The sequence below is a fragment of the Microbulbifer rhizosphaerae genome (genome assembly GCF_014191725.1).
In the GTDB taxonomy this organism is placed as follows: domain Bacteria; phylum Pseudomonadota; class Gammaproteobacteria; order Pseudomonadales; family Cellvibrionaceae; genus Microbulbifer; species Microbulbifer rhizosphaerae.
The window spans coordinates 173,015-230,685 of sequence record NZ_JACHWZ010000007.1; the positions used below are offsets into that span (position 1 = coordinate 173,015).

Consider the following 57,671-nt stretch of genomic DNA (forward strand, 5'->3'; position numbering starts at 1 on the left):
GTAGCGGAAGGTTTCATTGAAGCGGCGCGCGGTGATATCCATCACGTCGCGGTGCGCCGGCAGCTGCTCGGCAATCATCTCCGCGGACAATTCCACCAGCACCAGTGCAGAGGCTTCCAGGGGTTCCAGGAAACCCGCCGACAGGCCCACCGCCACGCAGTTGTTGACCCAGAATTTTTCCCGGTGGCCGCTGTGAATCGGAATCTCGCGCACGGATAATTTCTCTATCCCCGGCCCCACATAATCGCGTAGACGCTGGTGCGCCTGCTCCCCGGTGGTATGGCCGCTGGAGTACACGTAACCCACGCCGCGGCGGCGGGTGAGGCCGATATCCCAGATCCAGCCGGCGTCCCCGGCGGTGGAAATAGTGTGGCAGGCGATGGGATCGTCGGGATTTTCATAGGGCACCTGCACCGCCAGTGCGCGATCGATAAACAGCACGTCGCTGCGGTCGATAAACGGCACCTGGTAATGGCCGCCCAGCAGGCGCGAGGAAAAACCGCTGCAGTCCACGAACAGGTCCCCTGGCAGCTCGCCGGAATTACGCGTGTTCAGCGAGGTGATATCGCCATTGTCGGCGGTGTTGACCGACAGCACCTCGTCGCGCAGGTGGCGCACCCCCAGATTCTGTGTGCAGTGGCGCTGCAGGAATTCGGCGAACTTGCCCGCATCCAGATGATAGGCGTAGTTGGCCACCGAGGCGTATTCCGGCGTGGTCATCTGCTTTGGCGCCAGGCCCCACTCACACAGCTGTTCCTGGTAACAGACCGCATTGGAGAAGGACTGCCCCTGCGGCTTCAGCGAACGCTGCCAGTAGGGGGCGAGGTCCATTTTCAGAAAACCCTGGGGCAGTACCAGCGGATGGTAGTAAAAGTCTTCCGCATCGCCGGTGGCCCAACCCGTAAACCTGGCGCCCTGCTTGAAGGTGGCATCGCATTCGCGCAGGAAGTCGCTCTCGGAAATACCCAGCTTTCGCAATGTCTTGCGCATGGTGGGCCAAGTGCCCTCGCCGACGCCGACGGTCGGAATGCCCGGGGCTTCGATCAGCGTGACCTGCACGCCGTCGTCTCCATGGCTGTGCATGGCGGCGATGCGCCCGGCGACGATCCAGCCGGCGGTACCGCCGCCTACCACTGTCACGGATTTTGTCGGTTTGTTTGTCTGTTCGTTCACGGCCGATCTCGTTATCCATTACCTACAAGTATCCTCGCCCCTGTGGGAGCCTGCCCTGCAGGCGAATGAGCGAGCCCGGTAAAAATACTGCAATTATCGCCAGCAGAGCTGGCTCCCACATCGGCTCTGTGGAACCGGAAAGCAAAAAGGGCCGCGGCCCGTTCCGGGCGGTGGCCAAAAGGAGAGACGACAAGCGCCTACAAACCGGGCGCCCGACCTGGCGAACGCCCGGCACTGTCCTTTTAGAAAGTAGCGCGCAGGCCCAGCGCAAAGCGCCTGCCGCTGTCTTCCGCCAACAGGAAGTGATTGTCGTAGCGCCCGTGCTTCAGCAGCACCTCCTCGGTCAGGTTCAGGCCCTCGAAGAATACCGAAACGCTGTCGTTGATGTCGTAGCTGGCGCTCATATCCCACTGCTGGTAATCGTCGACGAACGTGGGTTCGCCACTGACAGTCTGTACCAGTGACTGCAGGAACTCGTCGCGCCAGTTCCACGCCAGGCGCGCCTGGAAGGGGCCCTTCTCGTAGAAGCCCACCAGGTTGAAGGAGTCGCTCAGGCCGGTGAGCGCGAAGGTCTGGGTCACGTCGTCGACGTCCAGTTCCGCATCGCTGTCCACCAGGGTCGCGTTGGCGATAACCCCGAAGCCGGTATCGCCGAAACTGTGCTGCACCGCCAGCTCCAGGCCGTCCACCTGGGCGCTCTCACCGTTGCTCGGCTTGGTCAGGGTGAAGGTCGCCACGCTGTCGTTGGGATCCACCGCGTTCTGCGGATCCTCCCCCGGGGCTATGCCGGTGACGTCGCCGGTGGACGGGTCTGTAACCAACTCGCCGGCACTGTTGGTGAAGGTCTGGTCCTCGGTGGTGCTGATAATGAAGTTCTCGACATCCTTGCGGAAGTAACCCACCGAGACGTAGCTGCTGTCGCCGTAGTAGTACTCCAGGGACAGGTCGAGGTTGTCGGAGGCGAAGGGCTCCAGTTCCTGGTTGCCGGAACTGGACCGCAGGTTGCCGCCCTGGCGGGTGGTGTTGATCACCGTGACCGGCGACAGCTGATCCAGGGTCGGGCGGGTCAGGCTGCGCGAGGCGGCGAAGCGGGCCACCAGCGAATCGGTGATATCCAGCTTTACGTCCATATTCGGCAGCACTGAGTGGTAGCTGGAGTCGGCGCTGAGGGGCTGGGCCTCGCCCACTACCGCCTGCAGTTCGGTCAGGTCGAGAATATCCAGGCGCTCCAGCGGCGACTCGGTGCCCTCGACGATGACGTCGGTGCTCTCCACGCGCACGCCGGTGTGCGCGGTCAGCGGCATACCCGCCAGCTCGCCGGCGAATTCCAGCTCCAGGTAGCCGGCGAGTATGTCTTCCTGCACCTCGTAGGAATTGTTGCGGCGCACCGCGTCGTAGCTGATGCCGGCAATATTCTCCAGGTAGGCAAACAGCTGCTCGCCGTCGTGGGCCAGCCATTGGGTGGTGAGATTTTCGCTGCCGCTGACGTCGCCGAGGAAGCCGGAGCCGGTGTCGAATACGGACAGGAATTCGTCGGGGATATCGACCCCCTCCGGGTAACCGCAAAAGGTGCAGTGCACGCCGTTGGCCTCGTCGGTGAGGCGCACGTTGCTCTTTGTCTGGGTGGAGTAGAGCAGGCCGAAGCTGGCGCGGATGAGGCCGCTGCTGCTGCCCTCGTCCCAGACGCCGTCGATGTGGTACTGGTCCACCTGGTCGTCGGTGGCCCAACCGCGGCGCAGCATCACGTGGGCGCGGCCATTGCTCGGGTCCAGGTAGTCGCTCACCCCGGCCTGCACGCCGTCGGCATTGTTGATGGAGGGGTCGGCGGACTGGAACTCGCTGGAATGCGGCAGTATTTGCCCCGGATGAATCTGCAAGCGCGAGCGGTTCAGGTAGCCGATCAGCGAAAGCTGGTTCTCGCCGCCGTTGTTGCCGGCGCGCTCGGCACTGGAGGTGGAGGCGTCGAAGCTGAGACTCAGGTTGTCACTCGCGGTCCACTGGGCGTTGATGCCGTACTGGGAGGTCTTGGTGAGGCGGTCGAACTTCTTCGCGTGGAAATCGGTGGCGTGGCCCACCTCCTGGAACAGGTCGATGGCGGTGCCGTTCTCGTCCAGTACGATATTTTCCAGGTTGTCGGCGGTGAACCAGTGGCCGAAAGAGGTGGCGTCGGTCTCGATATCGAAATCCGAGTAGATGCCGTCCAGGGTCACTTCCAGATCGTCGGTGGGCGCGAACTGCAGCACCAGGCTGCCGCCGGTGCGGGTGCGCTCCTCGAAGGTGACCTTGGTGTCGAAGTTCTGCGGGATAAAGGTGTTCCCGGAGCGGCTGGCGGAATCGTCTATCTCAGCCGGGTCCACGTTGCCCAGTACATTGGTGAGCCAGCCGTCGGTCTGCCCCTGGTTCAGGCGGGTACTCCGTTCCTGGTGGGAAACCGCCAGCAGCACACCGAACTTTCCGTCGGCGAAGGTATTGCTCACCAGGCCGGAAATCTGCGGCGACGATTCCTCACTGTTCTCGTCGTACAGGCTCTTGACGCTGCCGGCGACCTTGAAGCCGTTGAAATCGAACGGCCGCGCGGTGGTCACATTCACCGTGGAGCCGACGCCGCCGGACTGCAGGCTGGCGGTGGAGGTCTTATGCACCGCTATGCCCTTCACCAGCTCCGAGGCCAATGTGTCGAAGCTGAATTCGCGGCCCTGGTTCTCGGTGGCCATCTGGCGGCCGTTGACCAGCACGGTATTGAACTGCGGGCCGAAGCCGCGCACGGTGATCAATTGGCCCTCACCGCCGGAGCGGTCGATGGAAACCCCGGTGATGCGCTGCAGCGATTCCGCGACATTGGTGTCGGGAAATTTGCCGATATCCTCGGCGGAGATGGCGTCCACCACACCGCTGCCGTCGCGCTTGATATCCATGGCGCGCTGCAGACTGGCACGGATGCCGGTCACCGATATCTCCTCGATGGTACCCGACTGCTGCGCATCATCGCTCTGCGCCTGGGCGCCGGCACCGAACACGGAAGCCATGATCGACAGAATGGCGCTGGACAACTTGTTTTTCTTATACACTGTGCTCGACCCTCCAATGGGATGTCCTGCTGTTATCGTCAGTTGGCCATCGTCGCCCACCATTGCCCTGAGGCCGGTACCCCGAAGCAGAATCTCCACCGCTTCGTCGATCGGGTAGCTTCCCACCAGCCGCTGCGCGCTGATTTCCCGCACTTTGTCGTAGGGAAAGATCAGGGTCACGTCGGCCTGCTCGGCAAATTCGGTGAGCGCAATGTCCGCTCTCTGCCGGGGAATATTGAAGGGAGTTTTTTCGTGTAGGCGAGCGCCATCCGCCAGCAGGGATGAGGAACCCATCATCAGCAGGCTGAAGGTCAAACACTGAAATAAAGCCCTGTCGTCTTTCCCGGACGCCACAATGTCAGCGGCGTGGTTGGAAGACGACTCGGCCGGAAATTTCCGCCATCGGGTCACTGTTTTTAATGCATCTGGTTATTATTTTGTTGCCATGCTCTCTATCGGGCGATTGATAAGAGTTTTTTCGCTGCTTTTTCACTATCGCTCAGCGCGTCTCTCCCTGCTCCTCCCGGCGCGCCCTCAATATCACCGTCTGCTCGTCGATACGCTCGTTGGCAATATCAAAATTGTCGTTCAGGGTGCGGAGCAATCCTTTAATATCGCCGGTGCGGAAAAGGCCGGCCACGCGCAAGCCCTTGAGCTGCTCGTCCTCGATACGGAATTTCACCGAGGTATAGCGACTGATTTCGGCCACCGCCTGCTCCAGCGGCTCGCCGCGGAACACCAGGTTGCCGCTGCGCCAGGACAGCCTGGCATCCATCTCCGCCGGCTCGATCCTTTCCACCTGTTCCGGTTGTGGGCGCTCCCCGCTCATCAGCAGCCGCTCGCCCCCGGAGACCGCAGTGGCCGTGGCGGGCAGCGGCTGCGGCTCGTTGCGCGCACCGCCGGGGCCCCCATTTTGCCCATCGGCGACCCGCACCCTGCCCTCGGTGACGATCAGCTCCACACTTCGGTCGCGCCGCAGCTGCACGTTGAAGGCAGTGCCCACCGCCTGCACCACCCGGCCGGCAGCCAGTACGCTGAGGGGCCGCTCCCTGTCGCGCGCCACCCGGACATTGATCTCGCCCCGGTCCAGCTCGATCAGGCGACTGGTGAGGGTGTAGTGCACGCGCACCAGGCTATCGGTGTTCAGCACCAGTACGGAGCCGTCCGGCAGGTTGACCGTGGAGTGCTCGCCGATCGCGGTCTCGTATACCTTGTTGACGGTGGATGCCGGCGGGGAACCCGTCAGCATGCCAGCCTGCCACAGCGCCGCACCCAGCACCAACAATACCGAGGCGGCCGCGGCGAGCCAGCGGCCGAATGACGGCTTCTTCTCCGCCGGCGGCGGGAACAGGTCGGCGAGCCGCGACAACGCATCCATCTTGTCCCACAGCTCGGCAATCTGCATGAAAGTGTCGCTATTCTCGCGGCTGGCCGCCAGCCAGCGCTGGAAGTCGCGGGTCTCGGATTCGTCCAGGCCGCGGTCGAGCCTGGCCAGCCATTCGCTGGCCTCGTCGAGGCAGCGCTCGCGGTCGGGCAGTTGATAGACGTTGCTCATGGGCGCCCCCCGCGGCCGGCGCCGGACACGGTGCGCGCGCCGGCATCCGGGGAGCCGCTGTTGCGCTGCTGCAACATAAACAGGGTGCAGCGCTTGATTCCTGTGGCGATATGTTTTTCCACCGTACTCTCACTGATATTCAGCTGGCGGGCGATTTCCCGCTGCGAATAGCCGTAAACTTTCTTCAACACAAATGCGCGGCGACACTGTACCGGCAGCTGCCGCACCGCCTCGCAGAAGTGCGCGAACTCCTCATTACTGGCGACAATTTCGTAGGTGCGGTCAGTCCCGTGACCCAGCTCGGGGCTGAGATCGAATTCCTCATCCATGCTCACCGCCAACCGCGACTCGGCGCGCTTGACGTAGTCGAGCGCCAGGTTGCGGGCGGTGCGCAGCATAAAGGAACGCGGCTGGTCGATAGGCCCACGCCTGGCCGCCTGGCAGACGCGCACATAGGTCTCCTGGACTATGTCCTCTATCTCCTTCGGCGGCGCTATGCTGGAAACCAGCCGCGCCAGGCTGCCGCGAACGCCGATAAAGATGTCCGCCAGAGTCTCATCCTTCGCCATAGAACCACTCTGAATTATTGAAATTATTATGTCTCCACACGGGTAGACGACTCGTGGAAAATTTTCCGCTAGTGGGCCACAAAGTTTTCTTTGCAATTTGGTCGTTTTTTGAGCACTTATCGATTTGGGCTTCGCCGGATCGACCGCCGGCAACCACTCACAGGCAGCCAGGACTGATAGAATCGCCGCCTCGACACCAATTTGCGATGTATCTTTGTCCATGTCCCAGCTAAACCCCCGCCAGGCGGAAGCGGTGAAGTATATCGACGGGCCCTGCCTGGTGCTGGCCGGCGCCGGTTCCGGCAAGACCAGCGTGATCACCCGCAAAATCGCCTACCTGATCGAGGAGTGCGGCTACGCCGCGCGCCATATCGCCGCGCTGACCTTCACCAACAAGGCAGCGCGGGAGATGAAGGAGCGGGTGAGCAAGCTGTTGAGCGGGCCCGGCGGTGGCAAATCGCGCAATTCCCGCGGACTCACCGTGTCCACCTTCCACAACCTGGGGCTGAATATCCTGCGCCGGGAGTACCGCACCGCCGGCTTCAAGCCCGGCTTCTCCCTGTTCGACAGCGAGGACAGCCGCGGCCTGATCAAGGAACTGATGCTGCGCGACGGCGACCTGGACACCGACCTGCTGGACCGGGTGCAGAACCAGATCTCCAACTGGAAGAACGATATGCTCACGCCGCGCCGGGCCCTGGAACAGGCCCAGAGCGCCGGCGAGCAGGCCATCGCCATTGCCTACGGGCGCTACTGCGACGCGCTCAAGGCCTACAACGCGGTGGACTTCGACGACCTGATCGGGTTGCCGGTGCAGCTGTTCGAGCAGGACGCGGAGCTGCTGGCCCGCTGGCGCAGAAAGATCCGCTACTTGCTGGTGGACGAGTACCAGGACACCAACAACTCCCAGTACCTGCTGGTGAAACTGCTGGTGGGCGGCCGCGGCGGCCTTACCGTGGTGGGGGACGACGACCAGTCCATCTACGCCTGGCGCGGCGCGCGCCCGGAGAATATGAGCCAGCTGAAGGTGGACTTCCCCAACCTGCGCCTGATCAAGCTGGAACAGAACTACCGCTCCACCAGCCGCATCCTCAAGGTGGCCAACCACCTGATCGCCCACAACCCCCACGAATTCGACAAGGCGCTGTGGTCCGACCGCGGCATGGGCGAGGAGATCCGCGTGATCAAGGTGGGCAGCGAGAACGAGGAGGCGGAGCGGATCGCCAACGAAATCTTCCTGCAGAAATCCCGCCGCGGCTGCAAATTCATGGACTTCGCGGTGCTCTACCGCGGCAACCACCAGGCGCGCCTGCTGGAAATGAAGCTGCAGGAGCATCAGATCCCCTACCAGATGTCCGGCGGCACCTCCTTTTTCGCCCGCGCCGAGATCAAGGACGTAATGGCCTACCTGCGCCTGCTGGTAAATCCGGACGACGACAACGCCTTCCTGCGCATCATCAACACCCCCCGCCGGCAGATAGGCACCAGCACCCTGGAGGCCCTGGGCCACTACGCCAAGGGCCGCGAGATCTCCATGTTCAGCGCCTGCTCCGAGATCGGCTTCAAGGAGCATATCAACGAGCAGGGCTACGAGCGCCTGAACCGCTTCGCGCTGTGGCTGGAAGGCGTGGCCCGCAACTGCCGCGAGAACAGCCCGGACGCCGCCCTGCGCGAAATGCTCGACGATATCGACTACGCCGGCTGGCTGAACCAGAACGCCAGCAGCGAAAAAGTCGCCGAGAAGCGTATGGAGAACGTCTTCTGGCTGCTGGAATCCCTGAACAAGAGCATGGAGAAGATCGACGACGAACTGGAGCAGGACATCCGCCTGGAACAGGCCATCGCCAAACTGATCCTGCGCGATATGCTCGACCGTCAGGAAGAGGAAGAGGCCACCGACAAGGTCAGCCTGATGACCCTGCACGCCGCCAAGGGCCTGGAATTCCCCCACGTATTTATGATCGGCATGGAGGAAAACCTGCTGCCGCACCGCAACAGCATCGAGGACGACAATATCGAGGAAGAGCGCCGCCTCACCTACGTTGGCATCACCCGCGCCCAGAAGACCCTCACCATGACCCTGGCCGGCAAGCGCAAACTATTCGGCGAAAACCACGACACCACCCCTAGCCGCTTTTTGGATGAGCTGCCGGAGGAGGATGTGGAACTGGAGGGTTTCGGCAAGGCCACCCCGGAGCAGAATCAGGCCAAGGGGGAGGAGACGCTGGGGTCGCTGCTCAGCATGTTTGATTGAATGCTCCCCTCTCCCATTTATGGGAGAGGGCCGCCCCGGGACCGCGGAGCTCCAGCTCCGCAAGCGGGCCAAAGGCCCGTTAGAGGGTGAACACATCCACCCCCCAAACAAAAAGACCGCTCAACAAGCGGCCTTTTCGCAACAGAAGTAAGCAACTATTTACTTACTGCCTTCCACCATATAGTCCACAGCAGCCTTCACCTCGTCCTCGCTGCAGTCCATACACAGCCCCTTGGGCGGCATGGCGTTGAAGCCGTTGATCGCGTGGGTGTACAGAGTGTCGACGCCCTTGCCGATTCGCGGCCCCCAGGCAGCGGCGTCGCCGAACTTGGGGGCTCCGGCAGCGCCGGTGCCGTGGCAGCTGAAACAGGAACCTTTGTACACTGCTTCACCACTGCGTGCACCGCCGCCTGCCGCGGGCGCCGCCGCAACCGCTGCGGCGCACTCCTCGCCCTTCATGCAGGTCTCGCCCACCGGCGCGATACGTTCGGCAATCTCTTCGTCCACCGACTGCGCCACCGCGGCCGCCGCGCCCAGGGCCAGCGCCGCCACAACACCCAGAATACTCTTCATCAAATCCCCCTAGCGGCCGCAACAGGCGGCTCGTAGACTTTCGGCACTGTGCCGCATACCTCTACCAAGCGGCGCATTATAAGCATTGCGGCGCCCGCTGCGAAGAGCGCCGGTCTTTATAGCCTCTATAGTCCCAATCCGCTTTGCCGCGTAGCCCCCCTTCTGTATAATCCGCGTCCGCACTGGCAACAGGCCAGACTGCGACCCGCCCCTAGCTCAGCTGGATAGAGCGTCGCCCTCCGGAGGCGAAGGTCAGAGGTTCGAATCCTCTGGGGCGGGCCATATACAAAAAAGGCCACCCTTGCGGTGGTCTTTTTTGTATATGGATTGCCTCAGGGCCCGATGAGAACCTCCGTTCGACTCGGAGCGTAGCGGAGAGCAGCGAGCCCGCAGGGCGAAGCTAATCCTCTGGCACAACTCAGGTAAAACCTTCGGTTTTCCCGCGATATCAAGAGCGCGCAGTGTGCCTATCTTCCGCAGTCCTGATGGGCACGCTGCGCTTTGCCCCATCCTACAAACTGGCTCCTACAGCGTACATTCGTCATTCCGGCGTAGAGCCTGTGCCGGGCTTGATCCGGTACCGGAATCCAGCTTGGTGGCACCTGGGCTCCGGCCTGCGCCGGAGCGACGAATTGGGTTTGATTCAGAGAGCCCGGATCAGGCCAGGCTGTGCACCACCTTGTGGCTGCCGGCCTCGGTAAATTCGGTGCTGTCGATGTTATCGATGAATTTCCACTCCGCTTGCACCTGTTCCTTGCTGAAAGTCAGCGCCATATAACCGCGCTGGTGCAGGTTGCAGTACTGCAGGTCGTCGATCAGCAGCGACATGCCCTGGGCCAGTTCCCGGGCGGACTTGTCGTCCAGCTTGAGATAACTTTCCATCCCCGGCGAAGTGACACTGGGCGTGGCGAATTCCAGCCCCACCATGCGCCCACCGGCGTCTTTCAGGTGGCTGTACCAGGCGTTGTGGGTATCTCCCGCCACCACCACCAGGTTTTTGTTCAGCTCGGCGACGCGCCGGTACAACGCCTCGCGCTCTACGGCATAGCCGTCCCAGGCGTCGAGATTGTAGGGCACAAGCTGTTCCAGCCGAGCGCGTTGGGCGTCGCTCAACGGCTCGCCTCGCAAGCTGGCCGCTTTCAACGCCGCCAGCTCGGCGGTGGGATTTTCCTTTCCGCCGGTGGCGTAATTGGTCATGATCTCCGCCGGCAGGTGCATTCTGCCCATCAGCACCTGCTGGCCCAGCAGCTGCCAGTGGCCATCGGATTTTTCCAGGGTTTTCTCCAGCCAGGCGAGCTGCTTCTGGCCGAGGAGGGAACGCGCCGGGTCCGCCAGCGCCGCGGCGAAGGGCTGGCCGTCGAGGGCGCCGTCTTCGCCGATGTAGGCCGCGAAGTCTACCTGTTGGTCGCGGCCGATTACGCGGGTGTCCAGCATATGCAGGTCCAGCAGATTGCCGAAGCGGAAGCTGCGGTAGATCTGCGGATTTCTCTCCCCCTGCGGCGGGCGGATCGGCAGCCACTCATAATAGGCCTGCACCGCCGCGGCGCGGCGGGCGAAGAAATCGCCCTCGCCCTCATTGTGGTTTTCCGCACCGCCTGTCCAGGTGTCGTTGCAGATTTCGTGATCGTCCCACACGGCGATAAAGGGCGCCGCCCCGTGCAGCGCCTGCAGGCCGGCATCGGTTCGATAGAGGGCGTAGCGCTTGCGGTAGTCCGTCAGGGTCAATAATTCGCCGCCGTTGTCTTCCGGCAGCGCGCGCCCTATCTCCGCGGAGCGCTCGGTGGCGTAGCCGTCGACGGGGTATTCGTAGATGTAGTCGCCCAGGTGCAGCACCGCGTCCCAGTCGTCGCTCTGTGCCGCCAACTGGTAGGCATTGAAATAGCCTGCGGGATAGTTGGAGCAGGAGAAAACTGCCAATTTCACCTGCTCCACACCGCCCTCGGGCAGGGTCCTGGTGCGGCCCACGGGGCTTTGTTCACTGGCGCCGATAAAGCGGTAAAAGTAGCTGGCGCCCGGCTCCAGCCCGCGCACGTCGATCTTGATGGTGTAATCCCGGGCGAGATCCGTATTCGCGCTGCCCCTGCGCAAAACATCCGTGAACTGGCTGTCCCGGGCCAGCTCCCAGGTCACTTTCACCGGGCCCACCGACTCACCGCCCTTAGCCGGCGTGGCCCGGGTCCAGAGGATGACGGCATCCTGCAGCGGGTCGCCGCTGGCAACACCGTGCTGGAAAGTGACCTCGGAGGGCAAGGCGGGCCTGGTCATGGCCTGCGGAGTGGATACCAGCACGCCGCCGGAGGCGGCCAGGGCGGCCTTGATGAAATCGCGTCGGGTGAATCTTTTCACGGTTGTCTCGCCTGTCTTGTTCTGGTTATCGAATGGGACCTCACAGCCTATGGGCGAAGTATGACAGCCCGGCTAAAGAGCAGTGAAGCGACCAAGCATCGCCTTCTAACTCTTTGCAAATTGGCCGTATCCTGCCTATATTGGCCGTATTTCAGCAATTTGGCCGTCAAAATGACATCCAGCCCCAAGAAAATGGCCGTATTAGAGGCATTGGCAGAGGTCCGCGAGCCCATAGGCCTTCCCGCACTGCTGGAGATGCTCCCCCCCGATTTTGCAGAGCGCTCAGTGCGCCGCTGGCTGGGCGAATTGGTCGAAGAAGGCCTGGTCATCAGATCCGGCCAAAAGCGGAGTACCCGCTACCAGCTCAGCCCCTCCCGCCGGGGCGAACCTGGCACAGAAGGTGAATCGGTCTTCAGCCAGGCGGCACGGGAAGCCATCAACTACGTCAGGCAACCCCTCTTCAAACGGAAACCCGTTTCCTATAATCGGGAATGGTTCGAAAGCTATAAACCCAACCAAAGCAGCTACTTCAATAAAGGCGAGATGGAGGTATTGGCCGAAAGCGGGCAAAGGGTATCTGCCCGGGAGCCCGCAGGAACCTACGCCAGGCGAATCTACAACCGCCTGTTGATCGACCTCTCCTACAACTCGTCCAGGCTCGAAGGCAATACCTATTCGCTGATCGACACCCAGCGCCTGCTGATTGAAGGCAGAGGCGCGGAGGGCAAGCTGGACGAGGAGATGGTCATGACCCTCAATCACAAGGAGGCGATACGCCATCTGGTCGAGGGAGTACCGCGAATCGGGATCAGCTACGACGAAATCTGTACCCTGCACTACCTGCTGTCCGACGGCCTGGTGCCCGCGCGCTACTCGGGAAAGATCCGCGATCACGGCATGCGGGTCGGAGCATCCACCTATGTGCCACTGGAAGGGCCACAGGCAATGGAGCGGCAATTGCAGACCATCGCCAACAGGGCAGCCGCTATTCACAATCCCCACGAGCAAAGCCTGTTCCTGCTGATTCATGTCGCCTACTTGCAGGCTTTTACCGACGTCAACAAGCGCACCGCCCGCCTCAGCGCCAATATTCCGCTGCTGCTGAATAACCTGGTTCCCCTCTCCTTCAACTCCATCGGAAAAGATGACTACGCATCGGCTATGATCGCCATTTACGAACTCAACGACGTCAGGCCACTGGTGGACCTTTACCGCACCTCCTACCTGCGCGGCTGTCAGGAATACGACGCAACAGCGGAAGCCATGGGATTTGACGAAATTCGCGTGCGCTACCGTGAACAGCGGCGGCAGGTCATCCGTGAAGTGATTGCCAATCGCCTCACCGGCGAGGCACAGCGAGCCCGAATCGTTGAGATGGCAACACAACGGGTTCCCGGCGAGGGCCGGGACGGTTTTATTGAAGATGTTATGGAAGACCTTGAAGAAATATCCCCACAGCGGATTGCCGGTTTGGGAATAACCCGACAGCAGTTGGAGTTGTGGCTGGAATCGCAGCAGAGAGAGAATTGAAATGAAATACATTTGTTTACCCGCCCTGCTGCTACTCCTCACCGGCTGCGAACCAACACAATTCGCCGGCGGCACCGCCCTGCCGGACGGCTCCGTCTATGCCGGGGATCTTGAGAATGGCCTGTTTCACGGCCAGGGCAAGCTGACCTGGCCGGACGGCCGCTTCTACGAGGGGGAATTCCGGCAGGGCCGGATGACCGGCCGGGGGCGGTTCGATTACGGCGATGGCTGTATCTACGAGGGTGAATTTCTCGACGGCGATCTCAATGGCAGCGGCCGCTATGAATGTGGAGAGACCGCCTGGGAAGGACAATTCCAGCGGGGAGAGCTGCTGAAAGGCTCGGTTTCCTGGGAGGAAGGGGGAGCCTACGAAGGGGAGTTCCAGGACTGGGAGCCCCACGGCCAGGGACACCAGACGACCACAGAAGGCGCCCACTACGAAGGCACCTTTGAAGACGGTTATCTGGTGCAGGGCAGCTATCGCGACGAACAGGGCTATCGCTACCAGGGCGGTTTTGAATACTCCTTCTACGCCGGTGAGGGGGAGTTGACCCAGCCGGACGGCACCGTTATCCGGGCCACCTTCGAATACGGCGAGGCGAATGGCGAGGGTGTGCGCATTCGCAAGAATGACAAGGGCGAACCGCTGGAGGAAGCGGGCTATTTCGCATCCGGCCAGTATTACCCCAGCAAACAGGCCTGGCAGGGTAACCACAGGCAACAGAAAGCAGCCGTGGAAGCGCGCCTCTACTCCGAGGCCGACCGACTGCAATCGACACTCGCCTCACTGGCCCCGCAACGGCCGGGCGTACGCGATGTGTACCTGCTGGTGGTAGGCGGTGACGGCACCTCACCCGTGTTTGCCAAGGAAGTGGACTGGGTGTCGGAACGGCTGGGCACCGTATTCGATGTCAAGCAACGGCAGCTGCGCCTCTCCAACGGCGGCGGCGATAAATTCCCCCTCGCCACCCGCACCAGCGTGCGGGAAAGCCTCAAGGCGCTGGATACCCTGATGGATCCGGAAGAAGACCTGCTGCTGGTGCACCTGGCCAGCCACGGCGACGACAATGGAGACTTCAAGCTGGCCGAGAAGAAGCTGCCGCTGAATGACCTGTCGGTGACGGACGGCAAGCAGTGGCTGGACGGCCTGAACGCACGCCACCAGTGGATAGTGATCTCCGCCTGCTACTCCGGTCTGTGGAAGGAGGCCCTGGCCAGCCCTAACCGGGTGGTATTCACCTCCGCCGCCCCGGACCGCACCTCCTTCGGCTGCGGCGACGACTCCGAGCGCACTTGGTTCAGCGCGGCGCTGTACGGCGATGCGCTGGACACGGGTGCCGCCGATCCCGCCGCCTGGTTCACCGCCGCCAACGAGCGGGTTACCGAAATGGAAAAAGAACAGGGGATCGAGGGGGAGTCGCACTCGCTGCCGCAGCATGCGGTGGGGCAGGAGTTCTTGCGGTGGTGGAAACATTAACTCCACCCCTGCAAAATGACCTCGATTCGTACCCGGACCAATACAAGGAAAACAATCACTCGAAGGAACCGAAACATGAATAACCTGCCCCGACCCGGCGACCTGTTCGAGGAAATCAGTCAGATAGTCGAGCAAGCCCGCGACCAGGTGCAGCGCAGTGTAAACACGGCCATGGTGCAGACGTACTGGCACATAGGGCGGCTGATTCTGGAGCAAGAACAGCGCGGTGAGCGGCGGGCGGCCTATGGCAAGGGACAGATGAAGCGCCTCTCTGATCGCCTGACCGGCCGGTTCGGCAAGGGGTTCGACGCTACAAATCTGCGCAATATGCGGCGCTTCTACGAGGCCTTCCCAATTCGAGACGCAGTGCGTCCCGAATTGAGCTGGACCCATTACCGCACACTGCTGCGGGTGGAAAATCCCTCTGCCCGTGACTGGTATGCCAGGGAGGCGGCGGAGCAGAACTGGAGTGCCCGCGCCCTCGAGCGGCAAATTGGCGTGCTCTACTACGAGCGCCTGCTCTCCAGTAAGGACAAGGCCCCGGTGGAGGTCGAGGCCCAGGAGAAGACCGAGCCCCTTGCCGAAGATCCCAAAGACTACCTGCGCGACCCCTATATCCTCGATTTCCTGAATCTGGACAGCCAACCTTATCAGGAGAGCAATCTCGAGCAGGGCATCATCAGCAACCTGCAGCGGTTTTTGTTGGAACTGGGCAAGGGCTTCGCGTTTGTCGAACGGCAGCAGCGCATCCGCACCGAGGATGGCGATTACTATATCGACCTGGTCTTCTACAACTACACCCTGAAATGCTTCGTCCTGATCGACCTGAAGATGAACAAGCTTACGCACCAGGATGTTGGCCAGATGGATATGTACGTGCGGCTTTACGAAGAACAGAAACGCGGCCCGGACGACAACCCCACCATCGGCCTGATCCTTTGCAGTGAGCACAACCACACGGTTGCGCAGTATTCAGTGCTCAAAGACAGCCAACAGCTCTTCGCCTCCAAATACCTGACCATATTGCCCAGCGAAGAGGAACTGAAACGCGAGCTGGAACGGGAGCGGGCGCTCGTACAGCGGAAAATAGAGGAAGCGGTACGCGAATACCGGGTAGATGCTTAAACGGTAGATAAAAGAACCGCCGCCAGGCAGACCGCTCCCGGCCTGTGGAAGGAGGCCCTGGCCAACCCCAACCGGGTGGTATTCACCTCCGCCGCCCCGGACCGCACCTCCTTCGGTTACGGGGACGACTCCGAGCGCACCTGGTTCAGCGCGGCCCTGTATGGCGATGCGCTGGACTCGGGTGCCGCCGACCCCGCCGCCTGGTTCGTCGCCGCCAATGAGCGGGTTACCGAAATGGAAAAAGAACAGGGGATCGAGGGGGAGTCGCATTCGCTGCCGCAGCATGCGGTGGGGCCGGAGTTTTTGCGGTGGGGACGGTGATACGAGCAGATGACAGGAGCAAAGATCTTAACCAATCCAGCTAACAGCACCCTCTCTATAGCTTATTGGGAATGAATGCCGGCGAACTACTGAGAGGGTGTCATTACTTACTGGATATTCAGCTTAGCCAAGTGCAAGTTGGTCCTAATTTTCCTTTCTTGCAAGCCATCATTACTACCTACCCAGTAGTTGCGCTTAGCCGTATCAGTCTCAACGCTAGATGCCCCACCATCCATCAAAGCATCATGCAAAGCTTCCTGATTAATTTTAGGGTTCTTACTATTGCTGTAGACCCAGAAATTCAATGGTTTGGAACAGCCCAGAACTCTCGCTGCTTCCATGATCGCACTACAAGTCTTCTCATACAGACTTTTATTCGCCTTAACCAGAGCTTGACGAAGCATATCGTGCTCACTTTCAGCATTTAAGTTCTTGACGTAGACATCGCCGATTATGTCATCGGGCCTAACTTTAAAGTAATCTGTACCTATGTTCACAGCAGCAACAATATCATGGGAGTTGGTAGCATCAATGCCAAAAACCCAAATCTCACGATCAATGATTGCCGCTTCCCTCATGGGTCCCTTGATAAAGGCCTTGAAGGGGGATGCACCTTTCGCGTACCTGGCTTTCCAGACGCTGTACTGATCCAAACAAGTTCTAAGTACAAAATCCTTCTTGTCTTTGCCGTTATTAAAGATGATATCTACATCCACTTTGTAGTCATACAATCCTTCGGCAAAGGTCATAGCGCCTTTAGGTTGCCTAGTCATCATCCTCACCCTCGTCGCACTCCATTGCTTCAGAGGAAATGCCTACGTAGCGGATCTGCCCATCTTCCAGAGAGCTAGAGGCCGCACGGATAATTTGTCTATCTTCTTCGTTAGACTCGTTAAAATTTGCGGGATCGAATTGCTCACACTTGGTAAGCTCCAGAATTTCCATCTTCTGCCCTTCGAGATACTTCTCAAAGAGAGAGACAGCTTCTTTCATACTTGTGGCTGGCACAAACCCAGTGCCCACCATGTACTCCGAACCATCCTCATTCATTGGGGAAAGCTCATCGAGAGAGGCTTTATGGTAAATAAGCCATACAGATACCACTTCCATTAAGTAGACTCCTTTTTAATGGCACGCGCGGGAAACGCCCGTGAGTTGCATTGAGAGATATTTAAACAGATTAATTTCTCAACAGAAAGTCCATAAATTCGACTCTGGCACCATTTATTTTTGACTCTGGCACGGTACTTGTTGGCCTTTACTTATCATCGCACTCATGAAATGGCATCAACTATTGAGAACCGATGCAGCTTCTGTGCGAAAGCTCTTGACGGCGGTGAAGCGGGCGCAAATTCGAGTGACCTCGATATCGATGCAGGTGACCTTCCATCCGCATTACAGGAGCAGAAAGCAGCGCTTCCGCCCAAGGCTCGCCAGGACAAGCTTTGACCGGTGATACTGTGGCTGTGTGTGCCCTGTAAGCCTGTAATGCCGAGACGTTGGCGAACATGCTTGACCAGCAAGTCACGCACTTGAAGACCGGTCGTCTCGCCGAGAAGCGCACGCAGAGACCGTTGGATTACCTGCACCCGGAAGTCGTCCCCCCCGACCAGGCCTATGTGACAACAAAAATGCACGATATATTGGGTACCGGAACCTCCAGCGCCCGCAGGCATCTCACTGCTTAGACCAGGATAACCGGCAACCGGACTCCACTATGCCCCGATTTCTGAGAACCCCTTTCAAATTTGTCCTCTGGTTCTGCGTTGCCTTCGCGCTTGCAACGGTCCTGCTGGTACTGATGCTGCGCTGGGTAGATCCACCCTCTTCCGCGGTAATCCAGTTCTGGCAGCAACACAGCGGCCACAAGGCGCAGCAGCAATGGCGCCCGCTGGAGAAGATTTCCCCCAGCCTGCAGATGGCCGTTATCGCCGCGGAAGACCAGAAGTTCCCCCTGCATTACGGTTTCGATTTCGCCGCGCTCAAACAAGCCATAAACGAAAACCGCAAACGCACCCGCGGCGCCAGTACCATTACCCAGCAAACCGCCAAAAACCTGTTCCTGTGGAACGGCCGCAGCTACCTGCGCAAAGGGCTGGAAGCCTGGTTTACCCTGTTGATGGAATTGCTCTGGCCCAAGGAACGGATTCTGGAGGTCTATCTGAATATCGCCGAATTCGGGGAGGGGATTTACGGTGCCGAGGCCGCGGCAAGAAGCTTTTTCGGCACCTCCGCGCAAAATATCAGCCACTGGCAGGCCGGGCTTATGGCCGCGGTGCTGCCAAGCCCGAAGCGGATGTCCGCAAAAGCGCCTTCCCATTATGTGCGCAGCCGCGCATCGACCATCCACAGACAGGTGCGGAAACTGGGTGACGCCGGCTACCTGAAGAATCTCTAAAAGCGGATTCGACATGAAGTTTATCTACCTCCCGGTGTCGCTCGCTGCCGCAGAAAGCTATTGGGGAGGTTGAGGTGACTTCACTCTCGCCAAGCCAAACATCAAAACACACAAGATTGTATAGTGGACACATGGGGGCGGAGCCCCGTGGCGGAGATAGATGTGATCTTGTCGTTGAGTAAGAAAACTTCAATAGCAGTCAAATTCGTCGCCATGTTGACGCTATCACTTATCGGAGGATGTGCAATGTCCGCAGACATAGAATTGAAATGGGAGTGGCCGGCTGACCGAGCGATTGAAGACCGGTTTCTTATCAAGGTTGAAAAGGTTAAGGCCCAGGGTTCAGGTCTTTTTGGACTGAAAAAATCACCGTCTTTCGCATCAAATATCCCAGAGCCCACCGTCATTACAGGCGTTGCCCAGAACAAGGGCACCGTAATTAACGGGAAAAGTCTAAAGGTAGTCGCACCAAAGCCCGAAGCAGAAGAAATAGAGGCTGGGAGTTACGCCGTTCTTGGCGTTATCGATAAAAATGTCTGTATCTGCATCGTCCCGGTTGAGTCGGCAGATATTGATATAACGCAAATAAACTGTCCCTGACCAATGCTTCTTACCATTGCGATGGTCACAGTAGGCTCCTTGTCAGGAGCCTACTTTCTTTATATAAGCACGCTCTATCTGGCCCAAAGCCATCTTGTATTCTATCCAAGCAAACCTGATTTTCTAAATTACAGGAAATTTGCAGATTTCTTCGAAGAATTACGAACAAAGGATGGAATAAAACTTCAGGGCTGGACAATTCCGGCAAGAAAACAGACCCTCCAACAACCTCTCCATTTATCTATTTCGGAGGAAACGCACAAGAAGCGAGTTCCATGATCCCCATACTCCAAGAGCTTGATTAACGCTTTTATTAAACCTGCGACCAAATAGGCTTTTCTGGTCAACTAATTACCACTCGCGAAATAATGGCCTAAGTGCGCGAGCCGACCGAAGCGAGACCACGGCAAATCTGCCGAGGGCATAATCCGCCGGTATTCCGCAGGTTTGTGCCGGCCTCTGGCCGGCGGCAGCAAAGGAGACTATAGGAGAGGTGTTTCTGCGCTGGTGGGAAGGCTGAATCTACTTCCGGTTCGCACACCGCTTGAGGCTCTTCTCGTTTGGTCAGCCCCAAGCATTTGGGTCCTGGCATGACCGACAAATCATGCTGCCACAAGAGCCCATATACCTGGTGAATGGCTCAGGGATACAGCAGCGAGCCCACCCCTATCTTGATCACATTGCCACCAATCCGACAACGCACTTCCTTGCCCGGCTTCTTGTCGAATTCCGCGTGCAGAATGCTCTTGCGGGTATCGTTGCTGCCTCGGTCGATAGAGAAGGTGTGGGTACCGGCCGCGGTATCCGGCTGCTCGGCCAGATAGGCAATAAATTCCGGCATCACATTACCGATAGGCGGAAAAGCACCCCGGGGCATGTCCGGGTTGAGCAGACGGCCGTGGAATTGGGAAGAACCGGTAATGGAACCCGGTGCAAACAGGAACAGCTCAGAGGTGTACACATCACCGGAGAGCTCCGCCCAGTATCCGTGGTTCAGGCTGGCCGCCATCACATGTTCCGGGCGGGTAAAGGGCACTATCAGGGTCGGCGTATCCACACTCACCACCATGGGCTTGTACTTGCTGAACGCGATGTGCTTCTCATCGATGTTCAGTGCCGCCGCCAGGCGGGGAATTTCCGGGGTGTAGCGATCGACGGTGGGGCTGAGCAGGCGGGCAAACTGGATGGAGCCCGGCGCCCCGTGCCCCTTGTCGATAAAGCTCTCGATCAGCTGGTCATTCTGCTTCAGCAGGAAGGAAGCGAAACTGCCTTCGTCCTTGGTCAGCCCCATCTCATAGGCCACATAAGAAGCGGCCAGAATGGTGTGCGCGCCAAACAACTCCCTCCCCCTGCTGCTGAACACGCTCACCGGCGCGGCGGCGTTATCCTGCTCGATGAACACCGTCTGGGTCTGCTGGAACTCGCCGGCGATGGCCATCTTGCCGTCATCGCTGACAGTGGCTCCATCCAGCTTCACCACCGGAATCTGGGAGCCCTGGAAAGGTACATCGGCAAATACATTGAGGAGTGCGTAGTCGAGAGCCATGATCCTTCACCTTCTGTTTATTGCTCGGTAACGACTATGCCCGATTGTGGCAGGATTTCAATTACCAGCTGCGCCAAAAGCGCGGCGGATTTACAGGAATGCCACCTATGTCCAAGGCCACACGCATCAATGTGCAGGAAAGCCTCAAGACGCTGGATGCCCTGATGACCCGGAGGAAAACCTTCTGAAGGTACAGTTGATCAAACACAGCAATAACACCCTCAAACTCCGCCCAACGTCCAGTTATGCCAAGCCCTATGGATACTTTGCACTCAATTCCCCGTTAAGACAGAATGGTTTATGCTGTCGAAATCATTGGGAACACCTATGTCGCCTTCGCAGATCACCGATTATCATGCCAAGTTCTTTGCCTTTGAGCTCACCCGCCAGCGCAGAGGTGGTGACGTAGGTCGATTGGGAAACTCTCTGTTCGATGCTTCCGTCGATCTCAACCCCCACCAAATCGACGCCGCACTCTTTGCCTTGCAAAACCCCCTGGTGAAAGGCGTCGTTCTGGCAGATGAGGTAGGACTGGGAAAGACCATTGAAGCCTCACTGGTCATGGCCCAGCTTTGGGCAGAGAGAAAGCGTCATATTGTAGTCATTTGCCCGGCAGCGCTGCGCAAGCAATGGGCGAATGAGCTGGCAGAGAAATTCCACCTACCCACCCAAGTACTGGACAATAAGACGTGGAAAGCTCTGCGCCAGGGTGGCAACCCCGATCCCTTCGGCAGCCCGGCTATTTCGATCTTCTCCTACCAATTTTCCAAGCGGATGGAGCAGCAGTTACGCCAAGTCCCCTGGGATTTGGTGGTGATTGATGAAGCCCACAAGCTGCGTAACGCCCACAGGGACAGCAACATCATTGGCAATAGCCTCCGCGAGACCTTTGCCGGCTGTAAGAAGCTACTGCTCACAGCGACGCCGCTGCAAAATACTCTGTTGGAGCTATTCGGCCTATCTACCATCATTGACGAAAATCTGTTTGGCGACAAAGCCAGCTTCCGCCAACAGTACATGCGCAGTGATAGCGATCTTTTGGGGCTAAAGGCACGGCTGGATGAGTTCATTCATCGCACCCTGCGCAAGCAAGTGTTGGAGTACGTTCCCTACACCGAGCGAAAAGCCTATACCTACGAGTTCGAGCCAAGTGAGGATGAAATGCGCCTCTACTACTCGATCTCGGCATATCTTCAACGCGCCGACAGCTACGGAGTACCAGTGCAGCAGCGGCACCTGGTGACCCTGGTTGTACGCAAGCTGCTGGCATCCTCAACCGCTGCGGTGCGCAAAACCCTGGATAGTTTGCTGAAACGCCTTAAGAAACTGGAGGAAAAGGGCAGCATCACCGCAACTAATGATCCCTGGCCGGAAGGCCTGCTGGACGACGATTTCGACGATGAACTGCTTGAGGCTGCGGAAGAGTCGCCCGAGTACGAAGTCAGCAGCATGGAAATAGCCATTGATCTCGACAAGTTACGCGGCGAGATTGCCGAACTGGAGCAATACCGGGAACTGGCCGACCGCATTCACGAAGATGCCAAATCCGAGTCCCTACTGATTGCACTGGAACAGGGCCTCAACAAGATGGCAGAGCGCGGTGCCGAGCGCAAAGCCGTGATCTTTACCGAATCCTGTCGAACCCAGGAATACCTGGCGAGCCACCTGGAGCGGCACGGCTACGCCGGCAAAGTTGCTCTTTTCAGCGGCAACAATAATGCACCTGGTACCAACGCTATCTACCAGCAGTGGCTCGAAGTGCACAAGGGTACCGACCGGGTAACCGATAGCCGCGCCGTCGATGTCCGCACAGCCATCATTGACCATTTTCGCTCGGATGCCGAAATACTCATCGCTACGGAGGCCGCAGCCGAGGGAGTCAACCTGCAATTCTGTAGCCTGGTCATCAACTACGACCTGCCCTGGAATCCACAGCGCGTGGAACAGCGTATCGGCCGTTGCCATCGCTACGGCCAGAAACACGATGTCGTGGTCATTAACTTCCTGAACAAACAGAATCAGGCGGACCGCCGAGTACTGGAGCTCCTCAGCCACAAGTTCCAGCTATTCGATGGCCTATTCGGCGCTTCCGACGATGTTTTGGGCAGTATCGAGTCCGGTCTCGACATCGAAAAACGCATAGTCTCGATTTACAACGAGTGCCGTGATCCCGCCGAAATCCAAGCCGCCTTTGACCGACTGCAGCAAGAGCTGGAAGAAGACATCGCCAAACGCATGGATGAAACTCGAGAAAAGCTGTTTGAGCACTTCGACGCCAACATCCACGACAAGCTCAAGCTCCGGCACGAAGAGGCACAGCTGCAGCTGGACCAGATGAGCCGCATGTTCTGGAACCTCAGCCGTCACATACTGGCATCGCGCGCATCGTTCACTCCCGTCAATCTCACATTTCAGCTGGACCAACCCCCAGAGGGCATTTCTGTTCCGCCGGGGCTCTATCAGTTGACCGGCAAAGACAAGCAACTGAAACCTATCGAACAGGCCCACAAATACCGGCTTGGCCATCCGCTGGGGGAGTGGGTGCTCGATACTGGAAGACGCCTGGACACGCCGTTGGAGGCCGTTGAATTTGACCTTGCCGGCTTCACCAGAAAGCTCTCTTCCCTGGAGCCGCTACAGGGCCAGGCCGGATGGCTGGAACTGAATCAACTACAGTTGTCCAGCTTCCAGAACGAGGAGCACCTGGTATTTACCGCATTCACCGACGACGGCCGACTGCTGGATACGGAGCAGTGCGCCGACTTATTCCTACTGCAGGCGCAAACCGTGCCACTTAGCGGAGGCAGCAATGAGCAAACACCGCCCCAGACACTGGAACAAAACGCCAAGCGCCAGCTGGACGCCAGGCTCAGCAAGCTGCTGGATGAAAACAACGAATACTTCAAGCGCGAGCGCGACAAGCTCGAGGCCTGGGCGGAAGACCAGATGAAATCTGCACAGAAGCAGCTGGAAGATACCCGCGCAGAACTGCAGAGGGCCAAGAAGCTATCCCGCCAGGCGGACACCATTCAGGAACAGAAGGAAGCGCAGGAGTCGATCAAGAAGTTGGAACGGCTGCAGCGTCGCCAGCGCCAGGAAATTTTTGATGTGGAAGATGCCATCGAGGCCCGCCGCGACGCCCTCATCGATGCCCTCGAACAGCAGATGCACCAGAAGAGCAGTACCCAGGAGCTGTTCACCATCCGCTGGCGCCTGATGTAGATCAGGAGCACGCCAATGAGCCGGTACGATGCAACGGGAAGCGAGGCAGAACAGCAGCCAGGCGGAGAGGAGGGCGTGCTGCGCAATATCCCGGGCCTGACCAGAAAGCGGGATATCGACGATGCCGAAACGGAGTTGTTGGAGGCGCTCTACGAAGAGGTACTACTTCAATCACGCGATACGCTGTCCTTTGCGGATATCCAGCACTGGCACCACCGGTGGCTGGGCAATCTGTACCCATGGGCGGGCAGCCTGCGCACGGTCAATATGAGCAAAGGCGGCTTCCACTTTTCCATCGTGGGCACACTGCCAAAGCTCATCAAGAACTTCGAACAGCAATACCTTCAGCAATTTCCCTCTCTGCCGGATACACCGGACGAAGAATTCATCCGCTACATGGCCGAAAGTCATGTGGAATTCATCCTGATTCACCCATTTAGGGAAGGCAATGGCCGAATATCCCGCCTGCTGCTGGACGTAATGGCGCTTCAGGCCGGCTTCCAACCACTGGACTACCAGTTGTGGGAAGACCACAGGGAGTTTTACTTCAGGTCAATTCAGGCGGGAGTGGGCGGCGACTATCTGCATATGCAGCGGCTGATCAGGGACGTGCTGGAGCAACAGCAAGGTTAGTTGCGGAAGCGGGAGGAGCGGCTTGGCGGCCCCTTCGAACCACTTAGAGAAGGGAGAGCAAATCAACGGGCCAGGAGCAGATCCGGGAAGCGACGCTTGCGGGCTTTCAACCGCGCCTCGATCAGCTTGCTTGACTCGCCAGTCTCGATTGCGCTAGAGCTGGCTACAGAGCGGCGGATTTGATTCAGGCTGACTTTGCGAATGACGGACTTGGGCCGACGGGTCATGGTCAATCTCCTTAATAGCTTAAGAATTATACCAGAAGGGGCCTAAAAAACCTAAAAAGTGCCTCCACACTCATCCCTCTCTCACAATGCCATAGAGACACCCATTTTTGTTGAATCAGGCCACTGGCTCTGGCGCCATCCTTCCCTCAGAATAAGCCCCATTTTGCAAAGACCAAGCTCAAACGGCTAGGCACAAGAACGAATACAAGGAACCAAGGGCCCCATGACCGACCAACCCCTCAGCTCCAACAGCACCTCAGCTCCAACAGCACCCAGGTACACAAGGCCGAACAGCGCCGCGAACAGTTTGCCGAACTCCTGCGCGAGATGTTCCAGCTCAACCACCCGGAACTGGATTTCGGCCTCTACCGCATTATGCACGCCCGCAAAGACGACATTAACCGCTTTATCGAGCGCGACCTGCCGCGCGTCACCCGCGAGGCCTTCGCCAACTTCGCCTCCAGCGACAAGGCCGAACTGCAGAAAGAGCTCGACAAAGCCATCGCCGGTGCCCAGGCCCTGGAAGTGGACCCGGACACCCTGCCCAAGGTACAGCAGCTCAAGACCCAGCTGAGCGACGGCTTTGACCTGGCGCGGGAGGAGGGCGAGGTGTACGACGCCCTGGTGACCTTCTTCAACCGCTACTACGACGAGGGGGATTTTCTCTCCCGCCGGGTGTACAAAGACGGCACCTACGCCATCCCCTACCAGGGCGAAGAGGTGGTGCTGCACTGGGCCAACAAGGACCAGTACTACATCAAAAGCAGCGAGACCCTGCGCGACTACAGCTTCCGTCTCAATCCCCACACCAGTGAAGCCGAGCCCGATCCCCTGCGGGTGCACTTCAAACTGGTGGACGCCGAGGCCGGTGCCCAGAACAACAACAAGGAGAGCGACAACGGCAAGCGGGTATTTATCCTCGACGCCGAGCAACCGTTCGAGCTGATTCAGGGCGAGCCCAACGAAGATGGCCAGCAATTCGAGGAGCTTCAGATTCGTTTTGTGTTCCGCGCCGCCACCCAGGAGGACTGGAATAGCAACGCCGCGATTCAGGCCGAACTGGCCAAAGCCACCGCCGCGGCAAAGAAGAAGCCGCCGGTACAGGGGGGGCTGGTGGCCAGTGCCACCGCCTGGCTGCTAAGCGGCGACAGCGGCCTGTCGGAGCCCTGGCGCCAACTGCTGGCTCAGCCCTACACCAAGGCCAACGGCGAACAGGCCGACTACAGCCGCCTGCAGGGCCAGCTCAACAACTACACCAAGAAAAACAGCTTCGATTACTTTATCCACAAGGATCTCGGCGGCTTTCTGAATCGCGAGCTGGATTTTTATATCAAGAACGAGCTGCTCGACTGGGCCGACCTGGCTTCCCTCAAAAACAACCCCACGCGCCTGGCGCCGCTGCTCAGCAAGATCGAAGTGATCCGCAAACTGGGCGAGAGCATTATTGCATTTCTGGCGCAGCTGGAAAATTTCCAGAAAAAGCTCTGGCTCAAGAAGAAATTTGTTACCGAAACCAACTATTGCATCACCCTCGACCGCCTGGCCGAACACACGACACTGCTGGAACAGGTGTTTTCCAGCGAGGTGCAGCTGCAGGATTGGCAGCAGCTGTACAAACTGGATCTGGCGCAGCTGGAGAAAGACTACACGCAACAGGACTGGCCGGAATTTCTCGCCCAGCCCCAATACCGCTACCTGATGCTGGATACCCGCCACTTTGACGAAACGTTCAAGGCGCAACTACTGGCGACGATCGAAGATCTGGACGCGCAGTGTGACGGGCTGCTGGTGCATTCGGAGAACTTCCAGGCACTGAATCTGTTGCAGGAGCGCTATCGGGAACAGGTTAAGTGTATTTATATTGATCCGCCATATAACACCGGTGGCGATGGGTTTGCCTACAAAGATCAGTATCAGCATTCCACCTGGCTATCGATGATACGAGGTCGCTTAGGTGCCGCACACAATTTGCTATCTAACGATGGTGTACTTTTTTCTAGTATTGATGGCATAGAGCGTCCCAATCTAGAGCAAGCGCTAAATCAAGTGTTTGGCGAGAAAAATCATATAGAAGAGATAATTTGGGTCCAAAATACAACTAAGAATCAGTCGCCAACTTATTCAACCAATCATGAGTATATTGAGGTCTTCTCAAAGAATAAAGAAGAAGCCAAAAATGATTGGCTGATGTTTCGGGAAGGAAAGCCCGGATATAAGGAAATCATAGATCTGCTAGAAGAGCTAAACCCAGATTATCCATGCGTAGCAGAGATTGAATTAGCACTTAAAAACCTTTTTAAAAACCACAAAGAAGAAATTTTAAAAAAGGGAAAGAGTGCTATCGACGAGTGGAAAGGAATATACAACTACAACCGAGCTGAGTACCGAGATAGCAACGGCAAGTATGTTTCTGAAGATCGGGCTCGCACTGAAAAAGCTAATATATGGGTTTGGCGCGAAGATAATCCGTCCATGCCTCAAATTAAACAGGACTCACAAAAACCTGAATTTAAGGATCCGAATGATCCTGCCTATCGATTTTACCAGCCCATACACCCAACGACAGGGAAACCTTGCCCTTCCCCTAAAAGGGGGTGGAGCTGGCCCCTTAACCCCCTAGGTCGTCAAAAAAATTCCTTCAATGATCTTAAGAGGGACCACAGAATTGCTTGGGGAGAGGATGACAATAAAGTGCCCCAAACGAAACGTTTTTTACATGAAGTAGAAACTAATGTCGCCAAATCAACAGTTATCGATTTTTCGGATGGGGAAAAGGAGCTAACTGAAATATTTGGAAAGACCAGAACATTCGCTGCCCCGAAGCCAACATCCATAATTTCTAGATTTGTCCAGCACTGTAATGTTCAGACGAGCCAATTAGTATTAGATTTTTTCTCTGGTTCAGGCACTACGGGGCATGCCGTAATGACAATGAATCAAGCTGATTTTGTCGGTCGAAAGTTTCTTCTTATCGAGATGGGAAGCCACTTTGATGCCGTCCTTAAGCCGAGGCTCCTGAGAATTGGTTACACCACTCACTGGAAAGGTGGCAAGCCACAATTGCAGGAAAGTGGTCTTACACACTGCTTTAAGTACCTGCGCCTGGAAAGCTACGAAGACACCCTCGGCAATCTGGCCCTGCACCGCGGTAAAGGCCAACAGGAACTGTTGCAGGCCCACGAAAATTCTGAGCTGGACGCCGCCCGCCAGAGCTATGTGATGAACTATATGCTGGAGGTGGAAACCCGCGGTTCCGCCTCGCTGCTCAACACCAAGCTGTTTACCGACCCCACCGCCTACAAGCTGGACGTGCGCTCCGCCAGTGGCGACGAAACCAAAGCCGTGCGCGTAGACCTGCTGGAAACCTTCAACTATCTGCTGGGGCTGACCGTGGAGCATATCGCCGCGCCGCTCTGGTTTGATGCCGAAGTGAGCCAGGGGGAATACGGCCGCTGGCAGGCCCAGGTCAGCCGTGTCAGCGCCGAGGCGCTGGCCGGCAAGAGCAAGACCGAGCGTAAGCAGCTGTGGTGGTTCCGCACCGTGTACGGCACCAATCGCGCGGGGCAGAAGGTGTTGGTGGTGTGGCGCAATCTGCCGTCGCTGATTGCCGGGGAGGAAAAGGGCCTGCTGCTCGACAACGCGGTACTGGATGCGGTATTGATCGAAAAGCTGAATATTCGCCTCACCCAAAGCGCCGACGACGAGGTGGATATCCTCTATGTGAACGGCGACCACAATATTGCCATCCCCAAAAACCGCCACGGCGAGCCCATGGAAGAGGCCCGGCTACAGCTGATCGAAGAGGCTTTCCACCGGCTGATGTTTGCCGGGACCGAAGCGGCAGAGCACTAAGGGGGCAGCATGGCAGCAGCAATGAAAAAGCCCACGGCAAAGGCGCCCGCAAGCAAAAGCGGCGTGCGCGGCAAAAAAGCCAAGAAGCAGACGCTGGAGTTCCGCCACCACCTGGTACTGACCCAGTGGCTCTTCTCCCTGTTCGGCTTCGAGTCCGTCTCCGGGCGCTACCCGGTGGATAAACACAACCAGCGCGAGGCGGCCACCCTGGAGGCCTTCCGCGACCGCTTCCAGCTGATGGGGGATGTGACCGGCCGTAATGGCGATGGTGTGCACCGGATTGTCGAGGCCATTATCCAGAATTACGACAACGGCCCCGGGCAGATTGCCACCAGCCAGATCAAGCTCACCGAGGAGCAACTGCTGGACTACGACCGCCATATCAAACAAATCACCGACAGGATCAACCTGGGGCGCCAGACTGCCGGGGAGACGCCGCTGGAGTGGAAGTACTTCCAGTATCTGGCGCTGTTGTTCACCGAAATCTACCTGGACTACTTTTTCACCCGCCCACAGGAATTGCTGGAAGCCCTGAACGAGCAGATCCAGCGCTGGAACCAGCACTGGCTGGATGAGCGCAACTACGGCCACAAGCCGCTAAAGCCGCTGAATGCGGACGACGACCTGTGGCCGCAGCTGGCCCGTATCGCCTTCTGGAGCGCCACCGGTTCCGGCAAGACCCTGCTGATGCACGCCAATATCCAGCAGTTCCGCTACTACCTGAAGCGCTTCGGCAAGGCGCGCAATATCAACAAGATTATTCTGCTGACGCCGAATGAGGGGCTCACTCGCCAGCACCTGCAGGAGCTCAAAATATCCGGCATTGAGGCCAGCGAGTTCAGCGCCCGCGGCGGGCAGGACGACTTGTTTGCGCAAAACCCGGTGTTGGTGATCGATATCAACAAGCTGCGCGACAGCGAGAAAAACAAGACCGTCGCCGTGGACAGCTTCGGCGCCAATAACCTGCTGCTGGTGGACGAGGGCCACCGGGGTACCGCCAGCGGCGGCGGCACATGGCTGGACTACCGGCGCAAGCTCTGCGCCAGGGGATTTTCCTTCGAGTACTCGGCCACCTTTGCCCAGTCCAGCGGGCAGCACGAGAACCTGCGCCAGATCTATACCAAGTCGATTCTCCTCGACTATTCCTACCGCCATTTCTATAGCGACGGTTACGGCAAACAGTCGCAGATTCTGAACCTGGAGAAAAACCTGGATGGCGAGGACGAGTACCGCTATCTGGTGGCGTCGCTACTGAGTTTTTACCAGCAGCTGCGCCTGTTCGACGACCAGCCCGACCTGTTCAAGCGTTTTAACCTTTACCAGCCACTGTGGGTATTCGTCAGCTCCAAGGTAACTGGAAAGTCCGGCGGCTTGAATGCGGCGGAGGCGACCGATACGGTCAAGGTTCTGCAGTTTATCGACCGGGTACTCAGCCAGCGCGAGGCGACCGAAAAAGCCATCGAGCAGCTGCTGAACAAAGGCATGGAAACCGCCGGTGGCCGCAACCTGCTGGACGGGCGCTTCAACTACCTGAAAGAACTGGATCAATCCGCTGCGGATTTGTATTCAGATATTCTGGAGCGGATTTTCCATACCAGCGGCGGCCGCCTGTATATCGAAAACATCACCGGCGTGGCCGGCGAAATCGCCCTGCGCGGCGGCGTTTCCGATACACCTTTCGGGGTCATCAACGTAGGCGACGACAGCAAGCTGGTGAAGCTCTGCGAATCCCACGATCTGCTTACCCAGGACGCCCGCTTTAGCAGCTCGCTGTTTAACACCATTAACAGCGACGACTCCCAGATCAATCTGCTGCTGGGCTCAAAGAAATTTACCGAGGGCTGGAGCAGCTGGCGCGTATCGAATATGACGTTGATGAACGTCGGCAAAAACGAAGGCGCGCAGATTATTCAGTTGTTCGGCCGCGGCGTACGCCTCAAGGGATTCCAGACCACCCTGAAGCGCTCCACGGAACTCATCAATGAACTCAAGCAGGCGGAGCTGGAGCGCCCGCGGCATATCGGCATTCTGGAAACTCTGAACCTGTTTGGGGTGAAAGCCGATTACATCGCCCAGTTCCGCAAGGAGCTGGAAGATGAGGAAATTCCGGTCAACCACGGCCTGATCGAGTACGAGCTGCCGCTGGCGCCCATGAAAGACCTGCCCGACAACCTGCCGGTTATCCGGCTGAAGCCGGCGGTAGCCGGCAAAGCCATCGGCGGCGCCGGAAGCGCCTTTGTGGAGTTGGCCGAACAGGTGGAGCTATTGCCGCCGGCGGAATTTCTTTCGCGCGGCGAGCAGGGCGCTTTTAACTATTTCTGTAATCCTCCTCGTGTGGAGCTGGATTTTTACCCCCGTGTCGGTGCCTTTTCCACAGATACCCAGGGTGAGCGCCAGGTAAAACGGAAAACACAGCGCTTTACCAGCGCGCACCTGGCCGTACTGGATATTGAGGCGCTTTACTTCGATTTGCTCGCGTTCAAGCGCGACCGCCGCTGGTCCAACTTGACGCTCTCTCAGGACCGCATCGTCGAGCTACTCTCGGACGACGGCTGGTACCAGCTGCAAGCACCGGATTCGGCAATGGCCCTTGGCGATCTTGGCAAGTTGCCCCTGTGGCACGAGATGGCGGGCGCGTTGCTGCGTAAATATTGCGAGATGTTCTACGGTTATCGCCGCAAACAGTGGGAAGCCGATAAACTCGAATACCGGCCGATTACCGAAAACAACCAATATCTTTTTGGCGTCAGCGAGCAATCGCCCCACGGCAGTTATACATTGACCCTGGATTCCTTGCGTCACGATTCACTGATCAAGCAGCTGGATAACCTGCGCACTCATATCCTCAACGAAGATGTGGCGCAGTGGAAAGACAAAGTACTGGACGGCCTGGAGTTCCTCTGGTGCGAGCGGCATTTCTATCAACCACTGGTGGCCGCGACGCAAGGACTGGATTTTCAGGTGAGCCCGGTTTCCCTGAACAAGGGGGAAGCGCAATTCGTCAAGGATCTGCAGAAGGCCTGGGAGCAGGATGTCTTCAAAGGCTTTGAGTTGTACCTGCTACGCAATCAAAGCGGCCAGGGCGCCGTCGGCGCGTTTATCGACGGCGGGTTTTACCCGGACTTTATTCTCTGGCTAGTGCGCGATGGAAAGCAACACGTGATATTTGTGGACCCCAAAGGGCTCCGCAACCATACGCCATCTAGCCCGAAAGTGAAATTCCACAAAACCATCAAGGATATCGAAGCGGGACTTATTCAGAATAATCCGGCCAACAGCAATATCCAGCTGGATGCCTTTTTGATCTCCAATACCCCAAAGGCCACACTCCTTGGAGATTGGCGTGATGAGAAGGGAAATCCGGTCAGCGAACAGCAGCTGGAAGACTGGAATATTCTGTTTGAGCAAGATGAAGAGGCAGCGATCAGGCAGATGGTGCAGAAAATTGCCTAACTCAGCCGGCTGACTTTTGCCGATATCCAACCTGGTTTAGCCCATTAAGACCATCCGGGGCGCCGAAAATTACGGCGCCCCGGATAGTCAATTTTCCCCGGCCCAGGCTTCGATTCGGGTTTCACATTCGGCGTCAGGCAAACGCGCTCCGCAATCGAGTATCGCCTGTAATGATTCGGCGAGGTGCCGGCCATCCAGCAATTTGCGCTCAAAAAGCTGATCTATCAACCAGAGCGTACCCCGTACATCCAGATTTGCCGCTTTTCCGGATTTACGCAGCGCGCCATCGCCGGTCAGTAGCGTCCAACCCTGCTTATCGGCGACGTAATAACAAGACACATCGGCTAGCGACGAGTTACCTAACTTTCCCCTCAAGGCATAAAGCCCGGTGACTTCCTGGCCGCTCAATTCCACAACTTGAAGCCCCAGGTTGACAAGGTCCGCCCCAGGCGGTTGGCGCAGCTCGTGGTGAACGAAGTCAGTCGTCACAAATTCAAAAGGCAACTGAAGCACCAGCTCCAACAGGCCGCCGTGGTGTAAATCTATCCAGATGTTGGTATCAGAGACCAGAACCTTCGTCGACATCCTGGTCTCCGTCATCTGGCCCTACATTGGCAATTACTTTTTCTATTTCTTCCAAACCGGTATTCAACAGCTCCGCTGCCCGGGATGGAGTTACCAGCTCCTCCGCCAATGCACGGTATACCAACTGCCGCAATCTAAATGATTCCTCACTTTCAAGGGGCTGCGGCTCACTCTTTCGCCAGCCACGACTCGACCAGAATCGGAAAGTGGACTGATAAACGGCCTGAGTGACGATGCTCAGATCGTAAAGCCGGCGCAGAATGGCCTGAATGGAAATACTCCATTCCCGCTTGGCCAACAAGTACTCATCTATAAAGATCCGGCCGCGGTGCTCCCCGAACGCCTCAATCACCTGCTCCCGTGGAAACAGGAATGCGCCGGCGAAACGGTGGCACAGCTTTTCTTCGATATCGGTACTGTGGATTTCTTCTGGAAAACGCATGACCAGGTGGCCGAGCTCGTGGGCCAGATTGAACCGCTGCCGTTCTCCAGGCCTTTCCAGGTTGGATACGATGGCAGCATCTCTACCGTTGTTGATCTCGGTGCAGAGACCATCGAACCGCTCGTGCGCCTTCAAACCAAGGACCTTGACCCCGTGTTCCTCGAGGGTTTCGGTCAGGTTGGCAATCGGGTTGGTACCCAGCTTCCACTGCTGGCGTATGGTCTCGGCGGCTTTTTCCGCCTCTTCCGGGGTTTCCACATCTATAGAATGCAGCCACACGCGGGCCCCCAACCCCTCCGGCTCCAGCTCAAACAGTGACTCTGCAGCCAGGTAGCGCTCCAGGTGCTCCCGCACCTGTTCCTTGACCGAATCCTGCTGGCGCTTGCCAAAAGTAGAGTGCTTCCGGAAGTCCACACTCCCGAGTACCACTTCACTCTGGCGGAAAAAGTACTCAGGCTTTACCCCAAGAACATCCGCCAGCTTGATCAAACGGGTGGAGTTTGGCGCATCTTTCCCTTTTTCATACTTGGAAAGCGCCTGCTTGGTGATATCCCCCAGCGCGTCCGCCACCTGCTGGAGAGAGAGCCCTTTGAGGATGCGCGCGCGCTTGATGCGTTCATGCAACATACCTGCCTCCAGACACGACAACTGTCATTTCATTGTAGTTATAATCAACTTCAGGTTGACGATTTTACGAATAAATTGACATTCGTCAACTTCGAAAATAAGCTAATCCCATTGCTGACACGACTATGTGATCTAGCTAACAAAATTAGGGAGGGGTAGTGGGCTGGAGGCCCGAAAGATTCCCGGCTCGGGTTGCCGCCCAAGCCGGGAGGTGCGCAAAAGAAGCGGACTCACCATGGCGGCCCGCCTCTCTCTAACGCTTGCAATCTTGCCATTGCAGGGCGAACTCTAGACTCCGCCCCGCAATTAATCAAGCTGGAGTTGCCAAGGCCATGCTGCGGAGATTGAGCTCATGGCACGCAAAGACGCTGACTATGAAATCATTTTCCGCCCTTACATCCGGAAAAACGGCAAGATCATTCGCCCCAAAAAGGGCAAGGTCTTCCCGATCCGGGTGCCTAAGCGGCGGCGTTAAAAAGTAGGCGGAGGGCTTGTCCCTCCGCCTACTTCCACATCATGAGCCCGGCCCAAATTGAGCTATCAACGGGAAATTTGGCTGCCAAGCAGCCCCCCCCTGCGAGCGGGCCACTTATCAGGAAGAGCCAGAAGGCTTCAATTTGACCAAGTTGTTCAAAACACCCTCTAGCCCACCATAAACGTATATCTTATCAATCCGCGCGGTCACCCGCTCCAGCGCCTCGAGCTCCTTAAGGCGCATCAGAACCCGGTTGTTTTCCATCATCTTGGCGGTGTTATGCAGAGATCGCATCGCCTGGGTTTCCTCCCGGCGCTTGATCAGGTTGGCTTCGGACTCCTTCTGGGCCTCCACCACCTGGTTGAGGATCTGCTTCATATCACCCGGCAGAATGATGTCTTTCACTCCAACGGTAGCGATTTCGATGCCGTATTGCGCCAGCTTTTCGCGTACATCCCTGGCAATGCCGAGGTTCAGACTGTCTTTGTCTTCCAGCAGCACATCGAGACTCTGTGTACCCACCACCTCGCGCAGGCGCAGCTGGAGTTCGCGGTAGATGAACTCGGCATACTTGCCCAGCTTCAGCACGGCCTTCTCGGGGTCCAGTACCCTGTAGCTGGCGCTCAGGTTGATGCGCAGGCTGACACGGTCTTTGGTCAGGATTTCCTGGCCGCTGACTTCCACGGCCTGCAGGCGCAGGTCCACCAGCTGCACGCTGATTGACCGGTTGCACTTCCAGAAGCCGTAGCTGCCGGGGCGCAGCTGTTATTCCAGCTTGCCGTTAACCGTCAACAGGCCCAGGTGTTCATCCGGTACTTCGGCATAGTGAATTGCGGACTTCGCTGCTGCGCTTTTGCTCGCTTTCGAATCGCGGCCGAGCAGGCTGACGAGCTTTTCGTCCAGGGTGTAGTCCTCGCTGATATCGATGATATCGACGCGAACTTTCTCGACTCCTTTCCACACAGACAGAAAAGTGCCTGGCGTCAGGACATTTACCAGATGCCCGTCGCGATACAGCAGTCCTACTTGAGTATCGCTCAGCTCGTAACCTTCCAGATAGGGTTCCAACTTTTCAGCATGTGTGTTGAGCAGAAACTTGGCATTGGCGCGTTCGAACAATACGTCGCTGATATCGTGGGTCTCAACGCGGGTTTTACCGGCCAATTGCATTATGCGATGGCGGCCCGGTTCGAGGACACGTATAAACCGGTTTCTGCGAAACAGGAATGCACGTTCGTTATCTGCAACGTCCACACATTTCCATATAATCATTGTACTTCTCCTTACTTGCATACCCAGATTACTTCTGCAGTAAATGAAGAGATCAGCCGGTTAAAACGCAAATGGCAGACCGACACCGATATTGAATACAGCCCGAAACCCGAAATCGAACGCGTGTTAGGCGCTGGTAGCGGCGAGGAAATGGATTACTACGACCAGTTAAAACTGGCCGCATTGATCGAGATCTGCAAAAACTCTAATTCGATGGCAGAGGCCGGAAGAAGGCTGTTCAACGTAAGCCGGAAGGCGAAGAAGTCGAACAATGATTCCCACAGGGTCAAGCAGTTGCTCGGTAAGTACGGTATAAAATTCGAAGATCTGACAGCGTAGGGTAGCCCCTACTTCGAGAACCGTGATGCCGAGGATCCAGCGGGTGGCCGTCCTGGCCCAGTATGCTGTGAGCATATTCGGCGAATCGGTTGCGGCGCTGACGGGTGCCCAACATCAGAGCTTGGCGGCTGTCATGCCGGCGTAGCTGCCGCCGACAATCACTACATTATGGATCGCCATTCTGTTATCTCCTCATACGGGTGAAATCCGGGCGTTTTTCGTTCAGCTTTGAGTTTCGCCGCAGGAGACGATCGGGCTGGCCTTGCGCCCTGGTGGGAGGAAGCAGCACCCATCGACATCAATCAGTTTGCATGCCGATAAAGCGGCGCTAGTGATCTATTCAACCACGAACCCCACGGGTAAAACCTCAGCTCTTGAACCTGACCGTTGGCAAATGATCACCCACATAGCCAATATGAACCGTTTGTTCATTCACAATCGGAAAGAAATAAATTCGCTTGTTTGCCGCCATCAACTTTGAATGCAGTGAGAAGCGGCGAACTTCTCCGTCCAGGCACCCGAATTCCCTACGCTGCCCGTACATTTCCAGGGTTGGCTGAGACTCCGTGGACCAGCTTATTCCCCGTGGGGCGAATGCGCCGCTCTCCAGGTCCTTCATGGTTGCATTCAAGACATCAAGGTGCCGGACAATTTCCGGGAAATAGGGTTCAGAGCCGGTCATCGCCATCAACTGACTTTGCGCGGATTTTCCGAAGGATAGACTCGGGAAGAACAGAGGCGCCTTCTCCAGCAACGCGGGACCGCTGGATATATCCAGGAACAGGCTTTCCCTGAGACTGTTCCGGTGTGTTTCAAGGTGCTCTAACGAAGCGAGGTTGACCACATTGATCTGGCTTTCTTCTTCTCCGACATCATCGGCCTTATAGAAGCTGACCACCAAACTATCGTCGGAAAACGCTGGGTCGGCGTCCAGGGAAACCGTGCAGGTATTCCACAGGGAAGCGAGGCCCAATCCAAAAACCTCGGTGCCCTGGAACTTATACTCGACCAGAAAATCGTCCTGCGCATCCTCCAAGAGGTCCTCGATGTAAGGTCCTTTTGACGCGGCTAACAGGAGATTTCTTTGCAGATCACGATCCGTATCTATGCTTCTATCAATGGCCCAGTTTTTTATCGTGTAGCCTGTCGATATCGTGCGCGTGGCAAAATCCCGCGTTACCCGTAACTGGTTGGAAAAGCCGATTTCACTCAATTTCTGAATCAGCAGCGACATCCTTTCCATTGCAGACGCGGCGTCCTGCCTTGAGGTGTAACAGGTACCGGCGGAAACCTCATTAAATAATTGATCCTTCATGAAATTCACCAGCCCTTTAAAGCAGTTCCGCCAGGCCTTTCTCCCACTCGTCAAAGAAGCCGTCCGGCCAGAAATCCAGGCGTCCATCGGGATTGATTTTCGGTGACGTCAGCGATGTGGATTGTTGGCCTGTTTCCCGCTGGAAAAAGTTCAGGGCGACTTCATCTCCCTTGATAACGCCGTTTTTCACTGAGATGCGAATGCCATTGAGCACATGATCGCTGTGCGTCTCGATAATGATTTGCACCCCCGCCGCCGCCACTTTGCCCAGAAATTTGCCAATGGCCACCTGGCCCTTGGGATGCAGATGCGCCTCCGGGTTTTCAATCAGTATCAGGCTGCGCGGGCTTGCGGTCAGGCAGGCGACAAAAATCGGCAGGCCGTAAGTCAGGCCGAAACCGACGTTGGTGGGCCGGTATTTATCACTGGGAATTCCCGACCGCACAAAGGAAAATTGCAGGCTTACCAGGTCCATGCGTGGATGTTGGTCCAGGTGAATCCTCGGGGTCTGGCCGATTTCCGACAGCCACATCTCCACCTGCGCCCTGACTTCATTGATTTCCGGCAGATCCTCATGCAGGAGGCTTTTCAGGTTGAGGGGTTCACGCTCCTGGGTGGCCAACAGGTGGGCGCAGTACTCGCCCGCGTTGCCGATGGTATTCAGCTTGCCGCGCGTGTCCAGGTTGGCGCTGAACACGGTTCTTGGCCCGATGCGTTCGGCTTTCAGGTAGAAAAAATCGTCGTTGTCGATCAGGCGGCTCGGCCCTTTGATTTTGCCTTCCACAGCGCCATCGAGCTGTTGCGCACCGTTCTTGTAGCGGAAGGCCCAATCCAGATTTTTGCCGTTCTCGGTCATCGATAAAACAATCGGCTCTTCATCATCAGCGCCTTCGTAGAAGACATCATCCGCATAGCCCAGCTCTACCAGTGGGCCATTGAGTTGCGCGGATTGATCCCCATTCGCGGCCTTCAAGGATTGCCGCAACAGCAACATGGACTGCATGCACGAGCTTTTTCCCATGCCGTTGACGCCGGCGAGTACGGTCAGCGGCCTGATTGGAACCTTGACATCCTCAAAGCATTTGAAATTCCGGATTGCAATCTGCTCGATCACGACAAACACCCCTGGACCAGCTCTTCAATTCTGGCAAAGCGATATTGTATTTTTTTCACCGAACCCGTGCCCTGCGATATGGATGCTTCAAAAGTCTTGTCCTCATTCATAAGGGACCGGAATTTTTCCCGCACCACTTCGCGCTCCGCTATCAGCTTGCCGCTATCTTCCTCATTTAGCGCACCGAGTGTTAGCGACCAGGTCTCAAATAGGGCTTTGTTGATCGGGTAACGAGTCTCATTTTCCCGGTAACGCTTCCTGAAGGCGTCGTTGGCGAATATTTCCCTGGCGGTTGTCATTGCCCGCCTGAATCGCTCTGCATTTTCCTCCAGCACGCCCTCTGCCTCATTGGCGGCACGCATGGCGGCGTGGAGGAACTGGTCAAAATTGTCTGCGCTGTATTTCTTCGGGGAAAACAGGTTGAACGCCAAGAATCGCAGCACACACTCCCGGTCGTCCATTCTCCTGGAGGCAACACCATTGTCCGTGGCCATTTTGAAATGATCCGATTCGGCGAGTGTTTCCAGCCACTGGGTAACGGCGCCCTGGTTGAGAGCGTGGCGAATTTCCTGGGCGCTCAGTGGCTCGCCGCCGGTATTGATTCTGCGGAAAATATCGAACTTCACGTCCAGCGGAGTTCCCGGCTGAATCAGGTGGAGGATGATATCCGTCTCTTCGATTCTGCGCCTGAAGCTCCTGGGCAGGCCGCTGAACTTCTTGCCTTCGTAATCACTCAGAAATTCCAGGCCGGTGAGGGCGAACTCCTCGTCGATGGCAAACCTGCGGATGGTGGTCAGGCGCTGCAGGCCATCCACCACCAACCAGCGGCTGTCATCCGTGGCGTCCATATAAAACGCCGGCAGGGGGATGTTGATCAGCATGGACTCGATCAGGCGACTCTGAGCCTTGTTACTCCAGATACCCGAGCGGCGTTGAAAACCCGTCTTGAGATCGATTTCATCGTTTTTGATACGCTTGATCAGCGTGTCCATCTGGGTGTTTTTTGTCTCCACCCGGATTCTGCTGCTATCGAACGGGGTGGTGATGCCGGCTTCGTCATTGCTGGTGTCAGCACCGTCCAGGCAGACATCCTGTTCATTCACCAGAACCTTGGAAATCTCGCTCATCCCCTGTCTCCCGAATTCATTCTCATGTCTTTCACTTCATTGATTTGCGAGGCGAATCCTGGTCCGGAGGGTGGGTGCGCAGCGACTCAAGACTCCCCATTGGTGGCCGCCAGATTATCAAAATGCGCCGGCGTTCGATATCTATATTACCCCGCCGGCCAGTAGAGGCGAATCAGAGGCTGCAAAGCTGCGACCTTCAAGATCGAAGACCTCGTAGTGCGCGACCACCAGATCGGCCAAGTCATCTATATCAACCAGGGTAACGGGGACCGTTGCTCGCCCGGCTTCGTAGCAAGCTTACGCATCATGATGTTGCCAGATGGAGAGGTAGTACGCGAATATCGGGTGGAGGCTTGAACGATAAATAAAGGGGCCATCGCCATATGGGCGGCCCCAAAAATTCTCTGTGTTCGTTATTTTTTCGATTGGGTGATAAACCGCTCCATCTGCGCTTCCAGCATTGACAGCGGCAGGGCGCCATTGGTCAGCAGCGCGTCGTGGAATTTCCGCAGATCGAACTGATCCCCGAGCGCCTTCTCGGCCCTGGCCCGCAGTTCGCGGATCTCGATCTCCCCCATCTTGTAAGACAGCGCCTGCCCCGGCCAGGAGATATAGCGGTCCACTTCCGCGCGCACGTTGGCTTTTGACAGAGAGGTGTTGTCGGCGAGGAAGTCCAGGGCCTGCTGGCGGGTCCAGCCCTGGGAGTGGATGCCGGTGTCGATCACCAGCCGGGCGGCGCGCCACATTTCGTAGCTCAGGCGGCCGAAGTGTTGGTAGGGGGTGGTGTAGATGCCCATCTCTTTGCCCAGGCGTTCCGAGTAAAGGCCCCAGCCCTCGCCGAAAGCGCTGAGGTAGAGGTTGCGGCGAAAGTCGGGGGCGTTTTCCAGTTCCTGGGACAGGGCGTTCTGCAGGTGATGGCCGGGGACGGCTTCGTGCAGGGTCAGGGCCGCCAGTTCGTACAGGGGGCGCTGGTCCAGGGCGTGGGTGTTGAGCCAGTAGGCGCCGCCGCGGGTACCGCCAATGGCGGCGGGGTTGTAGGAGGCGGTGGTGTAGTTGGGGGCGATTTCGTCCGGTACCGGCACTATGCCGTAGGGCAAGCGCGGCAGTTTGCCGAAGAATTCCGGCAGGCGGTAGTCGATGCGCTTGGCGATATAGGAGGCTTCTTTGAGCAGTTCCTCGGGGGTTTTGGCGTAGAACTGCGGGTCGGTGCGCAGGAATTTGGTGAATGCCTTGAAGTCCCCATCGAAGCCGGATGCCTTAATCAGTTCATCCATTTCCGCGCGGATGCGCTGCACTTCGGCGAGGCCGATTTTGTGGATTTCCGCCGGGTCCATATCCTGGGTGACGTAGGTCCGGATGGTGTGGCGGTAGTAGGCCTTGCCGCCGGGCAGCTGTTCAGCGCCTAGGGTTTCGGTGGCGGCCCGCATGTAGTCGCCTTCGAGGAAGTCTGCCACGCGGGCGAAGGCGGGGATGGCGGTTTCTTTTATGGCGCGCTCGCCGGCTTTACGCAACCGCTGTTGTTCCTTTTGCGGAATGGACGCGGGTATATTCTCAAATGGCTCGTAGAGGCTGCTCCTTTTCGGGTCGCTGTAGACCTGGGCGCGCACCGTCGGCGCTATGCCTTCGACGACGATTTTCGGTAGCACGAAACCGCTTTTGATTCCCTCGCGCATATTGGCGATGTTTTCGTTGAAGTAGCGGTCGAAATCCCGAATCCGCGCAATGTAATCCTGGTAATCGGCCGTCCGGTTCATAGCCAGGCCGTCGCTGGCATCCAGTGCCGATGTGTAAAAGCTGTAGAAGGTGTTGAGGGGAATGCGGTCGAGGAAGAGTTCGTTGGATTCAGTGGAATTGCGCAGCACCCAGGCGAGCAGATCCCGATTCACCCGATCCGACTCGCTCAGCTGGGCCCCGTCGATTGCTTCGAGGCGGACGAGAAACTGTCTCTCTTTCTTCAGGCGCCGCGCGCGGTCTTCGGGGGCGACGGCCGGCAGGCGGTCGTTGTAGTCGGGCACCCCCATGCGGCCCGCCATGATCGGGTCTTCTTTGAGGCTGAACTGCCAGTGGTCGTCGATGATGCTTTGCAGTTGTTCAGTGGCGGTGGCAGCCCAGGTGGTGGAGGCCAGCAGGCAGATGAATAGAAAGAGAACGGACAGAAAATTGAGTGGCCGCAATGCCATCGTTTTGTACTCCATTTTATTGTTCGGGCATTTCTATTGTTTGTTGCGTAGGGTATGCCTGCACGGGAATATCGGTGGATTGAATTGGTTTCGGGATGGTGCACGCGGCGCACCCTATGGCGTTGGCGCTCAGGCGCGGATCTTCGATGGTTTAATCAGGGATTCCGCTGGGATGCCCAGCTCCTGATTCAGTTTCCAGATCATCTTCAGGGTCAGCGCGCGCTTGTGGTTCAGGATCTCGTATACACGGTTGCTCTTGCCTATCATGGGTTCCAGGTCTTTGACGGTGAGCCCCTTCTGCTCCATTTCAAACTTGATGGCCTCCACCGGATCGGGGAAATCCAGCGGGTAGTGCTTGGTTTCATAAGCTTCCACCAGGGTCACCAGCACATCCAGCTGTTCACCCTCCGGGGTATCCGGCTCCGCCGTCATCAGGCTTTCGATCTCTTTTAACGCCGCGCGGTAATCGGCATCAGTTTTGATCGGTTTGATGTCCATAGTTATTACCTCCACCACTAAATGGTTTGCACATCTATCTGATCGTACTGGGCGTGGGTGCCCAGGAAGCGGATATACACCACCCGATAGGCATAGTTGATCCACACCACCAGCCGATACTTGTTACCGGCTATGTTGAACACCACCCGCCCATCCTTGAGGATGCTGGCATTCCTGAAGTCCTGTTTGACCTCGGACGGGGAGGCCCAGTCGGCCTTCAGCGTATGCCGATACCACGCCAGGGTGGGCTCGATCGCATCGGCGTAGGCGGGATTGCCTTCCCAAAATGCCTTCAAGGTGGATAGGGCGATTATTCTCATGGAGTGAAGGTTAGTCCCAATTTGGGACTAAAACAAGAGTTTTCTTTTGGAACAGGCCGCGGTCGAGAAATCACTAAAGTGATCCGATTCATTCCGTAGCGCGGGATATGGACCACTTCCGGCAAATTGGTCGTTGTGCTCAGCCCAACCTACACAAACATGCCCGCGCTGATTGGCCCGTGGGGCAACCCCCACAGGACAAATTTAGGCCTGCTGAACCGTCTGCTCAATGCGCCCGAAAATGGACCGGCCTTTTTCGTCCAGCATCTCGATGGCAACCTGATCGCCAAACTGCATGAAAGGCGTAGTCGGCTTGCCGTCCTCAATGGTTTCGATCATGCGGATCTCGGCGATGCAGCTGTAGCCGACGCCGCCCTCGGCAACCGGCCTGCCGGGGCCGCCGTCCAGTTTGTTGGACACGGTGCCGGAGCCGATGATGGTGCCGGCGGCGAGCTTGCGGGTTCTGGCGGCGTGGGCGATCAGTTGGCCGAAGTGAAAGGTCATGTCCACGCCGGCGTTGGGCTCGCCGAATTTTTTGCCATTCAGGTGGGAGACCAGTGGCAGGTGCAGCTTGCCGTCCCGCCATTTGTCACCGAGCTGTTGCGGGGTGACGCACACCGGGGAGAAGGCGCTGGAGGGTTTGGACTGGTAGAAGCCGAAGCCTTTAGCGAGTTCAGAGGGGATGAGGCCGCGCAGGGAGACGTCATTGACCAGCATTACCAGCTTGATGTGCGCGAGCGCGTCTCCCGGGGACACCCCCATGGGCACGTCGTCGGTGATCACGGCGATTTCCGCTTCGAAGTCGATACCGAAGCCCTCGCTCCGCGGCATCAGGATCGGTTCGCGCGGGGCCAGGAAGGTGTCGGAGCCGCCCTGGTACATCAGCGGGTCGGTCCAGAAGCTCTCCGGCATTTCCGCGCCCCGGGCCTTGCGCACCAGTTCGACGTGGTTGACGTAGGCACTGCCATCTGCCCAGTGGTAGGCCCGCGGCAGGGGGGAGTGGCACCGGGCCTGGTCGAAGGCTTCGCCCCGGATTTCACCGCTCTCCAGTTGCGCGTGCAGCGCTTCCAGGTCTGCCGACGCCGCGGGCCAGTTGTCCAGCGCACTCTGCAGTGTCGGCGCGATTTCGGCGGCGGAGGCCATGCGGGTCAGGTCATTGTTGACCACCACCAACTGGCCGTCGCGGCCGGATTTAAGACTGGCTAACTTCACTGTGCCTCCCCTTCAGTCGGTATAAATTCTTCCTCGCCGTGCATCCACGCGGCGTGTCTGGGTGCTTTTTTGGTTCTGGACCACTCCTCGAGCATGTCTTCCGCCACCCGCTTCAGCTCTTTGTGCATACCCGGCCTGGCGGAGTTGGCAGCCAGCTCGATGCGGTGGCCGTTGGGGTCGAAGAAATAGATGGATTTGAAAATGGTGTGGTCCGTCGGGCCGAGTACGTCGATACCGGCGGCTTCCAGTTTGGTCTTGGCCGCCAGCAGTTCGTCCATGCTCTCCACCTCCAGGGCGATGTGCTGCACCCATTTGGGAGTGCTTTCGTCGCGGCCCATCTCCGGGGAGTTGGGCAGCTCGAAGAAGGCCAGCACATTGCCCATGCCCGCGTCGAGAAACACGTGCATGTAGGGGTCAGGTTCGCCGGTGGAGGGCACCTTGTCTTCGGCGATGGCCAGCTGGAAGTCCATGCCGAGGAGATCGCGGTAGAATTCCACAGTCTCCCGGGCATCCCTGCAGCGGTAGGCCACGTGGTGAATGCGTTTTATTGCCATCAGGCCCTCGCCTTCTCTTCTTTCTTGATTGCGCCGCGCTGCAGCTGGTCGCGCTCGATGGACTCGAACAGGGCCTTGAAGTTGCCCTCGCCGAAGCCCTCGTCCTCTTTGCGCTGGATAAACTCGAAGAACACCGGGCCGAGCATGTTGGCGGAGAAGATCTGCAGCAGCAGACGCGGCTGGCCGTCCCCGGTGGTGCCGTCCAGCAGGATGCCGCGGGATTTCAGTTCGCCGGTGGGCTCGCCGTGGCCGGGCAGGCGCTCTTCCAGCATTTCGTAGTAGGTCTCCGGCGGCGGGGTCATAAACTCCATGCCGCGGGCCTTGAGCCTGTCCCAGCAGGCGAGCAGGTCGTCACAGGCGAAGGCGATGTGCTGGATGCCCTCGCCGTTGTATTTCATCAGGAACTCTTCGATCTGGCCGCCGCCACCGGCGGCCTCTTCGTTCAGGGGGATGCGGATCTTGCCGTCCGGCGCAGTCATGGCCTTGGACAACAGGCCGGTGTACTCGCCCTTGATGTCGAAGTAGCGGATTTCGCGGAAGTTGAACAGCTCGGTGTAGTAGTTGGCCCAGTACTCCATGCGGCCGCGGTAGACGTTGTGGGTCAGGTGATCCAGGGTGTGGAAGCCGCAGCCCTGCGGGTGGCGGTCGACGCCTTCGAGCCACTGGAAGTCGATATCGTAGATGGCTTCGCCTTCCCGGTAGCGGTCGATCAGGTACAGGGTGGCGCCACCGATGCCCTTGATCGCCGGCAGGTGCAGTTCCATGGGGCCGGTGGCTACGTCGACCGGCTGGGCGCCTTTTTTGAGCGCTTCGCCATAGGCGAACTTGGCGTCTTTTACCCGGAAGGCCAGGCCGCAGGCGGAGGGGCCGTGCTCCTGCGCATAGTAGTAGGCGTGGCTGTTGGGCTCGTAGTTGGTGATAAAATTGATATCGCCCTGACGCCACAGCTCCACGTCTTTGGACCGGTGCCGGGCGACCTTCTCGAAGCCCATGGCCTCGAATACGGTCTTGAGGATGCCTTTCTCAGGAGCGGTAAACTCCACAAATTCAAAGCCGTCGAGGCCCATGGGGTTTTCAAACAAATCGGACATTCGGCCCTCCCTTTTTTCTCTCATTGCACCGCTGTAGGGGCGCGGCAGCAGACTCATTAGTTTCAAGTGCAACCAATTTAGTTACAATTGCAACTACAGTCAAGAGGGGCTGAATGCGGGATCTCGCCGCCTATCTGCAGCGAACTGGCGGAACCCGACCGCGCAGCTCTGCCACCGGCCGGGAGGAATCGCGGGCGGTTTTGCGGATGCTATTGCCCGGCGCTCAGGCCGCGTCGGAAAATCTATTCGTGCTCCACACCACAGCTGCCGGTGTCGGACCTGCAGTCTCCACCCTCGTGAAAAGCACCCCTTATCTCATCGCACTGCTCCTTGGTAACCGGGCTCGCGCAGGATGTTTCCGTTCTCTGGCAGCAGCCGGTAGGCGCCCCGGCCCTGCCCTGTTGTTCGTTTTTCCGCTGGTCATCCGGTGGAGCACAGGCCGCAAACAACACGGTCAATGCGAATACCGCCAGTACTTTGGCGGAAGCCTTTACGCTCATGGGTACCTCCTCTCGGGTACATATCGGCACCCCGCACCGGCGGGGCTATGGGTTACCGGCACCGGTCATACTCGACCGGATATGTATTCACTGTAGTCCAGCAGCGATTTGCCCTGAATCGCAAATACGCCCTTTCTGAATTCCGCTGAGCCGTTACAATCGGCCCCCGTTTGCCGGGCCCGCGTCGCGGAGCCGCCCCACCCCGAGTTCACTGACTACAGGACGCCCTATGATCCTCGCCGCCCTCGCCATCGCCGCCGGTTTCGCCCTGCTGATCTGGAGCGCCGACCGCTTTGTGGAGGGCGCCGCGGCTACCGCGAAACACGCCGGTATGCCGCCCCTGCTGATCGGCATGGTGATCGTCGGTTTCGGCACTTCGGCGCCGGAGATGGTGGTGTCGGCGATGGCGGCCCTGGACGGCAGCCCAGGCCTGGCGCTGGGCAATGCCTACGGCTCCAATATCGCCAATACCGGGCTGATCCTGGGGTTCACCGCGCTGCTGATACCGCTGACGGTGCACTCCAAAATCGTGCGCAAGGAGCTGCCGCTGCTGCTGGCGATCAGTTGTCTGACCGGCGCTTTCCTGTGGAACGGCAGCCTGGAGCGCTGGGAGGCGCTGGTGCTGCTGCTGGGCTTCTTCGGTCTGGTCGGCTGGTCCATTTTCTCCGCCCTGCGCGGTGAGGGCGACGACCTCGGCGAGGAGATGGAGAGCGAGTTGGAAGCCCACACAATGACGCTGCCGCGCGCGCTCTTCTGGCTGGCGGCGGGCCTGGCGCTGCTGATCGTCAGCTCTCGCATCCTGGTATGGGGCGCGGTGACCATTGCCGAGGCGCTGGGGGTCAGCGACCTGATCATCGGCCTCACCATCGTCGCCCTGGGCACCTCGCTGCCGGAGTTGGCGGCCACGGTGATCGCCGCACGCAAGGGCGAGCACGATATTGCCATCGGCAATGTGGTGGGTTCGAACATGTTCAACCTGCTGGCGGTGGTGGGGATCGCCGGCGCTATCGCGCCCATGTCGAACATACCCGCGGAAGTGCTGACCCGGGATTGGCCGATGGTGGTGGGGCTGACGGTGGCGCTGTTCGTTTTCGGCTACGGCCTCCGCGGTCACGGACGGATCAACCGCTGGGAGGGCGGCGCGCTGCTGCTGGCCTATATCGTTTACAACGCCTATCTGGTGATGACGATTACGCGGGCGGTGTCCTAGTGTCCTATCTGATATCACTATTTAATACCAGATAGGACACTAGCAGTTATTTGTAGGAGCGGCCGCTGGCCGCGATCGATTTCGCTTCGTAGTGCAATCCGATCGCGGCCAGCGGCCGCTCCTACAACTGCTCTTCGAAACGGCGGAGCTGTGCCTGAAGGTGTTCGATTTCCTCCAGCAGTTCTATCGCCAGCGCCGCGCCGGGCAGGTTCACACCCAGGTCCCGCTTCAGGTTCCGCACCCGTCGCACCCGCCGCACGCAGATACCGCTGAAACGCCACTGGGTCCGCCCCTGGCCCAGGGGTTCGATAACTCCCTCCTCCACCAGCGCGAGAACCTCCTCCGCCGGCAGTTCGCAGGCGCGGCAGAGTTCGCTGAGGGTGAGTTCGTAGCACTCGTCGAGCAGGGCGCCGCTGATCTCCTCCGCGAGTTGGGTTTTCATTGTGTCAGCCTCCCATGCCGCTGCGCGGATTGAAGTCGAAGGCGTCGCCGAAGCGGCGGTAGGCCTCCCTCTCCGACTCGGTGTCAGCCGGTGGCGGGACCACCTTCAGCACCACATAGAAGTCCCCGGGCTCCGCGGCCGGTATGCCGCGGCCCCTGAGCCGCAGCTTGCCACCGGTGGCGCTGTTGGCGGGCACGGTGAGATTGACCGCGCCCTCCGGCGTGGGCACCCGCACCTTCGCCCCCAGCGCCGCCTCCCAGGGAGTTACCGGCAGGTCCAGGTACACCGTCTTGCCCTCCACCGAATAGAACGAGTGGGGATTGAAGTGGATCTCCAGGTACAGGTCCCCGGTGTCGCCACCGCCGAATCCCGGTTCTCCCTGGCCCGCCAGGCGTATCTGCTGGCCCTCGGTGACACCCTTGGGAATCTTCACGTTGAGAGTGCGCTCGCGCAGCTGGGGGCGGCCGTCCGGGCCCAGTTCGGAGTGCTTCAAAGTGATCTGGCGGGTGGCGCCGCGGTAGCTATCCTCCAGGTCGATGGCGATCCTGGCGTAGGTGTTCTCGCCACGGGCGCGGAACTCGCGCCGAAAGCCGCCGCCGAATCCGGGGGAAAATCCGCCGCGGCCGAACAGGCTCTCGAAGAAGTCGCTGAATGCCTCCGGGTCCGCCTCGGTAAAGCCGCCGCCGTGAAACTCGAAGCCCTGGTCCCAGTCCGGCGGCGGGCGGAACTCCTGCCCCGACTGCCAGCCACTGCCCAACTGGTCGTAGGCTGCGCGCTTCTCCGGGTCCTTGAGCACCTCGTAGGCCTCGCTGACCTCCTTGAAGCGGTCCTCGGCGCCCGTCTCCGCGCTCACGTCCGGATGATATTTGCGCGCCAGCTTGCGGTAGGCGCGCTTGATCTCATCCTGGCTGGCGTCGCGTTCGAGGCCGAGGATTTTGTAGTAGTCCTTGTACTCCATGGTCTTATTAAAGACCACCAATGTCCGGGCAGCTGTCGGGATAGCGAAGCGGGAGGGCTACCGACGCCCGGCGGCTCACTACACCACCTGATATCCCAAACTTTCAGCCGCGTTGGCCGCCGCCTCCAGGTAAGCGATGTGCCTCAGTTCCCGCGAAAAGCGCGGCCTGTCCGGCATCGCCGGCAAGGCGCGCTCAAACAGCGCCACCGCCGGCTGCCCGGGATTCATTGAGGAGGTGTAGAAAATGCCCTGTGCCTGGGGATAGGCGTTGTAGATAAGTTGCGCCCAGCGCTGGGCCCGAGGGCGTGGACCGCTGTTGATGGCGGCGGATGCCCCAATACGGGTAGCAAAATCTCCTGACAGATCCACCAGCCGTAGAGAATCGACAATTTCGAATGCAGTCATCACCGGTTTATAGCGGCTGACGTCCACTATTCGGGTCTGCTGGAAAAACTCCGCCAAACAGGTCTTAAAAGCCTGGTCGCCGACGGCGCCGTAGAGGATACCGCGGTCCTGAACCTCCCCCTCGCCGTTTTCATTGCTTAAGTGGTGGTCAAAGCGGCTACTTGTCGGACCGTAGTATCGGAATTCGGGCCATTGGCTGGGGTAGGCGCCCTCTACCCGATGGAGGCGGAATATGGCGGTGCCAGCCGGCAGTGTATTTAGCACAGGCTGGGAGCACCTCTCGAGCAACTGCTCAAGGTCGGGCGGGTCGGGAAACTTTGGCATCAGGATCAGGGGGCATCAGGATCAGGGGGCATCAGGGTCAAGGGGCATCAGACATCCAGCGCCAGGCGCACTACCCGCGCGACATCTCCACCACTTTCCAGAAAGTCCCGGGGACTCACCGGACCATCGACGCCGGGAATCTGTAAATCCTGCGTAGGCGTATCGAAAAACTGGACCACTAGCAGCGGATGCGGCTTGGGCCCAAGTGCTTTGAGCACCTCGGTCAACCCCGGAAGTACCCCGGAGTCGGTGAACTGAAACGAAGGATAGACGCGGCTGGAGTCTTCACTCAGAACATAGAGGCTGCCATCCTGGACCCGCTGGCGCAGGCGACTGCCGGAAACATTGAGGTGCCGACGCACCTCTTCCGGCCCTAGGGAAGTTTTGATGATTGCGCGGTAAAGGGCGTGGGCACGGGCCCGCTGCTCGGCGACAGCCTTGGAGTTGGCAGTAAAGTCAGCACCGTGCGCCTCGAGGAATGCCGATTCCTCAACCGGGAGCGGTTGAACTATCGTAGAGCGCTGTGGGCCATAGTAACCCGCCCTCAGGAAATGCCTGACGTCTCTACCGACCTTTTCGGCAATCTCGTCAATGACAGCATCTGTCATACGCGTCTCACCGCTGAACCGATTCTCAGCCACCATATCTAACGCCTGCTAAAATCGCAAGTACCTGTTAGAAATAGTAGCGCAGATTAACCGGCTTTCCCGGTTGATCTGTGAAGTGGGGCGACCAACATCCCCACTGATCAATTTTCCATAGCGGATCAGGATTCGGTTTCGGTCACCTTGGTGAAATCACCCACACCGGCTTCTTTCAACAGGGAATCCACCAGCGGCGCCATGGCGCGGTGCTTGAGGGCGCTGCCGACCAGGGCTTCCGGCAGGCTCTGGCCTTTCGCCTCGCCGTCGGTCTCGAGAATTCCGCCGCTGGCGCGGCCGTCGATGCCGTTCAGCCCTTCCACGGAGATGATCTTCATGCCCTCGATGCTCTCCAGCGGCTTGACGCTCTTGCGGGTGCGCTATCAACCCGACACCCTATTTGGGTGCCGGGTTATCGAGGGGAAAGGTTTACATAAGGGGACAACGGAATAATGCCGTGTCGCCTATTTGAATTCGACTCCTGTCCCGGCGCCGGGGACAGGAAGCCCAATTGGCTTATTTAATGAAATAGCCCAGGGTGCGCCACTCGCTTGCCACTTTTTCGACGGTCACGGTTTCCGTCGCCTGCGCCTTGTTTTCGAAACTGGTGGCAAAAGTCACCACCACGTAGTCTCCATCCGGCACGCCCGGCAGCGTTTTGTGGCGGCTAACGCTGTCGACTTCGCGCTTCAGTTTGAGGCCGAGCGGCTTCCTGACCTGCTCCAGCATTTCCTGCCATTTCCCCTGCGGGACCTGCTGTTGAAACAACTGCGATGCCTGATTCCAGCTCTGGCCATAGTGGCCGGCATCCACGCCTTCCAGCCAGACGACTACATCCATCACAGCGCCGGATTCGTCAGCTTTCACTGCGACCGACGCGACCGACGCGACCGACGCGACCGACGCGACCGACGCGACCGACGCGACCGACGCGACCGACGCGACCAGTATTGCAAAGGTAAAAAGTATTTTTTTCACAGTATTCCTCCATGATGACTTTTCAACTGCACTACATCTCGAACCTGCACAGGGGAGAATCCGCGGTAGAATCTCTACCATTTCAAAACTCCTGCACAGCGAAGCGAATCGTCGATTAGCTTTCGGTTTCCGGCATCTTGGCGAAGTCGCCGACACCGGCCTCCTTCAACAGGGAATCCACCAGCGGCGCCATGGCGCGGTGCTTGAGGGCGCTGCCGACCAGGGCTTCCGGCAGGCTCTGGCCTTTCGCCTCGCCGTCGGTCTCGAGAATTCCGCCGCCGGCGCGGCCGTCGATGCCGTTCAGCCCTTCCACGGAGATGATCTTCATGCCCTCGATGCTCTCCATCGGCTTGACACTCTCGCGAATGATATGCGGCAGGTTTTCGTGCAGGCTGAGCACTTTCTTCAGTGCCACCTGGGCGTCGTTCAGGCTGTTGAAGGCCTCGTTCATCAGGCGCTGGCCCTCGGCGTCCACGGCGTATTTCTCGCGGTCTGCCTCGACCTTGATGCGAATGGCTTCCGCTTCGGCAGAGGCCTGCAGGCGAAGGGCCTCGGCCTTGTCTTCCGCCGCGGCCTTTTCCGCCTCGGCAGCCACAGTAATGGCTGTGGCCTGGCGCTCGGCCTCTTTCTGCGCCTCGATGATCTCGATCTGCTTGTCGCGCTCGGCCACTTCCACGTCCTTGGCGGTGCGCACCTTCTCTTCCGCCTTCACCGCTTCCGCCAGCGCCACGTTGGCCTGCTGGTCGGCGAGCGATTGCTCCTTGGATTTCTCGGCCACGGCGATGGCCCGCTCCTGTTCGGCGATCTCCACAGATTTTTGCTTGGAAATACGCTGCTCTTCCAGGAAACGCTCGCGTTCGATTTCCTGTTCCTGCAGGCGTTTTTCTTTCTCGATTTCCAGCAGCTTGGTGGCCTGTTCCGCGCTGATGCGCGACTGATCGACTTCGCGCTCCGCTTCGATCGCGGCCTGGCGCGCGGCCCGCTCCTGCGCCGCCTGCTCCTTGGCGATATCAGCTTTCTGTGCCGCTTCGCGGTTTTCCAGTTCGCGCTGCTGTTCCAGGTACGCGTAGCGTTTTTCCCGATCGATCTCCAACTTCAGGCGCTCCGTCTCGAGGTTTTTCTGCTCGATTTGCACCATGGTGTCCTGCTCGACGTCGTTCACCTCTTTGCGGCGCGCCTCGATCGAGCGGGTCATGCTCGCCAGGCCCTCGGCGTCGAACACATTGTCCTGGTTGAAGAATTCCTTGTGGGTCTGGTCCAGGCCGGTCAGGGATACCGACTCCAGCTCCAGGCCATTTTTCAGCAGATCCTCGGACACTACCTGCTGCACTTTCTGCACAAACTGGCTGCGCTGCTCGTGCAGTTCGGCCATTTCCATTTCCGCGGCCACCGAGCGCAGGGCATCCACGAACTTGCCCTCGATCATGTCCTTCAGCGCTTCCGGGTCCAGGGTGCGCACCCCCAAAGTCTGCGCGGCGTTGGCGATTGCGTCGTTATCCGGCTTGACCCGCAAGTAAAATTCCGCGAGCACATCCACGCGCATCCGGTCCTTGGTGATCAGCGCCTGATGCTCCTTGCGCGATACTGCAAGGCGCAGGGTGTTCATATTGACCGGGATGATTTCGTGCAGCACCGGCAGCACCAGGGCGCCGCCGTTCATAATCACCTTCTGCCCGCCCATGCCGGTGCGCACGAAGGAGCGCTCCTTGGAGGCGCGGGTATAAAGGCGCGCGAATATCATGCCGATGACGATCAGGGCCACCAGTACCGCACCGGCCATGAACATCATGGTGGAAAAGTTATCAATCACTTCTGTAATCTCCATTTTTTTAGATCCTTAGTAATGCGGCATAGGGATGTGCCGCCGCTGGCCGAAGGCCAGCGCGAGCCCGCGAAATGCCAGCAGATCCGCGTATCTGCGCCAGCCTTTCGCGGGCGACCGTCAAACAGGTCAAGGATGACTGTTTGACTACCGGGTTAAGGGTTCCATCAGGTGTTTGTTGGTGGGCCTGATCACACGAAAGTTGGCTCCGGACTCCTCCACCAAAAGCACCTTCTCCCCCTGTTTGAAGGTTTCGTCTCCGTCCGGCTCCACCATTACATAATGGGTGGTGCCGAACTCGTCGCTGAAGCGCGCCTCTGCCGGTGAGCCGGCGGCGGCCTCGCCGATAGTGATGACTGCGACGCGGCCGATAAAGGATTTGCGCCCCACCGCTTCAGTCTCGTCGCCGACCGCGAAGCGGCGCAGCAGATTGCCAACGAAGCGCACCTGCGGCAGCGCCAGCAGAAATACCGGCACTGCCAGCAGCCAGGCCGGCAGCACGAAACCCAGCAGCGCGTCGACAAACAGCTGGATTACCAGGCCGGTGATGCCGAAGCTCACCAGAAAGGCGACCAGCAATATCAACGCCGGCACCTCGCCGAAGCGCAACCAGCCGAGCAGCTTGGTGAGGACACCGCCAGCCTCTGTGTCCGGCGCATCCAGATCGACATCCGTATCCGGCAGCAGGTTGTCGAGCAGGTCGGAAATACCGACGCCGATCAGGGTCATGACCCCCTCGAGCACGGCGATCATCAGCATCAGCACCAGGGCGCCGGTAAACAGCAGGTTGCCGTCTTGAAGCAGGAATGTCATCAGACCTCCGCCTGGGATTTGAGCTTGGCCAACCTCTCTTTAATGCGGTTATTGCGCGACAGCTCCTCCAGTTCAGCCAGCTTGCCGGCATCGGCGCTGGATTCGGAGACGGGGACACCGGCGCGTTCCAGAACCCGGTTGAAGGCATCGGTGGCCTGGTCCACTTTGTCCGAGGTAGCGCGGCTGCCGCCCTGCTCCTGACCGGTGGCACCGTTGGTGATGTGATCCGTGGCCTTGGCGTATTCCCGCAGCTGCTCGCGCATCTCGCGCTTCTTGCCCTGGAGCGCGCCGATACAGGCATTCAGCTCGGCGATTTCCTGGTCCGCTTCGCTGACTGCCTTTTCCAGCACCGGAATCTGCGCCTCGATATCCATCTGTTTGGCGATTGCCACTTCCGCCAGATCGTCGCGGCCCTCGCGCATGGCTATTTCAATCTGCGAGCTGAGTTCAACGTGACGGCTGTTTTCATCGTTGAGGGTTTTGCTGCTCAGGTATTTGGCCGCCTCCGCCTTGCCCAGCTGGTCGCGCACTTCCGCGATGGCGTCGTCGATCTCGCGGATCGCCTGCTCCATTACCAGCTGCGGAGTTGCGTTTTCCACCGAGTCCACCAGGGCGTTGGCCGAGGCGGAAATAATGCGCGATATGCGCTTAACCAGTCCTTCTTTCATTGTTATCTCCTTCCGGTTGATTAATTGAATTACTTGTTCAGCAGATTATCGATCTGTTTTTTTATTCGCAGTGCGGAATCCGGGTTGGCGACGCGCGGATTTTCCTGCGCCGCCACCAGCAAAATTTTCTCCAGGAAAGCCTCTATCGCCGGCAGCGCTTTCCGCTCCAGAGCGGGGGTCAGTTCTTCTTCATCCACGCAAGCCTGCACGGCAGCCGCGCTCTCGGCGAGCAGTTCCAGCAGCGCTTCCACCGGCAGGCTTCTTTTTTGTTCGTCGGTGCAGCGGGCCTTGATCGGCAGTACGGCTTCGGCTGAGGCGATGTAAGCGCGGGCAAAGCTCATCATGCCGACGGATTCCCGCGCCATGGCGATCAGCTCTCGTACCTTTTCGCTCTGGGTAACGGCACCGTTGCGGTCGATGGACATCAGGTAGGCGTAGTCTTCCGCTGACAGGCGCGCCGATATGGATTGGCTCTTATTGAGCATGGCGATTCCCTTTCATCGTGATGTATACAAAAGTACACATCCGTATACACAGGGTCAATAAATAATTGATGAAATTCTTTTTATAAAGAAATACACGCCAAATAAAGGGGAGAGGAGAACGAAAAGCCGTGCGCCTTTCTTGGCCCCGCGACACTGCCTGAGCAAAATTTGAGCGGCCGCGGAACTACAATCCGTTGATGACCGAACACAACCTGATCCTCAACGTCGACAGCTACAAGGCCAGCCACTACCTCCAGTACCCGCCGGGTTCCGAGTATGTGAGCAGTTACATGGAGTGCCGCGGCGGCGAATTTCCCGAGGCGGTGTTTTTCGGGCTGCAGGCATTTATCAAGCAGTACCTGCAGCAGCCGGTTTCCGCCGCGGATATCGACGAGGCGGAGGCCATACTGCACGCCCACGGCCTGCCCTGCCACCGCGCCGGCTGGGAGCACATCGTCGAGGAACACGGCGGCCTGTTGCCACTGGAGATATCCGCGGTACCCGAGGGCACGGTGGTGCCGCTGCACAATGTGATGTTGCAGGTGGTGAACACCTGCCCCGCCTGTTTTTGGCTCACCACCTATATCGAGACCGCGCTGGTGCGCGCCATCTGGTACCCGGTGACCGTGGCCACCCAGGGCCGTGAGATCAAAAAGATCATCGCCCGTTACTTGGAGGAGACCGCAGATTCCCTGGATGGCCTGCCGTTCAAGCTGCACGATTTCGGCGCCCGCGGCGCCAGCAGCCTGGAGACGGCGATGCTCGGCGGCATGGCGCACCTGGTGAATTTCCAGGGCACGGATACGGTGTCCGGACTGGTGGCGGCGCGAAAATATTACGGCGCAGATATGGCCGGCTACTCGATCCCCGCCGCCGAGCACAGCACCATGACCGCCTGGGGAAAGGAAAGGGAGGCGGACGCCTACGCCAATATGCTCGACCAGTTCGCCGGGCCGGACAAACTGGTGGCGGTGGTCAGCGACAGCTACGACATCTGGAACGCGATCGAGAATATCTGGGGCGGCGTACTCAAGCAGCGAGTAGTCGACAACGGCGGCACTGTGGTCGTCAGGCCGAATTCCGGCGAGCCAGTAAAGATCGTCACCGAAAGCCTGGAGCGGCTGATGCGCATTTTCGGCTGCCGGGTGAACAGCAAGGGCTACCGGATACTGCCGGACTTTATCCGCATCATCCAGGGTGATGGCATTTCCCGGCGTTCCATTCCCAAAATTCTGCAGGCGATGAAGAAGCGCAAACAGAGCGCCGACAACGTCACTTTCGGCATGGGCGGCGAATTGCTGCAGAAGCTGCACCGGGACATTCTGAGCTTCGCGATGAAGGCCAGCGCCATCCGCATCGATGGCCAATGGCACGACGTGTACAAGAATCCGGTAACCGGGCCGGAGAAGAAATCCAAGCGCGGGCGGTTGGCGCTGGTGTGTGGAGATGGGGGCGAAATGGAGACCATCCACCTGGAGGCGCTGGGCGACTGCGAGAACCTGCTGCGGCCGGTGTTCCGGGACGGCCGGCTGCTGATCGAAACCACTTTCGACGAGGTGTGCCAGCGCGCAGAAATCTAATCCCCGGGGGGGGCTGTGGGAGCCAGCCCTGCTGGCGATTCGCCTGCAAGGCAGGCTCCCACCGCGCTCCCTGTGACTTCGACTCGCCCCCCATCCCTGTCGCCTCAACGACCGGCCACTTTACACTGGCGCGAATCTCGCATATTCCTGCGGAATCATTTGTCCACGGCCGGCAATAACAATAAACAGCAGTCCCGATTCCGCGCTCGCACAGCCCCTCCCCCGGGCCCGATCGGGAATATTGTGGAGGTGCCATGCAAAGAAGAAAATTCCTCAAACTCGCCGGTGTCGGCGCCGGCGGTATCCTGCTGCCGGTCTACGGCATTCCGGTCTCCGCGGAGCAGTTGGCCAGCAATGGCCTGGATATGGGGCAAAAGAAAGCCCTTGCCGACGTCGTGCTCAATACAGCCCGAAAGGCCGGCGCCAGCTACACCGATGTGCGCATCGGCCGCTACCTCAACCAGTTCGTGCTGACCCGCGAAACCAACGTCGAGAATATCGTCAACACCGAATCCTTCGGCGCCGGCATCCGTGTAATCGCGGGCGGTACCTGGGGCTTTTCGGCCACCAACGACCTGACCCCGGACGGCATCGCTCGCGCGGCGCGCCAGGCGGTGGCCGTGGCCAAGGCCAATGCCAAGTACCAGACGGAGCCGGTGCAGCTGGCGCCGGTGAAAGGGGTCGGCGAAGTCTCCTGGCAGACGCCGATCGGGAAGAACGCCTTCGAGGTACCCATCGGCGAGAAGGTCGACTTCCTGATGGAGGTGAACAACGGCGCGCTCAAGGCCGGGGCCAGCTTTATCAACTCGTCCCTGTACCTGGTCAACGAGCAGAAGTATTTCGCCTCCAGCGACGGCTCTTATATCGACCAGGACGTGCACCGCCTGTGGGCGCCGATGGAAGTGACCGTAGTGGACAAGAAGACCGGTGTCTTCAAAACGCGCAACGGCCTCAGCGACCCAGTCGGCCGCGGCTACGAATACCTGGACGGCCGCGCGGAGGACAAGATCCACGGCCAGACCACCCTGTATACAAACTCCTACGATATGGCCGAGGACGCGCGCCTCGCCGCGGAGCAGGCGAGAGCCAAGCTGTCCGCCAAATCCATCCAGCCGGGCAAGTACGACCTGGTGCTGGAACCCTCCCACCTGATGCTCACCATCCATGAATCCGTCGGCCACCCGCTGGAGCTGGACCGTGTACTCGGCTACGAGGCCAACTACGCCGGCACCTCCTTTGCCACCCTGGACAAGTGGCGCAGTGGCAAATTCCAGTACGGCAGCGACAAGGTCAACCTGTTCGCCGACAAGGTGCAACCGGGATCACTGGGTGCGGTCGGCTACGACGACGAAGGCGTGAAGACCAAACGCTGGGACCTGGTGAAGGATGGCATTCTGGTGAACTACCAGGCCACCCGCGACCAAGTGCATATGATCGACCAAAAGGAATCCCACGGCTGCTGCTACGCCGACAGCTGGTCCAGTGTGCAATTCCAGCGCATGCCCAACGTGTCCCTGGCGCCGGGGAAGGAAAAGTATTCGGCGAAGGACATGATCCGCGACGTGGAGAAAGGCATCTATATTCTCGGCCGCGGCTCCTACTCCATCGACCAGCAGCGCTACAACTTCCAGTTCGGCGGCCAGCTGTTCTACGAGATAAAAGATGGCGAAATTGTCGGCCAAGTGGAGGACGTCGCCTACCAGTCGAACACCCAGGAGTTCTGGAATTCCTGTACCGCCGTCTGCGACAGCAGCGACTACCGCCTGGGGGGC

At 58.6% G+C, this 57,671-nt stretch carries 49 protein-coding genes, 1 tRNA gene and 1 pseudogene (2 of these 51 running past the window's edge); 17 read left to right on the forward strand and 34 right to left on the reverse strand.

Translation table 11 applies throughout. The features are described from left to right. The 4 genes from FHS09_RS09305 to FHS09_RS09320 form a co-directional block, all read right to left on the reverse strand. Positions 1-1,173: the 5' portion of a tryptophan 7-halogenase gene (locus FHS09_RS09305; protein WP_183459114.1), read on the reverse strand. 387 nt of this gene lie to the left of the window's left edge; only the first 1,173 of its 1,560 coding nucleotides appear in the window; the start codon lies at positions 1,171-1,173; the stop codon falls past the left edge of the window. Positions 1,174-1,415: 242 nt separating this feature from the next. Next, positions 1,416-4,556, reverse strand: a complete 3,141-nt coding sequence (locus FHS09_RS09310; RefSeq protein ID WP_246394718.1) for a TonB-dependent receptor — start codon at positions 4,554-4,556, stop codon at positions 1,416-1,418. A 184-nt stretch (positions 4,557-4,740) separates the two neighbouring features. Further along, positions 4,741-5,796, reverse strand: coding sequence for a FecR family protein (locus tag FHS09_RS09315; protein ID WP_183459116.1), 1,056 nt, complete (start codon positions 5,794-5,796; stop codon positions 4,741-4,743). Further along, the gene (locus tag FHS09_RS09320; protein ID WP_183459118.1) at positions 5,793-6,365 is read right to left on the reverse strand and encodes a sigma-70 family RNA polymerase sigma factor; all 573 of its coding nucleotides are present in this window, start codon (positions 6,363-6,365) and stop codon (positions 5,793-5,795) included. The genes FHS09_RS09315 and FHS09_RS09320 overlap by 4 nt, the downstream gene beginning before the upstream one ends. A gap of 220 nt (positions 6,366-6,585) precedes the next feature. Here FHS09_RS09320 and rep point away from each other — a divergent pair, with 220 nt between their 5' ends. Further along, complete coding sequence (gene rep / locus FHS09_RS09325) at positions 6,586-8,619, forward strand: DNA helicase Rep (RefSeq protein ID WP_183459120.1); 2,034 nt, start codon at positions 6,586-6,588, stop codon at positions 8,617-8,619. A gap of 159 nt (positions 8,620-8,778) precedes the next feature. Here the strand turns inward: rep and FHS09_RS09330 are convergent, their stop codons facing one another. Further along, complete coding sequence (locus FHS09_RS09330; RefSeq protein WP_183459122.1) at positions 8,779-9,192, reverse strand: c-type cytochrome; 414 nt, start codon at positions 9,190-9,192, stop codon at positions 8,779-8,781. A 205-nt stretch (positions 9,193-9,397) separates the two neighbouring features. On the opposite strand from FHS09_RS09330, the gene FHS09_RS09335 reads away from it, so the two are divergent. Continuing rightward, positions 9,398-9,474: transfer RNA gene (locus tag FHS09_RS09335), tRNA-Arg, on the forward strand. Positions 9,475-9,849: 375 nt separating this feature from the next. Here the strand turns inward: FHS09_RS09335 and FHS09_RS09340 are convergent. Further along, positions 9,850-11,538, reverse strand: coding sequence for an alkaline phosphatase D family protein (locus FHS09_RS09340; RefSeq protein WP_183459123.1), 1,689 nt, complete (start codon positions 11,536-11,538; stop codon positions 9,850-9,852). 171 nt (positions 11,539-11,709) lie between these two features. Between FHS09_RS09340 and FHS09_RS09345 the strand changes: the two genes are divergently transcribed. The 4 genes from FHS09_RS09345 (at position 11,710) to FHS09_RS09360 (ending at position 15,991) form a co-directional block, all read left to right on the forward strand. Continuing rightward, entirely contained in the window at positions 11,710-13,068 is a 1,359-nt protein-coding gene (locus FHS09_RS09345) for a Fic family protein (RefSeq protein WP_183459126.1), read from the forward strand. 1 nt (position 13,069) lies between these two features. Continuing rightward, positions 13,070-14,545, forward strand: coding sequence for a C13 family peptidase (locus FHS09_RS09350; RefSeq protein ID WP_183459128.1), 1,476 nt, complete (start codon positions 13,070-13,072; stop codon positions 14,543-14,545). Between the two features lie 75 nt (positions 14,546-14,620). After that, positions 14,621-15,670 (forward strand): PDDEXK nuclease domain-containing protein, encoded by a 1,050-nt coding sequence (locus FHS09_RS09355; protein ID WP_183459130.1) that lies wholly within the window; start codon positions 14,621-14,623, stop codon positions 15,668-15,670. Positions 15,671-15,745: 75 nt separating this feature from the next. Next, positions 15,746-15,991 carry a hypothetical protein gene (locus tag FHS09_RS09360; RefSeq protein ID WP_183459132.1) on the forward strand — a complete coding sequence of 82 codons (246 nt, stop codon included), beginning with the start codon at positions 15,746-15,748 and terminating at the stop codon, positions 15,989-15,991. Positions 15,992-16,098: 107 nt separating this feature from the next. Here the strand turns inward: FHS09_RS09360 and FHS09_RS09365 are convergent, their stop codons facing one another. Both FHS09_RS09365 and FHS09_RS09370 read right to left on the reverse strand, forming a co-directional pair. Next, positions 16,099-16,767, reverse strand: coding sequence for a hypothetical protein (locus FHS09_RS09365; protein ID WP_183459134.1), 669 nt, complete (start codon positions 16,765-16,767; stop codon positions 16,099-16,101). Continuing rightward, a complete protein-coding gene (locus FHS09_RS09370) occupies positions 16,757-17,101 on the reverse strand; it encodes a hypothetical protein (RefSeq protein ID WP_183459136.1) in 345 nt (114 codons plus the stop codon). The genes FHS09_RS09365 and FHS09_RS09370 overlap by 11 nt, the downstream gene beginning before the upstream one ends. A 607-nt stretch (positions 17,102-17,708) precedes the next feature. Between FHS09_RS09370 and mtgA the strand changes: the two genes are divergently transcribed. After that, the gene (gene mtgA, locus FHS09_RS09375; protein ID WP_183459138.1) at positions 17,709-18,389 is read left to right on the forward strand and encodes a monofunctional biosynthetic peptidoglycan transglycosylase; all 681 of its coding nucleotides are present in this window, start codon (positions 17,709-17,711) and stop codon (positions 18,387-18,389) included. Positions 18,390-18,536: 147 nt separating this feature from the next. Next, positions 18,537-18,989 (forward strand): hypothetical protein, encoded by a 453-nt coding sequence (locus tag FHS09_RS09380; RefSeq protein WP_183459140.1) that lies wholly within the window; start codon positions 18,537-18,539, stop codon positions 18,987-18,989. A 640-nt stretch (positions 18,990-19,629) separates the two neighbouring features. On the opposite strand, the gene FHS09_RS09385 is transcribed toward FHS09_RS09380, so the two are convergent. After that, on the reverse strand, positions 19,630-20,535 hold the full coding sequence (locus FHS09_RS09385; protein WP_221191894.1) for a PhzF family phenazine biosynthesis protein: 906 nt from the start codon (positions 20,533-20,535) through the stop codon (positions 19,630-19,632). A gap of 327 nt (positions 20,536-20,862) precedes the next feature. On the opposite strand from FHS09_RS09385, the gene FHS09_RS09390 reads away from it, so the two are divergent. Together FHS09_RS09390 and FHS09_RS09395 are read left to right on the forward strand one after the other, a co-directional pair. Then, the gene (locus FHS09_RS09390; RefSeq protein WP_183459142.1) at positions 20,863-23,757 is read left to right on the forward strand and encodes an SNF2-related protein; all 2,895 of its coding nucleotides are present in this window, start codon (positions 20,863-20,865) and stop codon (positions 23,755-23,757) included. A 15-nt stretch (positions 23,758-23,772) separates the two neighbouring features. Next, entirely contained in the window at positions 23,773-24,390 is a 618-nt protein-coding gene (locus FHS09_RS09395) for a Fic/DOC family protein (RefSeq protein ID WP_183459144.1), read from the forward strand. A gap of 62 nt (positions 24,391-24,452) precedes the next feature. Here the strand turns inward: FHS09_RS09395 and FHS09_RS09400 are convergent, their stop codons facing one another. Then, on the reverse strand, positions 24,453-24,617 hold the full coding sequence (locus FHS09_RS09400) for a hypothetical protein (protein WP_183459147.1): 165 nt from the start codon (positions 24,615-24,617) through the stop codon (positions 24,453-24,455). A gap of 525 nt (positions 24,618-25,142) precedes the next feature. On the opposite strand from FHS09_RS09400, the gene FHS09_RS23240 reads away from it, so the two are divergent. Together FHS09_RS23240 and FHS09_RS09410 are read left to right on the forward strand one after the other, a co-directional pair. After that, the gene (locus FHS09_RS23240) at positions 25,143-28,469 is read left to right on the forward strand and encodes a DNA methyltransferase (RefSeq protein WP_183459149.1); all 3,327 of its coding nucleotides are present in this window, start codon (positions 25,143-25,145) and stop codon (positions 28,467-28,469) included. Between the two features lie 9 nt (positions 28,470-28,478). Continuing rightward, the gene (locus FHS09_RS09410; protein ID WP_221191895.1) at positions 28,479-31,922 is read left to right on the forward strand and encodes a DEAD/DEAH box helicase family protein; all 3,444 of its coding nucleotides are present in this window, start codon (positions 28,479-28,481) and stop codon (positions 31,920-31,922) included. Between the two features lie 87 nt (positions 31,923-32,009). Here FHS09_RS09410 and FHS09_RS09415 read toward each other — a convergent pair whose 3' ends face one another. Both FHS09_RS09415 and FHS09_RS09420 read right to left on the reverse strand, forming a co-directional pair. Then, the gene (locus tag FHS09_RS09415) at positions 32,010-32,507 is read right to left on the reverse strand and encodes a PIN domain-containing protein (protein WP_183459151.1); all 498 of its coding nucleotides are present in this window, start codon (positions 32,505-32,507) and stop codon (positions 32,010-32,012) included. Continuing rightward, positions 32,482-33,576, reverse strand: a complete 1,095-nt coding sequence (locus FHS09_RS09420) for a helix-turn-helix domain-containing protein (protein WP_183459153.1) — start codon at positions 33,574-33,576, stop codon at positions 32,482-32,484. Before FHS09_RS09420 ends, FHS09_RS09415 begins: the two co-directional genes overlap by 26 nt. A 352-nt stretch (positions 33,577-33,928) precedes the next feature. On the opposite strand from FHS09_RS09420, the gene FHS09_RS23110 reads away from it, so the two are divergent. Then, positions 33,929-34,051, forward strand: coding sequence for a hypothetical protein (locus FHS09_RS23110; protein WP_268778230.1), 123 nt, complete (start codon positions 33,929-33,931; stop codon positions 34,049-34,051). Between the two features lie 117 nt (positions 34,052-34,168). Here FHS09_RS23110 and FHS09_RS22795 read toward each other — a convergent pair whose 3' ends face one another. Together FHS09_RS22795 and FHS09_RS22800 are read right to left on the reverse strand one after the other, a co-directional pair. Next, positions 34,169-34,765 carry a slipin family protein gene (locus FHS09_RS22795; protein WP_343057456.1) on the reverse strand — a complete coding sequence of 199 codons (597 nt, stop codon included), beginning with the start codon at positions 34,763-34,765 and terminating at the stop codon, positions 34,169-34,171. Positions 34,766-34,816: 51 nt separating this feature from the next. Beyond that, entirely contained in the window at positions 34,817-35,323 is a 507-nt protein-coding gene (locus FHS09_RS22800) for an SPFH domain-containing protein (protein WP_246394720.1), read from the reverse strand. Positions 35,324-35,338: 15 nt separating this feature from the next. On the opposite strand from FHS09_RS22800, the gene FHS09_RS09430 reads away from it, so the two are divergent. After that, positions 35,339-35,662 carry a hypothetical protein gene (locus tag FHS09_RS09430; protein WP_221191896.1) on the forward strand — a complete coding sequence of 108 codons (324 nt, stop codon included), beginning with the start codon at positions 35,339-35,341 and terminating at the stop codon, positions 35,660-35,662. A gap of 367 nt (positions 35,663-36,029) precedes the next feature. On the opposite strand, the gene FHS09_RS09435 is transcribed toward FHS09_RS09430, so the two are convergent. The 10 genes from FHS09_RS09435 to FHS09_RS09480 form a co-directional block, all read right to left on the reverse strand. Continuing rightward, on the reverse strand, positions 36,030-36,977 hold the full coding sequence (locus FHS09_RS09435) for a hypothetical protein (protein WP_183459155.1): 948 nt from the start codon (positions 36,975-36,977) through the stop codon (positions 36,030-36,032). 16 nt (positions 36,978-36,993) lie between these two features. Beyond that, positions 36,994-38,091 (reverse strand): DUF3696 domain-containing protein, encoded by a 1,098-nt coding sequence (locus FHS09_RS23245; protein ID WP_183459157.1) that lies wholly within the window; start codon positions 38,089-38,091, stop codon positions 36,994-36,996. Next, on the reverse strand, positions 38,088-39,218 hold the full coding sequence (locus tag FHS09_RS09445) for a DUF262 domain-containing protein (protein ID WP_183459159.1): 1,131 nt from the start codon (positions 39,216-39,218) through the stop codon (positions 38,088-38,090). The genes FHS09_RS23245 and FHS09_RS09445 overlap by 4 nt, the downstream gene beginning before the upstream one ends. A gap of 413 nt (positions 39,219-39,631) precedes the next feature. Further along, on the reverse strand, positions 39,632-41,398 hold the full coding sequence (locus FHS09_RS09450) for a DUF885 domain-containing protein (RefSeq protein WP_183459161.1): 1,767 nt from the start codon (positions 41,396-41,398) through the stop codon (positions 39,632-39,634). A gap of 129 nt (positions 41,399-41,527) precedes the next feature. Then, positions 41,528-41,896 carry a helix-turn-helix domain-containing protein gene (locus tag FHS09_RS09455; RefSeq protein WP_183459163.1) on the reverse strand — a complete coding sequence of 123 codons (369 nt, stop codon included), beginning with the start codon at positions 41,894-41,896 and terminating at the stop codon, positions 41,528-41,530. 17 nt (positions 41,897-41,913) lie between these two features. After that, the gene (locus tag FHS09_RS09460; protein WP_183459164.1) at positions 41,914-42,216 is read right to left on the reverse strand and encodes a type II toxin-antitoxin system HigB family toxin; all 303 of its coding nucleotides are present in this window, start codon (positions 42,214-42,216) and stop codon (positions 41,914-41,916) included. Positions 42,217-42,420: 204 nt separating this feature from the next. Next, entirely contained in the window at positions 42,421-43,428 is a 1,008-nt protein-coding gene (locus tag FHS09_RS09465) for a fumarylacetoacetate hydrolase family protein (RefSeq protein ID WP_183459166.1), read from the reverse strand. Next, a complete protein-coding gene (locus FHS09_RS09470; RefSeq protein ID WP_183459168.1) occupies positions 43,425-43,982 on the reverse strand; it encodes a VOC family protein in 558 nt (185 codons plus the stop codon). Before FHS09_RS09470 ends, FHS09_RS09465 begins: the two co-directional genes overlap by 4 nt. Then, entirely contained in the window at positions 43,982-45,073 is a 1,092-nt protein-coding gene (hppD, locus tag FHS09_RS09475; protein ID WP_183459170.1) for a 4-hydroxyphenylpyruvate dioxygenase, read from the reverse strand. The genes FHS09_RS09470 and hppD overlap by 1 nt, the downstream gene beginning before the upstream one ends. 242 nt (positions 45,074-45,315) lie before the next feature. After that, complete coding sequence (locus FHS09_RS09480) at positions 45,316-45,573, reverse strand: hypothetical protein (RefSeq protein WP_183459172.1); 258 nt, start codon at positions 45,571-45,573, stop codon at positions 45,316-45,318. 229 nt (positions 45,574-45,802) lie between these two features. Between FHS09_RS09480 and FHS09_RS09485 the strand changes: the two genes are divergently transcribed. After that, a complete protein-coding gene (locus FHS09_RS09485) occupies positions 45,803-46,783 on the forward strand; it encodes a calcium/sodium antiporter (protein WP_183459174.1) in 981 nt (326 codons plus the stop codon). Between the two features lie 121 nt (positions 46,784-46,904). On the opposite strand, the gene FHS09_RS09490 is transcribed toward FHS09_RS09485, so the two are convergent. From FHS09_RS09490 to FHS09_RS09535, 10 genes and pseudogenes are all read right to left on the reverse strand, one after another. Then, on the reverse strand, positions 46,905-47,225 hold the full coding sequence (locus FHS09_RS09490) for a chaperone modulator CbpM (RefSeq protein ID WP_183459177.1): 321 nt from the start codon (positions 47,223-47,225) through the stop codon (positions 46,905-46,907). 4 nt (positions 47,226-47,229) lie between these two features. Next, a complete protein-coding gene (locus tag FHS09_RS09495) occupies positions 47,230-48,201 on the reverse strand; it encodes a DnaJ C-terminal domain-containing protein (protein ID WP_343057457.1) in 972 nt (323 codons plus the stop codon). Between the two features lie 60 nt (positions 48,202-48,261). Next, positions 48,262-48,852 carry an RES family NAD+ phosphorylase gene (locus FHS09_RS09500; RefSeq protein WP_183459179.1) on the reverse strand — a complete coding sequence of 197 codons (591 nt, stop codon included), beginning with the start codon at positions 48,850-48,852 and terminating at the stop codon, positions 48,262-48,264. Positions 48,853-48,959: 107 nt separating this feature from the next. Then, positions 48,960-49,520 carry a hypothetical protein gene (locus FHS09_RS09505; RefSeq protein ID WP_183459181.1) on the reverse strand — a complete coding sequence of 187 codons (561 nt, stop codon included), beginning with the start codon at positions 49,518-49,520 and terminating at the stop codon, positions 48,960-48,962. A gap of 158 nt (positions 49,521-49,678) precedes the next feature. Beyond that, positions 49,679-49,915, reverse strand: a pseudogene (locus tag FHS09_RS09510) (flotillin domain-containing protein); the annotation flags it as partial. Positions 49,916-50,069: 154 nt separating this feature from the next. Continuing rightward, positions 50,070-50,531 carry a DUF4019 domain-containing protein gene (locus tag FHS09_RS09515; protein WP_183459183.1) on the reverse strand — a complete coding sequence of 154 codons (462 nt, stop codon included), beginning with the start codon at positions 50,529-50,531 and terminating at the stop codon, positions 50,070-50,072. A 115-nt stretch (positions 50,532-50,646) separates the two neighbouring features. Then, positions 50,647-52,356 (reverse strand): flotillin family protein, encoded by a 1,710-nt coding sequence (locus FHS09_RS09520; protein WP_246394726.1) that lies wholly within the window; start codon positions 52,354-52,356, stop codon positions 50,647-50,649. A 144-nt stretch (positions 52,357-52,500) separates the two neighbouring features. Beyond that, positions 52,501-53,166 carry a YqiJ family protein gene (locus FHS09_RS09525; protein ID WP_183459185.1) on the reverse strand — a complete coding sequence of 222 codons (666 nt, stop codon included), beginning with the start codon at positions 53,164-53,166 and terminating at the stop codon, positions 52,501-52,503. Beyond that, positions 53,166-53,834: a PspA/IM30 family protein gene (locus FHS09_RS09530; protein ID WP_183459187.1), complete on the reverse strand. Its 669-nt coding sequence runs from the start codon at positions 53,832-53,834 to the stop codon at positions 53,166-53,168. The genes FHS09_RS09525 and FHS09_RS09530 overlap by 1 nt, the downstream gene beginning before the upstream one ends. A 29-nt stretch (positions 53,835-53,863) precedes the next feature. Beyond that, positions 53,864-54,319 carry a hypothetical protein gene (locus FHS09_RS09535; RefSeq protein ID WP_183459189.1) on the reverse strand — a complete coding sequence of 152 codons (456 nt, stop codon included), beginning with the start codon at positions 54,317-54,319 and terminating at the stop codon, positions 53,864-53,866. 197 nt (positions 54,320-54,516) lie between these two features. On the opposite strand from FHS09_RS09535, the gene FHS09_RS09540 reads away from it, so the two are divergent. Both FHS09_RS09540 and FHS09_RS09545 read left to right on the forward strand, forming a co-directional pair. Beyond that, positions 54,517-55,899 (forward strand): nicotinate phosphoribosyltransferase, encoded by a 1,383-nt coding sequence (locus tag FHS09_RS09540; protein ID WP_183459191.1) that lies wholly within the window; start codon positions 54,517-54,519, stop codon positions 55,897-55,899. 254 nt (positions 55,900-56,153) lie between these two features. Further along, a protein-coding gene (locus tag FHS09_RS09545; protein WP_183459193.1) for a TldD/PmbA family protein crosses the window boundary here: on the forward strand, positions 56,154-57,671 show its 5' portion. The gene runs 114 nt beyond the window's last position; the window shows 1,518 of its 1,632 coding nt (coding positions 1-1,518); it begins with the start codon at positions 56,154-56,156; its stop codon lies beyond the right edge, outside the window.

What these genes read in the sequence shown, in the direction of transcription:
- FHS09_RS09315 (WP_183459116.1), bottom strand. Translation starts at nt 5,796, where the DNA reads ATGAGCAACGTCTATCAACTGCCCGACCGCGAGCGCTGCCTCGACGAG.
- FHS09_RS09320 (WP_183459118.1), bottom strand. Translation starts at nt 6,365, where the DNA reads ATGGCGAAGGATGAGACTCTGGCGGACATCTTTATCGGCGTTCGCGGC.
- rep (WP_183459120.1), top strand. Translation starts at nt 6,586, where the DNA reads ATGTCCCAGCTAAACCCCCGCCAGGCGGAAGCGGTGAAGTATATCGAC.
- FHS09_RS09330 (WP_183459122.1), bottom strand. Translation starts at nt 9,192, where the DNA reads ATGAAGAGTATTCTGGGTGTTGTGGCGGCGCTGGCCCTGGGCGCGGCG.
- FHS09_RS09345 (WP_183459126.1), top strand. Translation starts at nt 11,710, where the DNA reads ATGACATCCAGCCCCAAGAAAATGGCCGTATTAGAGGCATTGGCAGAG.
- FHS09_RS09350 (WP_183459128.1), top strand. Translation starts at nt 13,070, where the DNA reads ATGAAATACATTTGTTTACCCGCCCTGCTGCTACTCCTCACCGGCTGC.
- FHS09_RS09355 (WP_183459130.1), top strand. Translation starts at nt 14,621, where the DNA reads ATGAATAACCTGCCCCGACCCGGCGACCTGTTCGAGGAAATCAGTCAG.
- FHS09_RS09365 (WP_183459134.1), bottom strand. Translation starts at nt 16,767, where the DNA reads ATGATGACTAGGCAACCTAAAGGCGCTATGACCTTTGCCGAAGGATTG.
- FHS09_RS09370 (WP_183459136.1), bottom strand. Translation starts at nt 17,101, where the DNA reads ATGGAAGTGGTATCTGTATGGCTTATTTACCATAAAGCCTCTCTCGAT.
- mtgA (WP_183459138.1), top strand. Translation starts at nt 17,709, where the DNA reads ATGCCCCGATTTCTGAGAACCCCTTTCAAATTTGTCCTCTGGTTCTGC.
- FHS09_RS09385 (WP_221191894.1), bottom strand. Translation starts at nt 20,535, where the DNA reads ATGGCTCTCGACTACGCACTCCTCAATGTATTTGCCGATGTACCTTTC.
- FHS09_RS09390 (WP_183459142.1), top strand. Translation starts at nt 20,863, where the DNA reads ATGTCGCCTTCGCAGATCACCGATTATCATGCCAAGTTCTTTGCCTTT.
- FHS09_RS09395 (WP_183459144.1), top strand. Translation starts at nt 23,773, where the DNA reads ATGAGCCGGTACGATGCAACGGGAAGCGAGGCAGAACAGCAGCCAGGC.
- FHS09_RS09400 (WP_183459147.1), bottom strand. Translation starts at nt 24,617, where the DNA reads ATGACCCGTCGGCCCAAGTCCGTCATTCGCAAAGTCAGCCTGAATCAA.
- FHS09_RS09410 (WP_221191895.1), top strand. Translation starts at nt 28,479, where the DNA reads ATGGCAGCAGCAATGAAAAAGCCCACGGCAAAGGCGCCCGCAAGCAAA.
- FHS09_RS09415 (WP_183459151.1), bottom strand. Translation starts at nt 32,507, where the DNA reads ATGTCGACGAAGGTTCTGGTCTCTGATACCAACATCTGGATAGATTTA.
- FHS09_RS09420 (WP_183459153.1), bottom strand. Translation starts at nt 33,576, where the DNA reads ATGTTGCATGAACGCATCAAGCGCGCGCGCATCCTCAAAGGGCTCTCT.
- FHS09_RS23110 (WP_268778230.1), top strand. Translation starts at nt 33,929, where the DNA reads ATGGCACGCAAAGACGCTGACTATGAAATCATTTTCCGCCCTTACATC.
- FHS09_RS22800 (WP_246394720.1), bottom strand. Translation starts at nt 35,323, where the DNA reads ATGATTATATGGAAATGTGTGGACGTTGCAGATAACGAACGTGCATTC.
- FHS09_RS09435 (WP_183459155.1), bottom strand. Translation starts at nt 36,977, where the DNA reads ATGAAGGATCAATTATTTAATGAGGTTTCCGCCGGTACCTGTTACACC.
- FHS09_RS09445 (WP_183459159.1), bottom strand. Translation starts at nt 39,218, where the DNA reads ATGAGCGAGATTTCCAAGGTTCTGGTGAATGAACAGGATGTCTGCCTG.
- FHS09_RS09450 (WP_183459161.1), bottom strand. Translation starts at nt 41,398, where the DNA reads ATGGCATTGCGGCCACTCAATTTTCTGTCCGTTCTCTTTCTATTCATC.
- FHS09_RS09455 (WP_183459163.1), bottom strand. Translation starts at nt 41,896, where the DNA reads ATGGACATCAAACCGATCAAAACTGATGCCGATTACCGCGCGGCGTTA.
- FHS09_RS09460 (WP_183459164.1), bottom strand. Translation starts at nt 42,216, where the DNA reads ATGAGAATAATCGCCCTATCCACCTTGAAGGCATTTTGGGAAGGCAAT.
- FHS09_RS09470 (WP_183459168.1), bottom strand. Translation starts at nt 43,982, where the DNA reads ATGGCAATAAAACGCATTCACCACGTGGCCTACCGCTGCAGGGATGCC.
- hppD (WP_183459170.1), bottom strand. Translation starts at nt 45,073, where the DNA reads ATGTCCGATTTGTTTGAAAACCCCATGGGCCTCGACGGCTTTGAATTT.
- FHS09_RS09480 (WP_183459172.1), bottom strand. Translation starts at nt 45,573, where the DNA reads ATGAGCGTAAAGGCTTCCGCCAAAGTACTGGCGGTATTCGCATTGACC.
- FHS09_RS09485 (WP_183459174.1), top strand. Translation starts at nt 45,803, where the DNA reads ATGATCCTCGCCGCCCTCGCCATCGCCGCCGGTTTCGCCCTGCTGATC.
- FHS09_RS09490 (WP_183459177.1), bottom strand. Translation starts at nt 47,225, where the DNA reads ATGAAAACCCAACTCGCGGAGGAGATCAGCGGCGCCCTGCTCGACGAG.
- FHS09_RS09505 (WP_183459181.1), bottom strand. Translation starts at nt 49,520, where the DNA reads ATGACAGATGCTGTCATTGACGAGATTGCCGAAAAGGTCGGTAGAGAC.
- FHS09_RS09520 (WP_246394726.1), bottom strand. Translation starts at nt 52,356, where the DNA reads ATGGAGATTACAGAAGTGATTGATAACTTTTCCACCATGATGTTCATG.
- FHS09_RS09525 (WP_183459185.1), bottom strand. Translation starts at nt 53,166, where the DNA reads ATGACATTCCTGCTTCAAGACGGCAACCTGCTGTTTACCGGCGCCCTG.
- FHS09_RS09530 (WP_183459187.1), bottom strand. Translation starts at nt 53,834, where the DNA reads ATGAAAGAAGGACTGGTTAAGCGCATATCGCGCATTATTTCCGCCTCG.
- FHS09_RS09535 (WP_183459189.1), bottom strand. Translation starts at nt 54,319, where the DNA reads ATGCTCAATAAGAGCCAATCCATATCGGCGCGCCTGTCAGCGGAAGAC.
- FHS09_RS09540 (WP_183459191.1), top strand. Translation starts at nt 54,517, where the DNA reads ATGACCGAACACAACCTGATCCTCAACGTCGACAGCTACAAGGCCAGC.